This is a genomic window from Pseudoalteromonas porphyrae (genome assembly GCF_001298125.1).
Taxonomy (GTDB): domain Bacteria; phylum Pseudomonadota; class Gammaproteobacteria; order Enterobacterales; family Alteromonadaceae; genus Pseudoalteromonas; species Pseudoalteromonas neustonica.
On sequence record NZ_LHPH01000012.1, the window covers coordinates 57,672 to 115,342 of the forward strand.

Annotated in this window: 49 protein-coding genes (2 of these 49 cut by a window edge); 22 read left to right on the top strand and 27 right to left on the bottom strand. The window is 40.2% G+C overall.

The features are described from left to right. A protein-coding gene (locus ADS77_RS11650; protein WP_235575770.1) for a transporter substrate-binding domain-containing protein crosses the window boundary here: on the top strand, positions 1–76 show its 3' portion. Its footprint begins 542 nt before the window's first position; only the last 76 of its 618 coding nucleotides appear in the window; the start codon falls outside the window, past its left edge; its stop codon occupies positions 74–76. Here the strand turns inward: ADS77_RS11650 and ADS77_RS11655 are convergent. From ADS77_RS11655 to zntR, 4 genes are all read right to left on the bottom strand, one after another. Next, complete coding sequence (locus tag ADS77_RS11655; protein ID WP_054454553.1) at positions 73–318, bottom strand: DUF1289 domain-containing protein; 246 nt, start codon at positions 316–318, stop codon at positions 73–75. The genes ADS77_RS11650 and ADS77_RS11655 overlap by 4 nt on opposite strands. Before the next feature lie 114 nt (positions 319–432). Then, entirely contained in the window at positions 433–1,566 is a 1,134-nt protein-coding gene (locus tag ADS77_RS11660) for a 1-acyl-sn-glycerol-3-phosphate acyltransferase (protein WP_054454555.1), read from the bottom strand. Between the two features lie 158 nt (positions 1,567–1,724). After that, a complete protein-coding gene (locus ADS77_RS11665; RefSeq protein WP_054454556.1) occupies positions 1,725–2,918 on the bottom strand; it encodes an SO_0444 family Cu/Zn efflux transporter in 1,194 nt (397 codons plus the stop codon). Further along, positions 2,902–3,315 carry a Zn(2+)-responsive transcriptional regulator gene (gene zntR, locus ADS77_RS11670; RefSeq protein ID WP_082355674.1) on the bottom strand — a complete coding sequence of 138 codons (414 nt, stop codon included), beginning with the start codon at positions 3,313–3,315 and terminating at the stop codon, positions 2,902–2,904. The genes ADS77_RS11665 and zntR overlap by 17 nt, the downstream gene beginning before the upstream one ends. 99 nt (positions 3,316–3,414) lie before the next feature. On the opposite strand from zntR, the gene ADS77_RS11675 reads away from it, so the two are divergent. Continuing rightward, on the top strand, positions 3,415–4,359 hold the full coding sequence (locus tag ADS77_RS11675) for a D-2-hydroxyacid dehydrogenase (RefSeq protein WP_054454559.1): 945 nt from the start codon (positions 3,415–3,417) through the stop codon (positions 4,357–4,359). Positions 4,360–4,520: 161 nt separating this feature from the next. Continuing rightward, the gene (locus tag ADS77_RS11680; RefSeq protein WP_054203118.1) at positions 4,521–4,898 is read left to right on the top strand and encodes a DUF3192 domain-containing protein; all 378 of its coding nucleotides are present in this window, start codon (positions 4,521–4,523) and stop codon (positions 4,896–4,898) included. Positions 4,899–5,627: 729 nt separating this feature from the next. On the opposite strand, the gene ADS77_RS11685 is transcribed toward ADS77_RS11680, so the two are convergent. The 3 genes from ADS77_RS11685 to ADS77_RS11695 form a co-directional block, all read right to left on the bottom strand. Continuing rightward, complete coding sequence (locus ADS77_RS11685; protein ID WP_054454561.1) at positions 5,628–6,542, bottom strand: diguanylate cyclase; 915 nt, start codon at positions 6,540–6,542, stop codon at positions 5,628–5,630. Continuing rightward, a complete protein-coding gene (locus ADS77_RS11690; RefSeq protein ID WP_054454563.1) occupies positions 6,526–10,296 on the bottom strand; it encodes a PAS domain-containing hybrid sensor histidine kinase/response regulator in 3,771 nt (1,256 codons plus the stop codon). Before ADS77_RS11690 ends, ADS77_RS11685 begins: the two co-directional genes overlap by 17 nt. 66 nt (positions 10,297–10,362) lie before the next feature. After that, positions 10,363–11,760, bottom strand: coding sequence for a PhoH family protein (locus ADS77_RS11695; protein ID WP_054203115.1), 1,398 nt, complete (start codon positions 11,758–11,760; stop codon positions 10,363–10,365). Positions 11,761–12,055: 295 nt separating this feature from the next. On the opposite strand from ADS77_RS11695, the gene rapA reads away from it, so the two are divergent. From rapA to ADS77_RS11710, 3 genes are all read left to right on the top strand, one after another. After that, positions 12,056–14,950, top strand: coding sequence for an RNA polymerase-associated protein RapA (rapA, locus tag ADS77_RS11700; RefSeq protein WP_054203114.1), 2,895 nt, complete (start codon positions 12,056–12,058; stop codon positions 14,948–14,950). 224 nt (positions 14,951–15,174) lie between these two features. Beyond that, a complete protein-coding gene (gene rluA, locus ADS77_RS11705; RefSeq protein WP_054203113.1) occupies positions 15,175–15,828 on the top strand; it encodes a bifunctional tRNA pseudouridine(32) synthase/23S rRNA pseudouridine(746) synthase RluA in 654 nt (217 codons plus the stop codon). 86 nt (positions 15,829–15,914) lie between these two features. After that, positions 15,915–16,895 carry a DUF3530 family protein gene (locus ADS77_RS11710; protein ID WP_054454565.1) on the top strand — a complete coding sequence of 327 codons (981 nt, stop codon included), beginning with the start codon at positions 15,915–15,917 and terminating at the stop codon, positions 16,893–16,895. Here the strand turns inward: ADS77_RS11710 and djlA are convergent. From djlA to ADS77_RS11725, 3 genes are read right to left on the bottom strand one after another with little or no spacing between them, the layout of a single operon-like run. Continuing rightward, on the bottom strand, positions 16,878–17,750 hold the full coding sequence (djlA, locus tag ADS77_RS11715; RefSeq protein WP_054203111.1) for a co-chaperone DjlA: 873 nt from the start codon (positions 17,748–17,750) through the stop codon (positions 16,878–16,880). The genes ADS77_RS11710 and djlA overlap by 18 nt on opposite strands. Continuing rightward, a complete protein-coding gene (gene murU / locus ADS77_RS11720; RefSeq protein WP_054203110.1) occupies positions 17,740–18,411 on the bottom strand; it encodes an N-acetylmuramate alpha-1-phosphate uridylyltransferase MurU in 672 nt (223 codons plus the stop codon). Before murU ends, djlA begins: the two co-directional genes overlap by 11 nt. Positions 18,412–18,414: 3 nt before the next feature. Further along, positions 18,415–19,422, bottom strand: coding sequence for an aminoglycoside phosphotransferase family protein (locus ADS77_RS11725; protein WP_054454567.1), 1,008 nt, complete (start codon positions 19,420–19,422; stop codon positions 18,415–18,417). Between the two features lie 103 nt (positions 19,423–19,525). Between ADS77_RS11725 and lptD the strand changes: the two genes are divergently transcribed. From lptD to ADS77_RS11760, 7 genes are all read left to right on the top strand, one after another. Further along, positions 19,526–21,772, top strand: a complete 2,247-nt coding sequence (gene lptD / locus ADS77_RS11730; RefSeq protein ID WP_054454569.1) for an LPS assembly protein LptD — start codon at positions 19,526–19,528, stop codon at positions 21,770–21,772. A 25-nt stretch (positions 21,773–21,797) separates the two neighbouring features. Next, positions 21,798–23,093 (top strand): peptidylprolyl isomerase SurA, encoded by a 1,296-nt coding sequence (surA, locus tag ADS77_RS11735; RefSeq protein ID WP_054203107.1) that lies wholly within the window; start codon positions 21,798–21,800, stop codon positions 23,091–23,093. Next, positions 23,094–24,086: a 4-hydroxythreonine-4-phosphate dehydrogenase PdxA gene (gene pdxA, locus ADS77_RS11740; protein WP_054454571.1), complete on the top strand. Its 993-nt coding sequence runs from the start codon at positions 23,094–23,096 to the stop codon at positions 24,084–24,086. Then, on the top strand, positions 24,083–24,889 hold the full coding sequence (rsmA, locus tag ADS77_RS11745) for a 16S rRNA (adenine(1518)-N(6)/adenine(1519)-N(6))-dimethyltransferase RsmA (protein WP_054203105.1): 807 nt from the start codon (positions 24,083–24,085) through the stop codon (positions 24,887–24,889). The genes pdxA and rsmA overlap by 4 nt, the downstream gene beginning before the upstream one ends. Next, on the top strand, positions 24,873–25,262 hold the full coding sequence (gene apaG / locus ADS77_RS11750; RefSeq protein ID WP_054203104.1) for a Co2+/Mg2+ efflux protein ApaG: 390 nt from the start codon (positions 24,873–24,875) through the stop codon (positions 25,260–25,262). Before rsmA ends, apaG begins: the two co-directional genes overlap by 17 nt. A gap of 5 nt (positions 25,263–25,267) precedes the next feature. Beyond that, positions 25,268–26,092 carry a symmetrical bis(5'-nucleosyl)-tetraphosphatase gene (locus ADS77_RS11755; RefSeq protein ID WP_054454572.1) on the top strand — a complete coding sequence of 275 codons (825 nt, stop codon included), beginning with the start codon at positions 25,268–25,270 and terminating at the stop codon, positions 26,090–26,092. Positions 26,093–26,214: 122 nt separating this feature from the next. Then, positions 26,215–28,230, top strand: coding sequence for a methyl-accepting chemotaxis protein (locus ADS77_RS11760; RefSeq protein WP_054203102.1), 2,016 nt, complete (start codon positions 26,215–26,217; stop codon positions 28,228–28,230). Between the two features lie 623 nt (positions 28,231–28,853). Here ADS77_RS11760 and ADS77_RS11765 read toward each other — a convergent pair. From ADS77_RS11765 to rplU, 5 genes are all read right to left on the bottom strand, one after another. Next, positions 28,854–29,231, bottom strand: a complete 378-nt coding sequence (locus ADS77_RS11765; protein ID WP_054203101.1) for a DUF3718 domain-containing protein — start codon at positions 29,229–29,231, stop codon at positions 28,854–28,856. Positions 29,232–29,310: 79 nt separating this feature from the next. Next, positions 29,311–29,802, bottom strand: a complete 492-nt coding sequence (folA, locus tag ADS77_RS11770; RefSeq protein WP_054454612.1) for a type 3 dihydrofolate reductase — start codon at positions 29,800–29,802, stop codon at positions 29,311–29,313. Positions 29,803–29,874: 72 nt separating this feature from the next. Continuing rightward, positions 29,875–31,035, bottom strand: coding sequence for an Obg family GTPase CgtA (cgtA, locus tag ADS77_RS11775; protein WP_054203100.1), 1,161 nt, complete (start codon positions 31,033–31,035; stop codon positions 29,875–29,877). 154 nt (positions 31,036–31,189) lie between these two features. After that, positions 31,190–31,447, bottom strand: coding sequence for a 50S ribosomal protein L27 (gene rpmA / locus ADS77_RS11780; RefSeq protein ID WP_054203099.1), 258 nt, complete (start codon positions 31,445–31,447; stop codon positions 31,190–31,192). A 16-nt stretch (positions 31,448–31,463) separates the two neighbouring features. After that, entirely contained in the window at positions 31,464–31,775 is a 312-nt protein-coding gene (rplU, locus tag ADS77_RS11785; protein WP_004587921.1) for a 50S ribosomal protein L21, read from the bottom strand. A 421-nt stretch (positions 31,776–32,196) separates the two neighbouring features. Here rplU and ispB point away from each other — a divergent pair, with 421 nt between their 5' ends. After that, positions 32,197–33,168, top strand: coding sequence for an octaprenyl diphosphate synthase (gene ispB, locus ADS77_RS11790; protein WP_054203098.1), 972 nt, complete (start codon positions 32,197–32,199; stop codon positions 33,166–33,168). 84 nt (positions 33,169–33,252) lie between these two features. On the opposite strand, the gene mdh is transcribed toward ispB, so the two are convergent. Next, entirely contained in the window at positions 33,253–34,188 is a 936-nt protein-coding gene (mdh, locus tag ADS77_RS11795; RefSeq protein WP_054203097.1) for a malate dehydrogenase, read from the bottom strand. 217 nt (positions 34,189–34,405) lie between these two features. Here mdh and argR point away from each other — a divergent pair, with 217 nt between their 5' ends. Then, on the top strand, positions 34,406–34,873 hold the full coding sequence (gene argR, locus ADS77_RS11800; protein WP_054454574.1) for a transcriptional regulator ArgR: 468 nt from the start codon (positions 34,406–34,408) through the stop codon (positions 34,871–34,873). Here argR and ADS77_RS11805 read toward each other — a convergent pair. The 5 genes from ADS77_RS11805 to ADS77_RS11825 all read right to left on the bottom strand — a co-directional run bounded on the left by ADS77_RS11805 (position 34,870) and on the right by ADS77_RS11825 (position 41,549). Further along, complete coding sequence (locus ADS77_RS11805; RefSeq protein ID WP_054454575.1) at positions 34,870–35,769, bottom strand: Dyp-type peroxidase; 900 nt, start codon at positions 35,767–35,769, stop codon at positions 34,870–34,872. The genes argR and ADS77_RS11805 overlap by 4 nt on opposite strands. A 63-nt stretch (positions 35,770–35,832) precedes the next feature. Beyond that, positions 35,833–36,882 carry an ABC transporter ATP-binding protein gene (locus ADS77_RS11810; RefSeq protein WP_054454577.1) on the bottom strand — a complete coding sequence of 350 codons (1,050 nt, stop codon included), beginning with the start codon at positions 36,880–36,882 and terminating at the stop codon, positions 35,833–35,835. Continuing rightward, on the bottom strand, positions 36,883–38,514 hold the full coding sequence (locus ADS77_RS11815) for an ABC transporter permease (protein WP_054203093.1): 1,632 nt from the start codon (positions 38,512–38,514) through the stop codon (positions 36,883–36,885). Continuing rightward, positions 38,514–39,518, bottom strand: a complete 1,005-nt coding sequence (locus tag ADS77_RS11820; RefSeq protein ID WP_054203092.1) for a Fe(3+) ABC transporter substrate-binding protein — start codon at positions 39,516–39,518, stop codon at positions 38,514–38,516. Before ADS77_RS11820 ends, ADS77_RS11815 begins: the two co-directional genes overlap by 1 nt. 1,341 nt (positions 39,519–40,859) lie before the next feature. Continuing rightward, a complete protein-coding gene (locus ADS77_RS11825; protein ID WP_054203091.1) occupies positions 40,860–41,549 on the bottom strand; it encodes a tRNA-uridine aminocarboxypropyltransferase in 690 nt (229 codons plus the stop codon). A 47-nt stretch (positions 41,550–41,596) separates the two neighbouring features. On the opposite strand from ADS77_RS11825, the gene ADS77_RS11830 reads away from it, so the two are divergent. Continuing rightward, positions 41,597–41,830, top strand: a complete 234-nt coding sequence (locus ADS77_RS11830; protein ID WP_161803883.1) for a hypothetical protein — start codon at positions 41,597–41,599, stop codon at positions 41,828–41,830. 79 nt (positions 41,831–41,909) lie between these two features. Here the strand turns inward: ADS77_RS11830 and lpdA are convergent, their stop codons facing one another. The 6 genes from lpdA to ampD all read right to left on the bottom strand — a co-directional run bounded on the left by lpdA (position 41,910) and on the right by ampD (position 50,813). Next, positions 41,910–43,337: a dihydrolipoyl dehydrogenase gene (gene lpdA, locus ADS77_RS11835; RefSeq protein WP_054203090.1), complete on the bottom strand. Its 1,428-nt coding sequence runs from the start codon at positions 43,335–43,337 to the stop codon at positions 41,910–41,912. A 181-nt stretch (positions 43,338–43,518) separates the two neighbouring features. Then, positions 43,519–45,408 (bottom strand): pyruvate dehydrogenase complex dihydrolipoyllysine-residue acetyltransferase, encoded by a 1,890-nt coding sequence (gene aceF, locus ADS77_RS11840; protein ID WP_054454579.1) that lies wholly within the window; start codon positions 45,406–45,408, stop codon positions 43,519–43,521. 10 nt (positions 45,409–45,418) lie between these two features. Further along, entirely contained in the window at positions 45,419–48,085 is a 2,667-nt protein-coding gene (gene aceE / locus ADS77_RS11845; protein ID WP_054454581.1) for a pyruvate dehydrogenase (acetyl-transferring), homodimeric type, read from the bottom strand. A 104-nt stretch (positions 48,086–48,189) separates the two neighbouring features. Continuing rightward, positions 48,190–48,939, bottom strand: a complete 750-nt coding sequence (gene pdhR, locus ADS77_RS11850; protein WP_054203087.1) for a pyruvate dehydrogenase complex transcriptional repressor PdhR — start codon at positions 48,937–48,939, stop codon at positions 48,190–48,192. 452 nt (positions 48,940–49,391) lie between these two features. After that, entirely contained in the window at positions 49,392–50,243 is an 852-nt protein-coding gene (gene ampE / locus ADS77_RS11855; RefSeq protein ID WP_054203086.1) for a beta-lactamase regulator AmpE, read from the bottom strand. Between the two features lie 24 nt (positions 50,244–50,267). Then, positions 50,268–50,813 (bottom strand): 1,6-anhydro-N-acetylmuramyl-L-alanine amidase AmpD, encoded by a 546-nt coding sequence (gene ampD / locus ADS77_RS11860; RefSeq protein WP_054203190.1) that lies wholly within the window; start codon positions 50,811–50,813, stop codon positions 50,268–50,270. A gap of 1,192 nt (positions 50,814–52,005) precedes the next feature. On the opposite strand from ampD, the gene nadC reads away from it, so the two are divergent. The 6 genes from nadC to pilB all read left to right on the top strand — a co-directional run. Further along, positions 52,006–52,851, top strand: a complete 846-nt coding sequence (gene nadC, locus ADS77_RS11865; RefSeq protein ID WP_054454583.1) for a carboxylating nicotinate-nucleotide diphosphorylase — start codon at positions 52,006–52,008, stop codon at positions 52,849–52,851. Positions 52,852–53,336: 485 nt separating this feature from the next. Further along, positions 53,337–53,780 (top strand): pilin, encoded by a 444-nt coding sequence (locus tag ADS77_RS11870; protein WP_082355675.1) that lies wholly within the window; start codon positions 53,337–53,339, stop codon positions 53,778–53,780. 93 nt (positions 53,781–53,873) lie between these two features. Beyond that, on the top strand, positions 53,874–55,097 hold the full coding sequence (locus ADS77_RS11875) for a type II secretion system F family protein (RefSeq protein ID WP_054454585.1): 1,224 nt from the start codon (positions 53,874–53,876) through the stop codon (positions 55,095–55,097). Between the two features lie 604 nt (positions 55,098–55,701). Beyond that, positions 55,702–56,613 (top strand): prepilin peptidase, encoded by a 912-nt coding sequence (locus tag ADS77_RS11880; protein ID WP_054454587.1) that lies wholly within the window; start codon positions 55,702–55,704, stop codon positions 56,611–56,613. 2 nt (positions 56,614–56,615) lie between these two features. Then, entirely contained in the window at positions 56,616–57,239 is a 624-nt protein-coding gene (coaE, locus tag ADS77_RS11885) for a dephospho-CoA kinase (RefSeq protein ID WP_054454588.1), read from the top strand. A gap of 297 nt (positions 57,240–57,536) precedes the next feature. After that, positions 57,537–57,671, top strand: partial view of a type IV-A pilus assembly ATPase PilB gene (gene pilB / locus ADS77_RS11890; RefSeq protein ID WP_054203079.1) — the start only. The gene runs 1,545 nt beyond the window's last position; the window shows 135 of its 1,680 coding nt (coding positions 1–135); the start codon lies at positions 57,537–57,539; its stop codon lies off the right edge, out of view.

The following is a 57,671-nucleotide window of genomic DNA, read 5'->3' on the forward strand; positions in this document are numbered from 1 at the left end:
ATTAGAAACCCAATTAAATAAACTAAATAAAAATGGCACAGTGCACTTGCTAAAAAATAAGTACAACCTTAATTAAAAATCAAAATCAGTTTGCTGATTAGGTATTATCGAATCATTCGTCATTGGCACTTTTTGCTGATAACGTTTATATCGCTGCTGGCAGAGGCTTATCACTTTTCTCTTCTGCGCATTCGTGAATGTATTCCATGTAAACCGTTCATCCCGGCTACGATAACACCCTTTGCAATAGCCTCGGTTATTCACCTCGCATATACCTTTACAAGGACTTGGAATATCAAATATTTCAATTTGTTGCATGGTTAACAGTTAATAAAAAACACTAAATTAAGTATAGCCCGTTTTTTAAACGAAAAAAAAGCCGTCTACTAAAAACGGCTTTAATCTATCTAAACGACTTGATAGAGACTTAATTTATTTATAACTTTCGCTACTGTTTAACTCAGCTTTACGTTCAAAAGGCTTTGCGTACATTGCCAACACTAATGACTTTAATTCTTCAGGAACTAACGCCATACGCTGCTCAAACTCTGCGGCATCTTTTTTATCTATAACGGCTTGTTTACACCCACCAGCAATATAATTTCCTGGGTGTAAAAAGAATGAATCAATGATTTGCTCATCGATTGTCTTTGCTAGCTGCTCAGGTGAGTCGCAACCATCTTCAACCGGCTGTCCAAATGCTAGATGCACATGCCCTTTGGCCGCACTAAACCCTTCAACGATACTCGCTATGTCTTCACCTGCTGATTTGGTGTATTTACCATGATGTAGCTTATGATAGAGCTCTTTAGCCTTGGCTATTGCGCACGGCTCATATTGGTAAGAGATAGACACAGGTACAATTTTTAATTCGCGAATATATTCAGAGAATTCTTTTTTCTGCTTCCGCCCCTGTAATTGCAACATTTTCAGCAATGCAGGGTCTGTTTGATCAAATCCATCTTTTGCACGCCCTTCTTTTTGTGCAATCCAAATTGAATTACCACCGATTAATGAATCATAAATATAAGCAGAAAGGTGTGACAAAGCACGAAACATCTCTTTTGGGGCTTTAATAGAACGCTTTACAATAAAACTCTTATTTAAGCGCATTAGCTCTGTAATATAAGGGATTTGCAGTAGGTTATCGCCAATAGCAATACGCACTGTTTTCATCTTATAGCTAAATAACCCCCAATTAACTAACGCTGGGTCCAATACAATATCGCGATGATTTGAAATAAATAAATAAGCTTGTTTTGGATCTAGTTTATCAAGTCCAGAAAATGTTACCTCTGACGTTGTCCGCTTAACTAACATTGCTAAATATCTAGATACTTCTTGTTGAACTTCCTCAACAGTGGATATAGCGCCCCATTTTTTACGTAATTGACGCCTAACAAGCGCACGAGAAACAATCGAGAATGTAGATAAAAATCGCGGCAGATTATATTTAGCTAACACATCAACAAACGCATTATCATCAATTAAGCGTGCCACTGATGCGGCCACTTCATCATCATTGTAGGGTCTTATATCGGCGTACTTATCCACGAGCTCACTCATTTGTGCATCTTTAAAGTTAAAAAAACGGCACGCAATCGCGTACCGTTTATATTCTGTTGACGATTATAACTCAGGCAATTGAAAATGCGAACTAAGTCATTAACTTAGTCATCTATTGATGTTAAACAAAATCATCAAAACCCTTTAATAACAATTAGCTATGTAATGCTCTTACCAGTAGTTCCATATTTACCAATAGCAAATTTGACTACTAAACGTACCATTAATGTCAGTAAAATGACCCCACTGAGCAAAGTTAACCAATGCGGCAATACCTGGTGCTCCTCACCTAGCAATGGCGTAACTACAAAACCAAATTCAGCAACAAGGTAATCAGTTAAAAAGCCAAACAGTAATGCAACGCCTATTACCCCTGTTAAATAGGCTGCAACCGCTCGCCTACCAAGTTCGTTTGCTACAACGCCAAGAGTAGCTATGTTGGTTGCAGGGCCCGCCAACATAAAGACCAAAACTGCCCCTGGTGCAACACCACTTAATAATAATCCAGCCGCAATAGGGGTTGAGGCAGTGGCACAAATATACATTGGAATACTAATCAATATCACCACTAGCATTGCCAAAATACCACTCCCCCACTGAGTTAAAAATGACTCAGGTACGAAAGTTTGAACCAATGCCGCAAAAAATAAACCAATCATGAGCCATTTCATTGTATCTGATAGCAACTTATTACAACTAAAGCTTACTGCTTGTTTAAACTTCTCCCATTGCGTATCAGTCACCGTGTCTGTCGTATCACAACAACTTGGTTCATTAATTTGTTTGGCTGTCTCTGCGCTTGGTGCGCAACATGTCTCACTTTCTACCTTTATTGAACCTGTACTTGATGAACAACAGCTAGGTTTTACTGTCGGTTCAGGTTGTTTCTTTGAGCAGCAACTTGGTTTCCCCGCTAAGCCCTCATCACTTTTTAGATCAATTGGTTGCTCATCCTTTGTATCTCGCCCAACTAAAACACCTGCAACGATTGCGCTACAAATTGCTGCGATTGGACGAATAACGGCCATAAATGGGCCCAATAAAACGTATGATACAGATACCGAGTCAACCCCAGTTTCTGGCGTTGAGACTAAAAATGCAGTTGTTGCGCTTTTTGACGCGCCCGCACGTCTTAACCCTATGGCAGCAGGGATAACACCACATGAACATAAAGGCATTGGCGCACCAATCAGTGCGGCTTTAACCGTGGTCCAGAAACCTTCTTTCCCCAAATGCTTGTTAAGAAAGTTAACAGGTAAATAAACATTAAGCATGCCAGCGATCAGCAAACCAAGCATTAACCAAGGTGCAGATAATAAAAATAGCTGCCAAAAATTATTGAGTAAGTCCATCGATATCCTCCAAAGTAGTTAATATAGAGCAGTTATCTGCGGGCTCTTCACCGCCACAGCATTTGTCAGCTAAAACAGATAATGACTGATGAAAGCGCGTTAATTCAGCAATGCGCACTGCAACAAGATCTCGCTTTTGTAAGGTTAAATTTTTAACTTCGTGGCATGAATGCTGCTGTTTATGAAATTTAATTTGCAGTAACTCTTTAATTTCTGACAAACTAAAACCGACATTCTTTGCGCGTAAAATAAACTTCATTTGTTTTAAGTCTGACTGGCTATAATCACGATACCCAGATTGTGTCCGCGATGTAGCCGTTAACAAAGCATGCTTTTCGTAGTACCTTAATGTATCTGTTGAGACACCTAACTGGCTTGCAAATTCGCCTATTTTCATCATCGTCTCCAATGAATTTTTATCAACTTTTACTTACTATAAACCTTAGAGCACACACTAAGGTCAAGTATTTATAATTTTTATTTTAAAGGAAATAGTATGAATATCACTCTACTCGATAGCGATACTTTAGCAGGCACTTCACTTAAGCCTTTTCAAGAGCTTGGTAAGTTTAAAAGCTACCCTCTAACGAGCACTGAGCAAGTTATTACTCATAGCCTAGGTGCCGATGTGTTGATCACTAATAAAGTTGTACTTAATCGCGAGACGCTCGCACAACTCCCCGCAGTTAAACTTATTTGCGTTGCAGCAACTGGCACAAATAATGTCGACTTAATCGCAGCGAAAGAGCTTGGCATTGCAGTCGCCAATGTAGCTGGATATTCTACACCTAGCGTTGTTCAACACACTTTTGCATTAATTACTAACTTGCTCGGTAATACACATCGCTATATTAATGATTGCCAACAGGGGCAGTGGCAGCAAAGCCAAATGTTTTGCCGTCTTGATTATAGTTTTAACGAAATTGCGGGTAAAACATTAGCGATTATTGGTTATGGTTCATTAGGTAAAGCCGTTGCAACTGTAGCCAATGCATTTGGCGCACACGTCATTCTTGCTGAGCGTAAAAACCATCCCGTTAGGCAAGGCCGCACTGAATTTTATCAAGCAATAAAAAGCGCTGATATTATTAGCGTACATTGCCCTTTAACTGATGAAAGCCGAGATCTAATTAGCGCAGAAGAGCTAAGTATGATGAAGCCCTGTGCTATTTTAATTAATACAGCCAGAGGCGGTATTGTAAATGAAACTGACTTAGCCCATGCACTCGCTGAGAATCAAATTGCTGCAGCTGGGGTTGATGTGTTAACGAAGGAGCCTGCCACTGACACTAACCCGCTAGTAAGTTATCAAGGCCATAACTTAATTTTAACCCCTCATATTGCATGGGCCAGTGAAGAGTCAATCATTCGCCTAGTTAAACAGATAAGCTTGAATATCAGTGCATTTAGCCAAGGTGAGAGCCGAAATAGACTGGTCTAATAGACTAATTATTAGTTATAAATACCAAGCCATATGCTATTCACACATCGTATATGGTTTCAAAAAACCTAACACACTGATTTTAAACAAGCTAAAAACTTGGCCAGCTATTTGCTAAATATTCAATAATAAATACCGTACTTAGCATCAGGGCAAATATAATGAAAAAAACACTTTTAATCGCAGCACTTACAATACCATTTTTAACTGGATGCGTTATTGCAGTATCAGATGGTGAAGCAGAAACACATTGGGCAGGCAGTGATACATCTAGCTGGGAAAAGCACCACAAATATAATCGAGAGGCTATTGCAAATATTGATTTAGATAGCAGTTATCAATCTGTTTTAAGTAAACTTAAAACGCCTAACTTCTCTGAGCTGTTAAAAAAGAATGATGATGTGTATCAGGTGTTATTTTACGCCACTCACAGCATTCACTCTGACGGTAAAATGACCAAAGATGAGTGCACTGCGCTTGTATTTAAAAATGAGAAACTCATTGGGGTGGGCGATACCATCTATAAATCACTTAACTAACATTTATACCAATCTGCGTAGATATGGGGTCTATTTAACGACAAGAAAATTGCGCTATACCTAGGCAGAAATTTTTATATCTAGGGCGTGTTGACCTTTCGTGATTAATTTTGCAGCAGTATGTTTGGTATTTAGGCAAGACAGCGCCTATGCAGTGTGGTTGTTCCCCATAAATAGGCGATAACGCAGTATAAATGCCAAACATGCGCTGCCCAAAGGGTTCTTCCTAGGGGCGATTGACTCTTTGTTGCTCGGTTTTGACTTAGCCCGCTAGGTTACAAACCTCGCGCCGCGATTAAATCGCCCCTAGATTGAACAAATTTCAATCCACAAAGGTCAACACGCCCTAGTTGTTCTAAATAAAAAATTTTTAACGACGTTATAGCGTGATTTAATTCGTTAAATTGTTCAAATATTTATGCAGATTGGTATTATCTGCCTAAACCACCTCAAGATGCGAGGGTCGTTGGAATTAAAAGCGATTTAGACAAGACATTAGTTGCAAGTAATAGTGGTTCTATTTTTAAAATCAACCCCTTATAAAAGTAACGCAGTATAAATCGCTTTTAAACTAACCCATTGGGCGGTTCACAGGCACCTGTGAAACGCTGAATTCTGCATCTTGAGGTGCCTTGGGTATATTGCGCTGGGTAGATAACAATCTACCCATGATTTTATTTTAACTAACTACAACATTGAAAGCTTTTAAAAACCTAACTCGCTCTTTTATTATTGCGTTCGAATGACACGCGCAACAATGATATCTCGACCAGCATCTTTCGCTTGATATAACCCTAAATCAGCCTCTTCTAACAGTGTATGTTCGCCATATACTTGGCCGCACTCTGTTGTCGCAACACCAATACTTATTGTTATATGATCAGCATTTAATGATGCCTTATGCGGAATATTCAATCCGTTGACTGCATCTCTTAACTTATTTGCAAACTGCAACGCTTCATTTTTTCCCATATCGGGTAAAACTGCAGCAAACTCTTCTCCCCCATAACGCGCAACAAAATCACTTGCACGCTCACATTCGCCCACTAATGCATGCGCAATACGTTTCAAGCAGTCATCTCCAGCACGGTGGCCATAACAATCGTTGTAACGTTTAAAGTGATCTATATCCATAAGTAAAACTGATAATGGGGTTCCAGCTCGGCGGCTTCGTCGCCACTCCCGAGATAAGTTTTCATCCAAATAACGCCTATTTGGGATTTCCGTCAAACCATCAATGGATGCTAGCATTTCAAGTAAGTCATTTTTCTGTTTTATAAGTAATTGATTTCTGACACGAGCTTTTACAATTGTAGGGCTAAAAGGTTTTGCAATATAATCCATAGCACCTAGTTCAAACCCTTTAGCTTCATCATCATGACTTGTATTGGCCGAAATAAAAATAACGGGGAGAGCTTGAGTTGATGGATTTTCTTTTAACTGAATTAATACCTCATAGCCACTAATACCAGGCATCACTATATCAAGTATAATTAAATCAACCGCTGTCGATTTTAAAAAAGTGAGTGCTTTTTCACCATTTTCAACCAAGAAAGTATCATGCTCACTTGCAAGTGTTTTCTCCAATACCAATCGATTTAGAGGATCATCATCAACAATAAGTATTTTAGCTCTTTTTAACATCTGCTAGTCCTTGTATCTGGATATAAGCCATGGCTTGTTTTAACTCCTGTATAAGTTGATCCTGTAATAATGGATCGGCTTCTTTCAAGGCGCGTAACTTATACTCTAGTTGCTTAGCCAACTCTGAGAGCCTGCAAAATCCTAGGTTTCCTGATACGCCTTTAATGCTATGCACTAACCGTTCCAGTTCTCTTGGTTGATTATATGTTATTAATTTATTTAGGTGGTCATTACATAATTTAGCAAACTTCCCCAGCATAACCAGTAATAAATCACTATCACCGGAGAATTGTTCCAATGCAAAAGGTTCATCATAAAAATTGGGAATTTCAATTTCAAGATCATTAATTGCTTGCAATAAAGTAGGGGCTATAACGGGCTTTGTTAGGTGTTTGTTCATTCCTGCAGCTAATGAACGATCCTCGTCTGCTTGTTCACAATGCGCCGTTAGCGCAAAAATCGGCAGCTGCTGTTGATCATATTGCTTACGCAGCAATTGCGCTGCCTGTAAGCCATCCATTTCTGGCATTTGTATATCCATTAGAATGAGATCTGGCATTATTTTCTTGACTAACTCCAAGCCTAACAAAGCACTTGTCGCCGTAAGTACATTAATATTAGCTTGAGTTAAAACATTACTAATAATATCGATATTAAGCTGATTATCATCAATCACAAGCACTAACATCCCTTTAATGTTTAGGGGTATCGGCGCTTTTACTTCGGCATTACTAAATAATGCCACAGGTTGCATAAGACGCTGTACTAATGCACTGCTTTTAATAATGTAAATAGGAATATTAGCAATAGAGGGCAGCGTTATCGTTTGACTAGTTTGAATAACGTAAAGGGATATATTATGTGTGATTATTGCAGCTTTTTGGTATTCGCAGCTCAGTAACGTTGATACGTCAACATCGCTGATTATAACTTTCTGGTAATCAGTGAGCATTACATTTTTACCTACGTCCGCGATACGGCTAAAATGTAAGTCTGTCATTGGTGCAAGCGCATTCGATAAATTCGTTTCAGCCTGATCGTAAACAACTAAGGTGTTACGCCACAGAATTGGCACCTCTGCATCAGGAGCATTGAATGCAATGCTGAAATAAAACTCGCTCCCCACTCCTTTTGCACTTTTTAGCGCAATTTCAGAACCCATTAATGCAATTTCGTGCTTTACGATGGCTAACCCTAAGCCTACACCTTGGTGGGTACGTGTCAGTGATTCATCACCTTGGGTAAATGCGTCAAATAACCGACTTTGGTCAGCTTTACCAATACCTATTCCGGTGTCAATCACCCTAAAGCAAACATGCTGTAGTGCAGAGCCAGTCTCTCTACTTTGCAACTTGAGAGTGACGCATCCTCGCTCTGTAAATTTAACTGCATTTGTCAGCAGATTACCCAGAACTTGCTCTAAACGAATATAATCACCAATCAATTGCGCTGATATATCAGGGTCAACTTCGATCTTAAATGTCAATCCTTTTTGCTGGCATAGCCCGGTCAATAAGCTTTCGCAGCTATCAATTAATGTTACGAGATCAAACGTGACCATTTCTAGGCGGACTGAGCTATTTTCTACACGAGCAAAATCGAGCATTCGATTTAACATCGTTAATAAGCTTTGTGCTGAATTCTTTGCTTGCACTGCATATTGCTGTTGTTGGTTTGTGATCCCCTGCTGAGTGATCATGTCAATCAACCCAGTAACTGCGTTTAGAGGCGTACGTATTTCATGGCTCAAATTAGCGATAAAGCGACTTTTAGCTTCGGTTGCCCGCTCAGCATCCTGTTTAGCTTGTGTCAAAGCGCTAATATCTTGAATATGAATAACATAATAATAAGGAGCTTGCTGAGCATCCCACACTAACGACACACTGAGTTGCCACCAGCTTTGCAGCTCTTGTTGCGCAAGAGTAAGATGGTAAACCTTCTTTTTTTCACTCAATAATAATGCAAGCAGTGACTCAATTTCCTGCCATTGGCCTGCCCCAAATAAATCAGCTAAAGGCATTGCCTCCTCAGCTTGCTCAATCTTAAAAAGCTTACGGGCAGTTTTATTCAATTGTAATACGGTATGCTCAAGTGACAGCAAAATAACACCGTTTGCAGCATATTCAATAGCGCTTCTAAACTTTGATTCAGAAGCCCTTAATGCTAATAAAGCCTGTTGCTGCGCTGTAATATCACGGCCAATTCCCATGGTCCCCAATAAATGGTTTTGATCATTATAAAAAGGCGCGATTGTTAATTGAAACGTTTGCTGCGGTGTTTCTATTCGTTGTTCTGCTTTACTTCTCGTTTTTAAAACATGCTGCTCTAACTCATTAATATGATGGCTATCATCGCTGATATCACAAAGCTGCTGGCCCACCAGCTGACCTTGCTCAATGCCTATGTATTTTTCATATGCACGATTACACCCTAAAAATGAACCGTCGATATTTTTAAAGTAAATTAAGTCAGGTACGCTATTTAGCATAGTATTAAGTAATGCTAAATGGCGTTCTTTTGCTTCATAACTACGTGCCAACTCTCTCGTTTTTATTTTTACTTGAGCATCTAGTTCAGTATTTGCTAGCTGTAAGGATTCTACTAATTGCTGATTTTCATTAAGCACTCGTTTTATTCTGCTAAACCAAGGCTGCCAATTTATGGGTATACGATAATCTAAATTGTCACTATAGCGCTCATCATTTTGCTCAAGGAAAGCCATTAAATACGTCATTGGCTTAACAAAAATACGACGACTTAGCCAAAACACCACACTGAACATCATCACTAAAAAAACACTTAAAAAAACAAACTCTATAATGACCTCATAGCGAATAGGCGGCACCAACTGGTAATGAGATTCAAAATATGCGGCATAAACGGGTTGCCGTTTTTTATCTTGAAAAACAACTAAATTATCACGACTGTCCCACTCTCCTTGCATTGGTTTTACCGGTCTTGAAGATGACCAATACTGATCAAGCTCAGAGACATTTCCAATCTCATTCACAGAGCTGGCAATAACCGTATTCGTCTCAGTTAAAAATATATACTCACCGTTTTTTGATGATATTTTTCTTAACCAATCAGAAACAGCCCCCAGATCATAGATTAAAATTATATAGTCTTGACTACCTTGCTCTCGCTGCTTACCTATCGCAAAATACTTTTTATCATCAAGCTTAATAATGCGGCTTGAGGAAAGCATGTTTTCTCTAAAATCAGGACGCAAACCACCATCAAGTATCTGTGTTAATAAGATACTGCTATCGTCATCCCGACGCTTAACATACGCAAAACCTTGCTCATTTACATAAGCAACAGCCGCCAATGACTGAATTAATGACAGCGCTGTATTAAAAGCAGGCCCTAGCGCAATTACATGCTGCCATTTTGCGAGCGCATTAGGTGTTGAGGAAAATTGTTCTTGGCCTACAATCTCCCCTCCACCAGAGGGAATTTTGCGATAATAATAGTTTTCTAATTGATTAACATCTTCTAACCACTGGCCGTCAAATTGATAAGATAAGGGTTGTTCATATTGTAAAAATAAAGTGCTGACTAAGTCTTCCGCAGCTTCCATACGATATTCAAGTTGTGCTGCCAGTGTAATAAAGTCTGCTTCACGTTTAGCAACCGTTCGATCTAATTTAATAGAATATAAATGTAAGCAGAGTAAAAAAGCCACTAGCAGTGGCACTATAAGCGCAACGGCTAATGAGCGGTAATAGTGTTTTAATGGTAAAAAGTCCAACAGACTGCCTATTTCTTGACCCAATAATCAGAGTTTAGATTATCGAGCCAAGTACATTCACGCAAGTTATAAATTTTCTTCCGCAAATGAAGCTAAGCGACTACGAACAACACCATTGAGGTTCACGGTAGCACTGCCCTCAAAGTCCTTAAAGCGCTCGACAATATAGGTTAAGCCCGATGTCACTGGGGTTAAGTAGTTACTATCTATTTGTGCCAGATTACCTGAACAAATTAACTTTGTCCCTTCACCACAACGGGTGATAATCGTCTTTAGCTGTGACGCAGTCAGGTTTTGACTTTCATCTAAAATAACCACTGCATTTTGAATGCTACGACCACGCATAAAGTTAACTGATTTAAACTGTACATTCGCTTTTTCCATAATGTAATTACGACTTGATATTGGGTTTTCATCCCCTTTATGGAGCACTTCTAACGTATCTGTAATTGCAGCTAACCATGGCGCCATTTTCTCCTCTTCTGTACCTGGTAAAAAGCCAATTGATTCTGCGATTTCAGGGGTGTTGCGAGTAACGATTACTTTATCGTAAATACCTTTTTCAATAATCATTTCAAGAGCGCTGGCCAGTGCTAATAAGGTTTTACCGCATCCTGCTGGGCCAGTTAAAATGACTAACTCAATATTAGGGTCTAGCAACGCATCAAGGGCCATACCTTGGTAAATGTTTTTTGGTTTAACACCCCACGCAGATTGATGCATCAAACGTTCAACACCAATATCTTTGAGCATTATGTGTTGATCATCATACGATTTAACTCGCGCTGCAAAATGGCCGTTGTCATCAAATAAATACTCATTACAAAACACACCTGGAATGAGGCTTTTTGCTACTTTATGAAAAGTATCTCTACCATGTTGCTGCGTTTCACACTCGCCAACATGTTGCCAAAAATCACCGGTGATTTTTTGATAGCCACTGCTTAAGAGTGCAATATCATCAATGAGTTGGTCGGTGCGGTAATCTTCAACGTATTTAAGCCCTGCCCCCTTGGCTTTCAAGCGCATATTGATATCTTTAGTGACCAATACAACTTTGACATGTGCGTGCTGCTTTTGTAAATGCACGGCACAATTAATAATACGATGGTCATTTTCATTTCCCGGTAAACCAGAGATCGAATCTGCAAATAAATGGTCGTTAACAATGATTAGTGTGCCTGCAGATGACGCTTTAGCCTTTTTATTACTAGGTAACGCAACGCCTTTGAGCATTTGTTCTGGGGTTGCATCTTTGAGTACTTCATCTAAACCGCGAATGGCCACACGTGCATCGCGGCTAACATCATGCTTACGGTCTTTAATATGATCCAGTTCTTCTAGAACGGTCATTGGAATAACGACGTCGTGTTCTTGGAATGATAAATACGCGAGGGGTTCGTGAAGCAATACATTGGTATCTAGCACATACATTTTACTATCAAGGTTCGAAGCTTTTTCCATAGCACTTTCCTTACGTTTTATGATTTTTATGCTATACCCAACTAACTAAGTAAAACGAGTTAACGCTAAGCTCATAACACTTAATTGCTAAGGTATATTGTAAGTTTAGCTTAGTTGTCATAAAAGACCCTTTTATGACAAAGCTTTTTTAGTTTGAAATTAGTCAATTAAACATGTGCGTTAATAGGAATAATGCGCAGTTACTAAATTAATTAAAAGTGAGCTAGTTAGCGCCTTGCAGTGGTGTTAGGTTACAGGTAACATAGCCGCCTTTTTCTTCATAGACGAGACATACATGAATTTTTCCTTAGGTCAGCGTTGGATCAGTGATACAGAGTCAGATTTAGGATTAGGCACAGTCGTTGCCCTTGAAGGCCGACAGGTCAGCATTTTATTCCCAGCCAGTGGCGAAAACCGTGTTTATTCAATGCAAGAAGCACCGGTTACTCGCGTGGCATTTAATCCTGGTGATGTGATCAAAAGCGTTGAAGAATGGGAACTTGAAGTCGAGTCAATTGAACCTATCGGTGATCTACTTTGTTATCATGGCACTCGTGTCGATAACGGTGAAAAAGCACAATTAAAAGAAACTTTTTTAGATCACTTTATAAAATTTAATAAACCACAAGACCGCCTATTTGCCGGCCAAGTTGACCGTTTTGATCGTTACACATTGCGCTACCAAACCTGGCAACATCAATTTGAACGCCAACAATCCCCCATTAAAGGACTGATTGGCCAAAGAGCAAGCTTAATACCGCATCAGCTTTACATTGCTCAAGAAGTAGGCAAACGATTTGCACCACGCGTATTATTGTCTGACGAAGTGGGCCTTGGTAAAACTATTGAAGCAGGTATGATTTTACATCAACAAATCATCAGTGGCCGTGCCAGCCGTGTATTAATCATAGTACCTGAAAATTTACAGCATCAATGGTTAGTCGAAATGTTGCGCCGCTTTAACTTACACTTCTCTATTTTTGATGAAGAACGTTGCGACGAAGCATTTGCTGATTCACCCAATGTATTTGATACCGAACAATTAGTGCTTACCAGCCTTGAATTTATAACCAAGAAAAAACGCTGGTTTGAACAAGCAACCATGGCAGATTGGGATTTACTTATTGTTGATGAAGCGCATCATTTAAGTATTGCCAATGGCAAGCAAAGTACTGAATATCAACGTATCGCTGAATTAAGCCAAGACATTCCTGGGTTAATATTATTAACCGCAACTCCTGATCAATTAGGTCACCGTAGCCATTTTGCGCGTTTACAGTTACTCGACCCTGATCGTTTTTATGATTACGATGCCTTTGTAGAAGAAGAAAGTAATTACAAGCACATTGCAGAGGCAGCCAATCAATTACTTCAAGACAAAGCGCTTGATGATAGCGCCAAAGCCACATTAATTGAGCTGTTAAAAGAAACCGATATCACAGGTATCCTTGAACAAGCACAAAGTGGTGATGAAGCGGCTCGTAAAGAAATTTTAGCCATGCTATTAGATCGCCACGGCACAGGCCGTATCTTATTTAGAAATAGTCGCAGTGGCATTGATGGTTACCCTAGTCGTAAGCTCCATGCTTACCCTATGGAAATACCAAAACAATATAAAACAGCAATGTCCGTACTTGGCAATATGAGCGGCATTCAAAATGCTCAGTTAAGTGCACAACGCGCACTCTTTCCTGAAAAAATATTTCAAGAGTTTGAAGGCGAAAGCGCAAGCTGGGGGATGTTTGATCCTCGCGTAGATTGGCTGATCAACACCCTTAAAACTCTCAAACACGAAAAAGTATTACTGATTTGTGCTAAAGCAGAAACGGCGATTAGCTTAGAGCAAATATTGCGTGAACGTGAAGCGATTAAAGCCTCAGTATTCCATGAAGGTATGTCGATTATTGAACGCGACCGCGCTGCTGCATTTTTTGCTGACGAGTACGACAACGCACAAATATTGTTATGCTCTGAAATTGGCTCTGAAGGTCGTAACTTCCAATTTTCACATCATTTAGTCTTATTTGATTTACCGCTAAACCCTGATTTATTAGAACAACGCATTGGCCGTTTAGACCGTATTGGTCAAACGCAAGACGTCAATATCCATGTGCCGTATTTTGAAAACACTGCACAAGAAGTGCTACTGCGCTGGTATAACGAAGGCCTAGATGCCTTTGAGACCACGTCAACCACAGGCCAAATGCTCTATAAAGAATTTAGTGAAGATCTGCTTGAATTTATTTCAGCGCACAACTGCGATGAAGATGAACTTGATCCATTACTTGAGCAAGTTGCCAACCAAAATGCTAAATTGCGTAAGCAAATGGAAAGCGGCCGTGACCGTTTACTTGAGCTACATTCATCAGGTCAAGGTGCCGCTGATTCATTAGTAGCTGATATTGAAAAGCTTGATAACCAGTTTGAATTGCCAAGTTATATGATCAATGTATTTGATACCTTTGGCGTCAGCCAAGAAGATAAAGGTGAAAATACCATAATCCTAAAGCCAACAGAACACATGCTAAACCCATCGTTCCCAAGCTTAAAAGATGACGGTATAACCGTAACATTCGACCGTGATACCGCGTTATCACAAGAAGATGTTCACTTTATCAGTTGGGATCACCCTATGGTGCAAGGCACCTTAGACATGATTTGTGATGATGACTTTGGTACCGCCTCTGTTGCGCTTCTTAAAAACAAAAAGTTACCACCGGGAACTTTCTTTGTTGAGCTAATTTTCTTAGGCGAAGCGATGGCACCAAAAGCTCTACAAGTAGGTCGTTTTTTACCACCAACACCGATTCGTATTTTGCTTGATAAAGCGAGTAATAATTTAGGTGAAAATGTTGGGTTTGATGGATTTAATCAGCAGCTCTCTGCTGTTGGCCGTCAAACAGCAAGTAAATTAGCCGGAGCATTACAAAGCGCAATTCATCCAATGATCAAAACCGCGCAAGCAATGGCGCAAACAAAACTTGAAGTGATCCGTGCCGCTGCCCTTGAGAAAATGCAACATTCACTCGCTGAAGAGCAAGCTCGCTTAGCGGCGCTGAAACAAATTAACCCAAACATTCGTGAAGAAGAGCTGACTTTTTACGACAAGCAACGCACTGAGCTAACCACGCATATTGAAAAAGCGCAGTTAAAACTTGATGCTATTCGCTTAATCGTGGTTTCTCACTGATCATAGCTTTAGCTCGAAGTTATAAGTTATAAGCTATAAGCTATAAGCTATAAGCTATAAGCTTTAGAAAAGCGCGGTGTATTAATTTATACCACGCTTTTTTAACCTTCAAACAAATATTGTAGCCAACATAAACGCTTACTTGAAAAGGAATCAAGCCTAGTGATTGTGAAATAAGGATGACTACACTAAAATGCAACGCTTGTGAATCGCTGAGGTCTATCGTGTTACTTAATTACAACCCCCCGCTCGATCCGTATTTAACCATTGTTTATCAGGATGATGATTTACTGATTGTAAATAAGCCCAGTGAGCTATTAACAGTACCCGGCAAAGATCCTAAACACGCAGACTGTTTAATTGCCCGTGTTAATCGTGTATTCCCCACCGCTAAAATTGTTCATCGTTTGGATATGGCAACCTCTGGGATTATTTGTTTAGCGATGAATAAAGCCGCTCATCGCCATGTAAGTATGCAATTTCAAGAACGTCAAACAGCTAAGCGCTATATTGCTCGTGTGTACGGCAAGCTTAAACCTGAAACTGGATCTGTAGATTTACCCCTTATTTGTGACTGGCCTAACCGCCCAAAACAAATGGTTGATCATGATAATGGTAAGCCTTCCTTGACGCATTACAACGTACTGGAATATGAAGCACACGCAACGCGCGTAGAGTTAACGCCAATTACAGGTCGCTCTCATCAATTACGCGTCCATATGCTATCGTTGGGTCACCCTATTTTAGGTGATAGGTTGTACGCTCACCCTGATGCGTTAAGTGCAGCACCACGCTTGCAGTTACATGCGCAAATGTTGCAACTCACCCACCCTATCACTGAACAAACTATGATCTTTGAAGCTGAACCTGATTTTTAATTGCATCGTTTGATTGATAGAAATTACGCTAAACTTTTTACAATTAAAGCCGATAACCATATATTGATTCATTGCACGTGGTTACTATGATTATTGGCAAAAAATTAAAAAACCATCAATTAATCAGCTTTGTCGGCTGTTTAATGTTGGCAGCGCCCCTCCTTGCGGCTGATTTCATTGCGCCAACACCATGGTCAACTATTGCTAGCAGTGATTTAGCACGCTTAATGCCTGATGATGAAGTAAAACCCCTACTCGCTGGCGAAACAGAGTTTACAACGTTATACCGTCAACATATGAGTGCTCAACAACGTGGTGTGGTTTTAATTATTCCTGATTGGCAGCATTTACCAACGAATAATGACGGTGTTAATTTTTTGCGTACTGAGCTAAATGATTTAGGCTACGCAACTATTGCAATGACAGTCCCTGATATAGATTGGTACGCCAACGATAGCACCGTCAACGATAGCACCGTCAACGATAGCGCCATCAACGAAACAGAAACCACAACACCCGATCCCCAAGAAAATACCGAAGCACCAACTAATACTCCTACAAATGATGCGCTAGAACAAGCCTCTGCACCAATGGCTTCACCCAAGCATGTAGATGCAATTCCTATGATCAGCAACGCGATTATTGATAACTATAAGCTTAACCTTATTTCGCGATTTAACGCCTTGTATGAAAGTGCTTTAAATGAAGATGGGAAAATAGTCGTAGTGGCTCAAGGTGCCAGTGCTGGGGTTTTATTAGAGCATTATGCAAGCTTTCCAAGCACAAATATTGATGCATTTATTAGCCTTAGTAGCTATTTACCAAACACGGAGCGAAATAAAAAGCTCAATGCAACAATATCAACGATTAGCCCACCACTGTTGGATGTTTATTACAGCGTTGATAATTCCAACTTGTTGTTAAGCATTGCCCAAAGAAAGCGTTGGGTAAAACGTCATAGTAAATATGATTACCGCCAACGTGAGTTATTTGGTTTACGCTCAGCGCCGGAGCAACATGAGCGATTAACCAAAGAGGTGGACGGTTTTTTACGCCGCCTTTTTTAAGTACTCATAAGCCGATTGAATATCTTGGCTTTTTTTCACAGCCAGTTCCATCATATGCTTAGGTAAGCCTTGAGATACTAATTTATCAGGGTGATGTTGCGCCATTAATTTACGATACGCTACTTTTACATCACGCTCACTCGCTTCATTATTTAAACCCAACAACGCCAAGGCTTGAGTGCGGCTCATGCCATTATTGGGTGGAACATGATGACCTGAGCCTTCTCGATAGCTACTGCTTTGACCTTGCTGACGATTTTGCTGTTGTTGATAGCGCTGTTGCTGCTGGCGGAATGAAAACTCAGCCTGATACCGCTTAAGTACAAACGCAAAATGTGTTTTTGAAATACCCAAATGCTTGCTGACTTCTTGTAACAGCTCTTTTTCTTGAGCGGCAAGCACACCGTCAGAAAATGCCATTTGGATTTGAATTTCTAAAAAAAGCTGCAGTAAATCATGACGACGAGCAAAGCGCTCTTTAAAATCATAAACCGTTTCTTTTAATGAAAAGTCAGCTTCTTTACCTGCTTTAAATGCACCTTGTGCTTCTTTACGGTCATCGCCCTTTAAACCCATCTCATCCATAAATAGACTGGCAGCACGAATATGAGTTTCACTGACTCGTCCATTTGATTTCGCTATATGCCCCATAACAGCAAAACAGCTTGAAAAGAACAATGCTTGGCGTTGATTTATATCATCATCACCTTTAAATAAGTTTGAAAAGCCACCCGCTTTATCAAAATTTTTCTTGAGGCTTTTATCAAACATATGCCCTAAATATAGGCCTATAAACAATCCAACAATACGCCCAAACATAAAACCAAAACAGGCACCTAAAATTTTACCCCACATGAGGTGCTCCTCTTACATGTTCATTTAATTGCGCTAACCGTTGCGGGGTACCGACATCATTCCACATACCAATGTACAACTGTGTCGATACATCACATTCGTTCAAACGCATGCGTAACAATGGCCCTAAAGGCAATACGCCGCCTTGTAAACCATCAAAAAAATGACGCTGAAACCGACTAATACCCGAAAAAGTATACTTTTGACTTTCAGGGCCCAAGTGACGCAAAGTAAAATCCCCATCAGGGTTATGCGCAGGGTTTTCAACAAGTACGATATGCCCTTCACCAATATCTAAATGTAATTGCGCTAATGAGCTTATATCGTAATCGGTAAATATATCCCCGTTAATAACGATAAAGTCATCACCAAGTAAAGGTAATGCATGGATGATCCCGCCGGCAGTTTCAAGCCCCCCTTCAGGCTCGTGGCTGTAAATAATTTTTACATCAAATGCGCTACCGTCACCAAAGTAATCACTAATTTTATCACCTTGCCATGCAAGATTAATTACAATTTCTGTAATTCCCGCGCTTTTCAGACGCTCGATATGGTGTTCTATAAGCGGCATACCTGCGACCTGTAACATCGGCTTGGGCAATTTCGCTGTCAGTGGCATCATTCTTTGACCACGCCCCGCGGCTAAAATCATCGCTTTCATTTATTAATTACCTAATTTTTCTTTTATCGCGACACGCGTAGCAGGAATGATGGTATTGGCAATCCATAACCCTAATGGTTGCAGCGCTTTATGTTCTTGTGCCACATCCGCAATATAGCGTAATGTCGGTAGTACATTTTCCATATAGCCCAGCTTGCCATCACGTAAATTTAAACGACAAAAGATACCTGCGGCTTTTAAATGCCGTTGAATACCGGTCAAATCAAACCACTGCTTAAATTGTGCAAAACTTACGTTAGCACTGATCAGACCTTGCTCCTTAAACTCTTTATAGGCGTGCTCAAGTAAATATTCGAGCTCATCATGGGGCAGTTTAAAATAGCAATCGCGCAATAATGAAACAAGGTCATAACACACAGGGCCTTGAACCGCGTCTTGGTAATCAATAATCGCCCATTGCTGGTTACTCCGCATAATGTTACGACTATGAAAATCTCGATGTACTGTAACACTTGGCTGGGCAAGTACATTTTCAATAAGCAATTCCGCGCTGCGTTTCCACAGGGCATCAATTGCGGGTGTCACTGTCAGCCCTAAAAATCCTTCCACTAGCCACTGTAAGAAAATACCGAGTTCAAGCTCTAAAAATTCACGGTCAAAATCTTTCATGTATGCTACAGGCGGCATTTTAGCCCATTGTGCACTGAGTTTTATGAGGTGCTTATAGTGGCTGGTCCGTTCTTTGTCCTCTAGCATATCAGCGAGGTGTATATTGCCTAGATCACTTAATAAGAAGAATCCTTGTTTTTCATCGGCATGTAATATTTTTGGTAGTTTGAAGCCATGCTCGGAAAAAACTTTATTAAGTTCAATATAGGGGGTGTTATCGAGTTTAGTTGGATCAGAGTCCATAACAATGTAACTATCTTGACCGCGATTTAAACGGAAATAACGGCGAAAACTCGCATCCCCCGTGATCGCAGCTAACTGGTATTCTTCATCACTAAAGTGGGGATTTAAAAACTGCTGTAAACTTTTATAACGGTTCATTTTACAAGATATCTATTTTTCACTAAGTCAATTACTGTATTTGCCATTGTTTTCCTTTATTATGTGAGGTCTATATTCAACGACACCATATTAAGGTTAATAAATGAGCAAAACCTGGGGCATAATGATGCTAAGTGTGATCAGCGCACCATCGCTTGCCGAAACTGAACTGGCACACAATCTTTGTGGCAATTCAATGCAAACCAGAGCTTGGCAACCGCTTGCTGGCCTTGACTTTGGCATGGTCGATATCAAATCAGATGATATTGAATTGCTTGGTACTCAAAGCGCAGAATTTACCGGTAACGTTGATATTAACACCCTTACTATGAGTTTGTCCGCACAAAGTGCACTTATTGATAAACAGCGCGGGCTCCTTAATGCTACAGGCCCAATTACTTATCGCGATCCAATTAGTGAAGTAAAAAGCTCAGGTTTAAATGCTGATTTAAATAACTCTCAAATTAGTTTATTGGGTGCTGATTACAAGCTTACTGACCAACAAGGCCATGGCGGTGCTGAAAAACTCACTGTTAACAAGTCTGGCTTAAACCTGCTGAACGCAAGCTTTACTACCTGCCCAGGCGAAACGCCATTGTGGGCAATTCAAGCTGAGGAAATTGCTCTTTCTCGTGAAGAAGGCTGGGGAGAAACACATGACATGGTATTGCGTATTATGGATACCCCTGTGTTGTACTTGCCCTATTTTACCTTCCCTATTGATGAGCGCAGAAAGTCAGGGTTATTAACACCAAACATTTCGAGTTCTGATCGTTATGGTGTTGAAACAGTCACGCCATACTACTGGAATATTGCCCCAAACTACGATGCCACCATCACACCTCGCTATATGTCTAATAAAGGCTTACAACTGCAGGCTGAATTTAGATATTTAAGCGAAACAAGCCAAGGATTACTTGGTCTAGAGTATTTAAATAAAGATGAATCTGAACCTGAACTAAACGATCGCTTCCTATTTCACTGGCAACAACAAAGCTATTTCGGTGAAAATTGGCGCGCAAATATCGACATTACAAATGTCAGCGATGATAACTACTTAACTGATTTAAATTCAGGCTATGCTGCAAGTACCGACACACAACTATATCGCACCGGTTCTTTATCTTATTTAGGAGAACTGTGGCGAACAGATATTCAAGTACAAAACTTTGAAGTGCTTGGTGATCACGTAGAATCTTACGCAGCACTGCCGCAAATTACGTTTACACAAACAACACCATTTCAATTTAAAGCCGTTGATTTAACCTTAAATGGTGAATTAAGCCACTTTACTAACGACACTGAGGTAATTGAAAAGGCTACTCGCTTACACATTGAACCTAAAGCCAGCTTTGGTTACCAAGAACATGCATGGTCATTTTTGTCTGAACTTAGCCTTCTACATACTAACTATAGGCAAGAAGGTGACTTAAACGGTACTGACTACGCTAAGTCAGTCTCTCGTACGCTTCCTAAAGTTCGTTTACACAGCCAATTAAATTTTGAACGTGACACAACAACGTTTACTGATAACGGCATTCAAACCTTAGAACCACAAATACAATATTTATACACACCAAATAAAGATCAATCAGATATTGGCTTATACGATACAACTAAGCTACAAGATGACTTTTTTGGTCTGTTTCGCGATAGCCGCTTTTCAAGCGTTGACCGTATTGCTGCAGCGAACCAATTTACACTCGGTGCAACAACCCGGTTATTTAATAATAAAAGCGAGGAATTGTTTAATTTCAGTGCAGGACAAATCTTCTACCTGAGCGATTCAGCTAAGCCAACATCGCAAGGGTTAAACTCCGATACAAACTATAATGCCTTGTTTGCCGCGCAAACCATGTTACATTGGCACCGTCGTTGGTATTTATCCGGTGGCATACAATATGACACTGATGGCAAGCAGATTATCCAATCAAATGTTACTTTAGACTATAAAGGTGACGATAATCAGCTGATACAATTGAACCATCGCTATGCAAACGATGTCTCAGGCAATACAATCGAGCAAGTTGGCTTGTTTACTAGCATACCGCTAAGTGATCAATGGCAGTTTGTAAGTAGCTACCACCGTGATTTAGAAAGCGGTCGTAGTATTGAGGCATTCAGTGGATTGCAGTATGAATCCTGCTGTTGGGCCTTTCAAATTACCGGTCGTCGTCAAATCGAAACTGATTTAAATCAGGCGATAGGCCTAGAACAAGCCACCTTTGACTCAAGCATTGGTTTTAACATTGTCTTGAAAGGATTAGGTAGTAAAAGCCGTTATGATGCACAAAAATTATTACAACAAGGTATTTTTGGCTATCGTAGACCGTATTTTCTTAATAACTAGTATTAGCAAGAGTATTAGAAAAAGTATGAATTTAAATAAATTATTAGCATCAGCATTATTAGGCTTAAGCCTATCTCACAGCGTTTTCGCAGCCCCTGTTGAAATCGATAAAGTTGTCGGTATTGTCAATCAAGGCGTTATTTTAAAAAGCGAAGTTGACACCATCGTTAACCGCGTAAAACTGCAAGCAAAAGAACAAAAACAAGAGCTTCCTTCTGACGAAACTTTACGTATCCAAGCGATGGAGCGTTTAGTTAACCAAGCACTTATGATGCAGCTTGCTGGGCGTATGGGTTTAGAGATTTCAGATAGTCAACTTGATCAAACATTGGTTGGTATGGCAAAAGAGCAAGGCGGGTCGATTGCAGATTTACGCCGAACTATCGAGGCATCAGGTGAAAGCTTTCAAGTGTATCGTGAAGAAATTCGTAAAGAAATCACAACGCAACAAGTTATGCGCGCCAATGTTGATCGCCGTATTTATATAAGCCCACAGGAAGTGGACAACTTATTAAAAATAATGGAAAGCCAAGGTCAAAATACTGAAGAGTATGATATTGGTCATATTCTTGTTGATATTCCAAACAACGCTACAGCAGATGAAATAGCCAGTGCAAAAACTCGTGCAGATAAAGTCATTGAGTTTTTACAAGAGGGTAAAGAATTTAAGCGTATTGCTATTTCATCTTCAAGCGGCTCTAAAGCACTTGAAGGTGGCCAGCTTGGATGGATGAGCATCAATGAAATGCCATCGCTATTTGCTGAAGCAGTTAAAGGCGCGAAGAAAGAAGCCATTGTTGGCCCACTTCGCTCAGGCGCAGGTTTCCATATTATTAAAGTTCAAGATATTCGTGGTCGTCAAGTAGTGGAAACCACCGAAGTACGCTCTCGCCATATTTTGATCAACCCATCTATAATTTTAAGTGAAGAAAAAGCCCGTAACATGCTTAATGGTTTTGCCAAAGACTTACGTGCTGGTAAAGCAGACTTTGGCGAACTTGCGAAAGAATATTCAGAAGATCCAGGCTCTGCGCTAAAAGGCGGCGAGTATGATTGGACAGATCCAACAACGTATGTACCTGCATTTAGAGATACACTTTTATCATTGGATAAAAATGAAATTAGTGACCCTTTTAGAACAAAATTTGGTTGGCACATTATACAGTTGCTAGATACGCGAGTGGCTGATAAAACTGAGCTAGCTAAACGTAATCGTGCTCATGGCATGCTGTTTAATCGTAAATTTAAAGAAGAAAGTTTTAACTGGCAGCAAGAAATGCGTGAACAAGCCCATGTTGAAATCTTTCCATTGGATCAGTAAATGACCCTACGTATAGCAATAACTCCCGGTGAACCTGCCGGGATTGGCCCTGATTTACTTTTAAAGCTAATCCAGCATGACTGGCCGGCTCAATTAATCGCAATTGCTGACGCTAAATTATTACAGCAGCGTGCAGAACAGTTAGGTTTAAATATCAACTTAATTCCATTTGATGAATCAGCAGCGCCTGCGATTGCACCTGCTGGCAGTATTTATATTCATCAAGTCGATTTAGGGGCTGATGTTGAGCTTGGTGTTTTAAATGATGCAAATGGCCAATATGTGTTAGATACCCTGCGTATTGCTTCTGAAAAAAATATGGATGGTACATTTGATGCTGTCGTTACAGGTCCTGTTCATAAAGGGATCATTAACCAAGCAGGTATTTCATTCAGTGGTCACACAGAGTATTTCGCTCAACAATCAAATACTGCCGATGTAGTCATGATGCTTGCAACCGAGGGACTACGTGTTGCGCTGGTAACCACACATATTCCGCTTGCTTATGTATCACGCGCAATTACTGCCGAGCGTTTGACAAAAGTTGCGGGGATACTAAACCATGACTTACAAACTAAGTTTGGTATTGAAAAACCACGAATTTTAGTGTGTGGGCTCAACCCGCATGCAGGTGAAGATGGCCATTTAGGCCGTGAAGAAATCGACACGATAACCCCAACAATTGAACAGTTAAATACCGATGGTATGAACCTAATTGGCCCATTACCTGCTGATACATTATTTCAGGATAAATACCTATCACAAGCGGATGCGGTACTGGCAATGTATCACGATCAAGGCTTACCTGTGCTAAAATACAAAGGGTTTGGCAAATCAGTGAATATAACTCTTGGTTTGCCGTTTATACGCACTTCAGTAGATCACGGTACGGCACTCGATTTAGCCGGTACAGGTGATGCTGAGGTTGGCAGTTTTGAATTAGCGATCCGCGAAGCAATTAAGCTCGCCCATGAAAAAGCACAAAATCAATGACAGATAAAGTACATTTAGGACACCGCGCCCGTAAACGTTTTGGGCAAAACTTTTTATTTGATGAAATGATCATCGATAAAATCGTCACCGCGATTGATCCTAAACCTGAAGATAATTTAGTTGAAATCGGTCCTGGTCTTGGTGCAATCACTGAGCCTGTAAGCGAGTTAAGTGGTCACTTAACCGTTGTTGAGCTAGATAAAGACTTGGCTTTACGCCTAACCGAACATCCATTTTTAGGTCCAAAGCTCACCGTACACCAAGGTGATGCGATGAAGTTTGATTTTTCTACTCTCATTAATGATGAGCGAAAATTAAAAGTTTTTGGTAATTTGCCATACAACATTTCAACACCTTTATTGTTTCACTTATTTGAATTTGCTGACAACATTGAGCACATGCACTTCATGCTTCAAAAAGAAGTTGTAAAGCGTATGGTTGCAGGTCCAGGTAGTAAAACATTTGGCCGTTTAAGTGTCATGACGCAATATTATTGCCACGCAATGCCAGTGGTAGAAGTACCACCTGAGTGCTTTAAACCTGCACCAAAAGTAGATTCTGCGGTTATTCGGTTAATTCCAAAAAAACCAGAACAACGTACAGCTAAAAGTACTAAAATTCTTAACACAGTGTGTTTAGAAGCTTTTAATCAACGCCGTAAAACGCTGCGTAATAGCCTAGCTAATTTACTCACGGCTGATGAATTAACAAGTATTGGTATTGATATTAAGCTGCGTGCAGAATGTCTTTCGTTACAACAATTTATTGATATAGCTAATTGGATTTATGACAACAAGCAGTAATTTGGGCTCACCCATCAAGGTTTCAGTAGAGACATTTTATGTTGAAGGGCAATCACAGCCAGAACAAGATAAATATGTATTCGCGTACTCTGTAACAATTAAAAACCATAGTTTATGCAGTGCTAAATTGGTAAGTCGATATTGGTTAATTACCGATGCCAATGGCAAAGAAATCGAAGTGCAAGGAGAAGGTGTCGTTGGTGAAAAGCCAACAATTGGTCCTGGTGAAAGCTATAAGTACACAAGCGGCGCAGTACTAGACACCCCTGTTGGCACCATGCAAGGATACTATACCTTGAAGAATGAATTTGGCACTGAATTTGACGCGCCAATTAATGTTTTTCGTTTAGCACAGCCAAATATTTTACATTAACAACTATGGCTAACTATGCAATTGGTGATCTACAAGGCTGCTTTAATGAATTTCACGCCTTACTGCAACAGGTTGACTTTAACCCTAGCAAAGATCACCTTTACTTAGTTGGCGATATTGTTGCTCGTGGACCTGACTCACTCGCTTGTTTAGATTATCTATATACATACCAAGATAGTATTACCGTTACGTTAGGTAATCACGATCTACACCTCATTGCTAACTACTTTTTAAATAAAGCGGCCAACCCTAAAGATAAGTTAGGCCCCTTACTGCGCAGTGAAAAATTCCCAGCTTACATAAAGATGTTACAACAGCAACCCCTTGCATTATGGCTTGAAGAACAGCAAGTATTTATAAGCCATGCTGGTCTTAACCCCGCATGGACGATTAAAGAAGCTCTCAAACATGCCCAATTTGCCACAGACTGCTATCAAAGTACTCACGCTCATGATTTCTTCAATCATATGTACTTGGCTCACCCTAGTACCTGGAGCAAACAACTTACTAAATTTGAAAAATTTCGCTATATCGTTAATTACTTTACTCGAATGCGCTTTCTAACCCCCGATGAACAACTAGATCTTAGTTATAAAGGTGCTATTACTGACTCTAATGCAATGATCCCTTGGTTCAATCACCCTCGATTTAAAACATTGAAAAAAGATATTGTCTTTGGGCATTGGGCTGCACTTGAAGGGAAAACATCGCACTCACATATACATGCTTTAGACACTGGCTGTGTTTGGGGAGGAAAAATGACCCTCTTAGAGCTAAGTAATAAGCAACGCTTTAGTGTTAATTCTACTAATTTTGTCTCATTTAACTGAAAAATTATTCATCTTCTGTTAAATTTATAGTAATCAATGTTAAAAGTAATTAGATTTAATTACTTAACTTATTTGCAATAAAGCCGATAAGCAATTGTCGCTACTCTTTTATGGAAATTCATATGAACTTAACTGTTAGTCAACGTATATGGGGTGGATTTATTTGTATCACCTTATTGCTTCTATTAATTGGGGTGAATTCACTGCTAAGAATAGCCAATATCAATAATTCAGCACAGCAAGTAAATCAACTATCGCTTCCAGCATTACAAAAAAGCTCTGATTTACAAGTTGAATTTATATTAATGAGCAAAGCAGCTCAAGGTAGTTTTTATACATCATCTGCTGCAGAGTTAGCTCCAATTAAAAAAGCAGTTTTTGCTCAAAAACAACGCTTTGATAAATATTATTTACAATTACAAGATGTTGTAAGAAACAACCCAGAGCTGAATCAAAGTAGCCTCGATGTAGAACAAACATACAAGGGGTTTATCAAATCGGTTGAAGATTTGTTAAAAGACAAAAGCAGCCAACTAGAATTAAACAAAAAACTTCACGCTCAATTAGAAAATATTGAACTGGCAGCAGAAGATGCTAACTCTGTGGTATTAGATATTATTGACATAGATGGGTTAGAAGAAAAAGATGCTCGTGCTTTTCAAGCCGCAAATATGTTAGAAAATAATTTCTTGTCATTAGTTACTACAAGTACGGATATGCTAACAGTAAAAACACAAAATACGTTAGATATCGTCAAAAACGAACAAGTCTATTATTTAGAAGAAATTGAACGCAGCTTAAAACTTTTAAAACCTGCGGTAGAAGCAGATAACCCTGATTTATTTAACGATCTAAATACCTATTTTGTTTCGTTGAATGACAACGTTATGGGCAGAAATAGCATTTCAATTAACAAGAAAAAGCTAATTGATGTGATCGCAATGACCCAAGCTGAGCTTGCACAAGCTGAGGTTGCCACTTCCACAGCATTAAAGCAGCTTAACAAATTGGTTAATCAAGCAAGTAATCTCGCTTTTGAGTTGCAAAAAGATGTAAGCACCGACGTTAAATCTGCTAACCTTTGGACTTGGATTGGTATGATCAGTGCAACACTGATAGCAATTATAGTTGCCTACATTACCGTTAGCCGCATTACTAAACCTTTAGCTGAAGTAAACCGCATCCTTGACATTGTTGCCAGTGGCGATATGACACAACGCTTAGATGATACTGCCAAAGATGAATTTGGCGAGTTATCTCGTAGCTGTAATACATTAATTGAAAGCTTAAGAAACTTGATCCAAGGTATTATTTCTCGTTCGACACAGCTTGCTGCTGCATCTGAAGAAACATCGGCGATTACAGGTGAATCTAGTCAAGCTATTCGTAACCAACAAGCACAAGTTGAACAAGCTGCTACTGCGACTACCGAAATGAGCAGCACCTCGCAAACCGTTAGCAACAGTGCACAACAAGCATTAAAAGAAATTAAAAATGCAGACAAAGAAGCTGACCGTGTTAAGGGTATTTCAAGCCATAATAAAGCGACCATTGAGCAACTAGCGCGTGAAGTTGACGCTGCTTCACAAGTGATCAATAAGCTTCACCAAGATAGTGCTTCTATTGGCAGTATCCTTGATGTTATCCGTGGTATTGCTGACCAAACAAACTTACTCGCGCTTAATGCCGCAATTGAAGCAGCTCGCGCTGGAGAACAAGGCCGAGGCTTTGCTGTTGTTGCTGATGAAGTTCGCTCGCTCGCAAGTAAGACACAAGAGTCAACGCAAGAGATTCAAGCAATGATCGAATCACTACAAAGCGGTGCTGAAGCTGCGGTTGCTGCCATGTCAAAAGGCAAACAGCAAGCTGAATCATGCGTTGAGCAATCTGACTTAGCAAACACAGCCTTAGATTCAATCACAGCAGCCGTAGCACAAGCACACGATGTAAGTGAAGAGATTTCAACCGCAGCACAAGAGCAGCAACAAGTATCTCAAGAGATCAGCGAACGCCTAGAGTCAATAGTCGCAATCGCTGAACAAACTGCTGAGGGAGCTAACCAGACCAATATATCAAGCTCGGAAGTAGCTAAACTTGCCGAAGAATTACGCTTATCGGTAGATGCATTTAAAGTATAATATAAAGAGTAAAAAAGATAAAAAGCCGCGCTTGAAATCACAAGCGCGGCTTTTTTAATCTAAGTTCAAGAGTAAAGTTATTCGATTAAGAATCACACCAACCACATTAGATTTTCACCTAAATTTGGTATGAATGAAGCTCAACCCAATCCTAAATATCTTTTTACTTAACGCTAGGGCGTGTTGACCTTTCGTGATTGATTTTACAGCAGTATGTTTGGTATTTAGGCAAGGCAGCACCTATGGTGTGTGGTTGTTCCCCATAAATAGGCGATAACGCAGCATCAATGTCAAACAGGCGTTGCCCTTTGGGTTCTGCCTCGGGGTGATTTACTCTTTGTTTGTTGCTTGGTTTTTACTCAGCCCACTCGATTCCAAACCTAGCGGAGAGATTAAACCTCCCCGCGTTTGAGCAAATTTCAATCCACAAAGGTCAACACGCCCTAGGCAAAAATTTTTATATCTAGTTGTTCTAAATGAAAATTTTTAACGACGTTATAGCGTGATTTAATTCGTTAAATTGTTCAAATATTTATGCAGATTGGTATAAGGTAACGCCATATTCGAATCGCCATAAAAAAACCGCGGCAGCCGCGGTTTTTTTTTAATAATTAAATCAGCGGTTATAAACCCGCACGATCTTTAATTACTGCAATTAGTGCAGAGCCGCCATGGCCGTTTGCCTCAGCCCATGCTATGTCTGCACCGTCTGATAATGAACTTTTAGATAGGTTTTTCACAACATACTCACCTGCATCTGCCGCATTGCTGGCAATCGCATGACGAAGAAGGTTATTACCATTACATTGTACAGCATCGTAAATATTACGAATCTTTACACGCGAGCTCTTAAGCTTACTACGCAAGCGGTTTTTATCATCCGCAGCAATGTATTCGCAGATTGAAACTGCTAATTGATCATCTGCTTTAGCTGGTGCACTGAAAACCATAGAACCAGAAACTACTGTTGCAGCAATAAGTAACGTCGATAATTTAATCATTTTGTACCCTTGTGTAATACTTTTAACCTACCCTAATTGTCTAATATTGTACCAACGTATAAGAATAAGCGCAATAATGTTACGTAATTTTATCTAATGTAACGAATTTATAGGCATGTAAATTCTTTTCATCAGCTTGGTTAAATTGTTCTTCAACAACGTGCCAATTAGCCATTTTTTCATAATCAGGAAATTGCGTATCCCCGTCAACATCAAGCTCAATAAAAGTAAGATAGAGTGAATCTGCGCGTTCTAAAAATTGCTGATAAATATTTCCACCACCAATAATCATCACTTCATCACTCTCATAAGCCAATGAAAGCGCGGCTTCTGGCGATGCTACAACCTCAATACCTGGTGCACTATATTCAGTGTTACGACTAATGATTATATTTTTTCGTCCAGGTAAAGGACGACCGATTGACTCAAATGTTTTACGTCCCATGATCACAGGTTTACTCATTGTTACCGCTTTAAAATGCTGTAAATCAGCAGGTAAATGCCATGGCATTTTATTATCTTGGCCTATAACTCGGTTGTTAGCCATCGCGGCAATCATTGAAATTTTCACATTAACATCCAATACTTTTTCATTAAACAAGAAAAAAGGAGCACAGGCTCCTTTTATATAATCTATCTCTGATTAACGTTCGTAGACAACTTCAACGTCATAATCATCGTCATCCCAGTTGTCCCAATCATCGTCGTCATCATTCTTCTTCTTAGTCGCATCTTTATGGTAAGTATCCCATTTAAACTCAACATCTTCATCTTCGATTGGCACAAACTTCTCTTTCGGCATACTATCAAGCAGTGTCATGATGTTATGAATAAGAGGCTGTGTATGTAATTTATTAATTGCTGAAATACTATAAATATTTTCAGTCTCGCCAAGCTCTTCAGCAATTTGCTCACACAACGCCTTAGCTTCATCCTCTGGCAATAAATCAATCTTATTGAACACTAACCAACGCGGTTTTTCAGCAAGCTTAGGGCTGTACTGATGTAGCTCATTAATAATCGCGAATGCATTATCAACTGGGTTTGAACCATCCACAGGCATTACATCAATAATATGCAGCAATACGCGGCAACGCTCAAGGTGCTTCAAAAAGCGAATACCAAGACCTGCACCATCAGATGCGCCTTCTATTAAGCCTGGGATATCGGCAATAACAAATGATTTATTTGCTTCTGGACGCACAACACCCAAATTAGGAACAAGCGTGGTGAACGGGTAGTCTGCCACTTTAGGTCTAGCTGCTGATACACTGCGTATGAAGGTAGATTTCCCTGCATTAGGTAAACCTAATAAACCTACATCAGCTAATAATAATAGCTCTAATTTAAGGTTACGAACTTCACCTGGTGTACCCAGTGTTTTTTGACGAGGCGCTCGGTTAGTACTTGATTTAAAACGCGCATTCCCCAAGCCGTGGAAACCGCCTTTTGCAACCAAAATTCTTTGACCATTTTGCGTTAAATCGCCAAGACCTTCTTGAGTATCAACATCCATTATACGAGTACCCACTGGCACCATCACATATAAGTCGTCAGCCTTTTTACCCGTACAGTTACGGCTGCGACCATTTGTACCACGCTCAGCTCGATGAAAACGCTCAAACTGATAATCGATCAGGGTATTTAAGTTTTCATCAGCTTGTAGATAAACACTACCACCATCTCCACCGTCACCGCCGTCTGGTCCACCATCTGGGACATATTTTTCACGACGGAAAGACACGATACCACTGCCACCGTCGCCAGCTTCTGCGCGAATTTCTACTTCATCTACAAACTTCATGATTACTCACTTTAGGATTGGCTTGTTAATAACTCTATTATATACCCAAGTGGCCTATAGAGCACACTATGTGATAAAAACACTTGGGGATATATTCTTAAGACTTAAAACAAAAAACCCCGCAAAGGCGGGGTTTTTTAAGAACCGATTCTGATTACTCAGATACGATGCTTATGTATTTACGGTTTAAAGGACCTTTTTGTTCAAACTGAACTTTACCATCTGCTTTTGCGAAGATAGTGTGGTCTTTACCGATACCTGCGTTTGTGCCAGCATGGAATTTAGTTCCACGTTGACGAACAATGATGCTACCCGCTAGAACTGATTCGCCACCAAAACGCTTAACGCCAAGGCGTTTGCTTTCTGAATCGCGACCGTTACGAGTACTACCAGCTGCTTTTTTATGTGCCATTTCTAAGTACCTCTAATTAAGCGCTAATGCCAGTGATTTTAACTTCTGTGAACCATTGACGATGGCCCATTTGCTTACGAGAATGCTTACGGCGTCTAAATTTAACAACCTTAATCTTCTCACCGCGACCATGTGAAACAACCTCAGCTGTTACTTTACCACCGTTTACGAACGGTACACCGATCTCGATTTTCTCACCATCAGCAACTAAAAGTACTGAATCAAATTCAACTGCTGCACCAGTCTCAACGTCTAATTTCTCAAGACGAATTGTTTGACCTTCAGTCACACGGTGCTGTTTACCACCACTTTGGAAAACCGCGTACATAATTAACTCCGTCTGTGCGCCCTCAAATCGACGCAACTAAAATATTCTTCAATAGGGCGCGAAGTTTACGCTAATGTGCAAAAACTAGCAAGCCCGTTTATTAATTAAATGAATAAAAAATAGCTGCATTGAGAGCAATTCAATATTTTCCCCTATTTTATATTAAATTGACGTTATGCCAAGCGCTTTTTAACACCGAATGACAAATAAGTTACAGAGTAGGCAAACAGACGTCATGAATAAAAAACATCCACGATGAATTAAGCCAACTTAAAAAAAATAAAAAGTTAAGTTGGCTAATTAAGGCTAAATTAAGCTGCTTAAACGTGTTTTTTCAGGGAATTGTCACAAAATATCGAGCAAGCGCGTTTTTTGTTGTACAATCGGCTGCGTATACCCATTAAATTTGGCTCGGAGATCAATGGATATAAAAGCTATCCAGGCGTTAATCGAAAACGATATGAATAACGTCAATCAACTTATATATGCGCAAATGCGCTCAGATGTGGCACTTGTCAATCAGCTTGGCTTATATATTGTTAACAGTGGCGGCAAACGCGTTCGTCCTATGTTAGCTATTTTAGCGGCCAAAGCACTTGGCTATGAAGGCAAAGACCATATCACCTTAGCAACCATTGTTGAATTTATTCACACTGCAACACTGCTTCATGACGATGTTGTTGATGAGTCAAACCTACGTCGCGGCACACCAACAGCAAATGCTGAATTTGGTAATGCTGCAAGCGTATTGGTCGGCGACTTTATCTACACTCGCTCATTTCAGCTTATGGTCGGGATTGGTAAAATGCAGGTAATGCAAATACTTGCCGATGCAACGAACGTGATTGCTGAAGGTGAAGTGCTGCAATTAATGAACTGCAATGACCCTGACACCACTGAAGACAGTTATATGCAGGTTATTTACTCTAAGACAGCTAAGTTATTCGAAGCTGCTACAGGGCTTGCTGCAGTCATTACTGAACAAAATGAAAAAACACTTAAAGCACTCAATTTATACGGGATGCATTTAGGTACTGCTTTTCAATTGGTTGATGATGTACTTGATTACAATGCAGATGCAGATCAGTTAGGTAAAAACATTGGTGATGATTTAGCTGAAGGTAAACCAACCCTGCCACTTATCTATGCTATGCAACAAGGTAATGCTGAACAGGTTCAGCTAATTCGTGATGCAATTGAGCACAGTAATGGTATGGAGCACTTAGACGCAATACTCAATACGCTAAATGAAACAAATGCACTCGAGTTCACCATGAATAAAGCAAACGAAGAAGCAGATAAAGCCATTGCTTGTTTATCCGTGTTAGCTGATTCGCCTTATAAAGAAGCCTTAGTTAGCCTAGCCCGTATTGCTGTTGATCGTAGTCACTAAAATTAACGATTTGATTTCGAGCACAAAAAAGCCTGCAATTGCAGGCTTTTTTATTACCGCCAATAGCTGGCGATATAAGCAAGGTTAAGCGTTGATGAAATCAACACCTTCTTGGATGTCTTTTTTCAGCGTATCAAGCATATCGTTTTTAGCTTGTAGCTCAAACGCGCTTAGTTCGCCGTAAGAAAGAATCTCTTCTACGCCATTTTTACCTAAACGTACTGGATGAGCGAAGTATTCTGCATCGCCATTTTCAACTGCAACGTATGCATAATCTACAACGTCTTCACCTTGTAGGCCTTTAACTAAAGACATACAAAAACGTGCTGCAGCAGCACCCATTGATAATGTAGCAGAACCACCGCCAGCTTTAGCATTTACTACTTCAGTACCTGCATTTTGGATACGTGGAGTAAGTGCTGCAACTTCTTCATCAGTAAAGCTAACACCTTCAACTTGAGATAAAAGAGGAAGAATAGTTGTGCCTGAGTGACCACCAATTACTGGTACTTTCACAGTTGCAACATCAACACCTTTAAGCTCAGCTACGAACGCTTCAGAACGGATCACATCTAAAGTAGTGATACCGAAAACACGCTTAGCATCGTAAGTACCTGCTTTTTTGAAAACTTCAGCAACAATTGGCACAGTGCCATTTACTGGGTTTGTAATAATACCCACAAGTGCGGTAGGACAATTAGCAACAATGCCTTCTGCTAATGTTTTGATGATACCCGCATTTACGTTGAATAAATCAGCACGGTCCATACCAGGCTTACGTGGCATACCCGCAGGGATAAGCACGATATCACAACCCGTTAACGCTTGGTCAAGTGCGTCAGCACCAAAACCAGCAACTTTAACATCTGTTGGGATGTGAGAAAGGTCAACAGCAACACCAGGAACAACTGGAGCAACATCATAAAGTGATAATTCAGAACCAGCTGGTAAACCTGTTTTTAATAATAAAGACAACGCTTGGCCGATACCGCCTGCAGCACCTAATACAGCAACTTTCATTGGAATTCTCCGTAATTTGAGATAGGGAAATATTTGTGGCTCTAAAGATAATGAAATTAATGCCTAAAGACAAATTTATCCTGCTTATTTTGCATATAATTTCGACCATAGTTGTAAACTTTCTTGTTTACAAAGCGCATACGACAAACAACTACTGCATAAATATTCATTTTTGTGTAGAATTTAGCTCATCAAATAACAAGAGCAGAACAGCAACATGCAACCACATGATAAACAAGAAGCACTGGTGAAAGCCTTTAAATCACTTTTAAAAGAAGAGAATTTTGGTTCTCAAGGCGAAATCGTAGACGCTCTAAAAGAGCAAGGTTTTGATAATATCAGCCAGAGTAAAGTATCGCGCATGTTGAGTAAATTTGGCGCCGTACGCACACGCAATGCAAAACAAGAGATGGTATATTGCCTACCCGCTGAAATGGGTGTACCTACAGCAAAAAGCCCATTGCGCCAATTAGTGATTGATATTATGCATAATGAGATGATGATCATTATTCGCACCAGCCCAGGTGCTGCACAATTAATTGCTCGCTTACTCGATTCATTAGGTAAAGCAGATGGTGTTTTGGGTACAATTGCCGGAGACGACACTATTTTTATTGCCCCAGCTAAAATTTCAGAAATTGATGTAACCCTTGAGCGTGTTCGTCTTTTATTTGATACGGTTTAAAGCTGCTTTAAAAAGTTAATTGACGGGGCAAAGAATGCCGACCCCATATCAGCTTGTGTAAAATCAAGCCAATGGTCATAGCATTCGCCCTGCCCTAAGCGGCTACGTAACACCTGCTCAAACACCGAGCCAAATGCGCCGCAGCTTATTGCTAATACACCTTGCTCATTTACATCACCGTAAGGCATGCTTTGATTGAGAAGCAACGCTTGGCCTTGCTCGTCTTTAAGTTCAGTTCGTACTGCATGACTGGTTTGTAACGGTGGTATGATCAGCGTGTTATCTAATCGCGTACGCCCCATTATTTGCTCTTGTTCATGTAATGATAGATGCTGCCATACACTCAAATCATGCTTATAACGCTGCACATGGATATAACTACCTTGATCTTCAAAGTGCCCCGGCCTGCTAACTAAAGCCGTGATTCGCTTTTGACGACCATGGGGGGTATCCCCCCCGAGTATAAAACCATTAAAGTCGCGCCCATCTAAAAAGCGAAAATTACGTACTTGCTCAACAAGCTCAACATCAGGGGCAAACAATTTAAGTATTTGTAATGCGAACAAATGGTTTACGTCTTCTCTATCTGAACGAATTTGTACAAATAAATCGAACGGCTGTGCCCCCATAACATGATCATTATGCGTAATATTAGGAAAGCTTTGTAGTTGGCTTGGAATGAACTCAGGTAAAACATGTGGCCAATACTGCGCGCCTACAGCCACAAGGCTTGAGAGCATAGATTCTGAAAATTGATCAGCGAACTCGTCTTGAATCACACTGACTCGCTTTAGTTTTTTACGCAATGACTCGTCATGACCATCAAATACATTAAAAAATAAATGCAAACCGTGTAGGTTTGCCTCAGCACAAATCCCCGATTGCGCTTGCGCCATGGTATTTCCTTAACTCAAAGTCTCATACACGGCGCTTTTGCTTTAAAATAAAAAGTCACTACTCTAACTAGCGAAAAAGTTTACCGTGTGCGGTTTTATTTTTATTGTAACCTGATCATTCTCTTTAAATGACTGGTCTAATTGAGCTGCAACTTCTATTTCTTGCTGTGCAATCATCACTTTATAAACATAATGGGAGCCAATAAAGCGACTATTGATAATAGTTACTGTATTAATACCCTCCTCACCTATTGAAACCGCGGTTAATAAAAGGTGATGTGGGCGAATATATATCTGACCTAGTTGAGCCTGAGAACCTCGTGCAGCAAATGATTCAACACGCCCGTATGCAGTATTATATTCAGTTGCCGTTAATGCTTCTGCGTCCAAGTATATGCCTTGACCTAGAAACTCTGCAACCACCTTTGAACTCGGAGAGCTAAAAAGTTGCTCAGCGGTGCCCTGTTGAGCAATTTTTCCGCGATGCATCACCGCCAAAGTGTCAGAGAATGCAAATGCTTCCTCTTTTGAGTGTGTAACAAATACTGCAGACACGCGCTGCGCTTTAATAATACGACGGATATCAGCAATTAATTCAAATCGTACTTGGGTATCAATATTTGAAAATGGTTCATCTAATAATAATAAACTAGGTTTATAAGCGAGTGCCCTCGCAATCGCGACTCGCTGCTGCTGGCCGCCAGACAATTGGTGTGGAAAACGTTTAGCACAACCAATTAAATGCACCAATTCAAGCATTTCATCAACACGTTGCTGCTTTTGTGCTTTTGGCATTTTAGCTAACCCAAATGCAATATTATCAGCCACTGTTAAATGTGGGAACAATGCATAATCTTGAAACATCATACCGATATTACGATACTCTGGCGCCAAAAATAACTGCTCATCACTTACCAACTTACCATCAATAAAGACTTTACCTTGCTTGGCTTCTATTAACCCTGCTATTGCTTTTAATGTCGTGGTCTTTCCACAACCACTTGCACCAAGCAAACAAACGATCTCATCTTTGGCGACAGTTAAATCTAGATTTTCAATCACTGCGGTGCCGTTATACTGATACGATAAATTATCTAAGACTAAACTGCTCATTTAACTACGTTGCTCCATTGAGCGATTAACAAAATACAAAGGAATTAACCCTACTACGACTATCGATAACGCTGAAATAGAGGCCAACTCTAATTGCTCATCACTAACGTATTGGAATACATGTGTTGCTAATGTTTCAAAATTAAAAGGCCTTAATAATAAAGCGGCTGGTAACTCTTTCATGCATTCAATAAATACTAGTAACCCTGCGGTTAAAATACCACGACGTAACAACGGTATATGTACCTTGCGCAAAGTTTTACCTTGGCTTTGCCCCATGGATTGACTCGCCATATCAAGCGATGGGCTAATGCGCATAAAACTGGATTCTATTGCACCATGGGCAATGGCATAAAAGCGTACAACGTATGCAAATATAATTGCAAACAAAGTGCCACTTAATAACAGTCCTGGCACAAATCCAAGCGGCTCTAACCACGCATTTAATTTATCATCTAATAAAGTTAGGGGTAATAGTACTGCAATTGCAAGTACGGTACCTGGTAAAGCATACCCGGTACTCGCTAAGCGCCCAGGTATTAACGGGTACTGTTGCTTCGCTATTCGCTGATAAAAAACCACTAACAAACTCAAGCCGATGGTAATGATGCTAACAATAGCTGCCACCTTAAAGCTCTGCCATGCATAAAGGAAAAACTGATCACTCCATGCTTGTTCAGCATACGAAATGGCATAACCTACCAACACTGCCACAGGCAGTAAAAACGCAAAAAACAACACTACACAACAAAATGTAGTCGCACACCAGGCATGCTTCCCTTTAAGGCTATATAGTGCATCACTATTAACCCCTGATTGGCGCTCAAATACGGCTTGATCACGACGGCTAAAGCGCTCCATCATCAGAGCAATAAATAAAATAAGCAGCATAATGCCTGAAATTTTTGCAGCCGCAGTTAGTGAGTAATACCCTAGCCATGTGTCATACACAGCCGTTGTTAAAGTGCTCACAGCAAAGTAGTTAACAGTAGCAAAATCAGCCATTGTCTCCATACTTATAAGTGCAAGAGCGGCGACAATAGCACCACGAGCAAGCGGCAAGCTCACTTTAAAAAAACTTTGCCTAGGTGATAGCCCCATCAATTGACTTGCTTGCACTAATTTAAATGACTGCTCACGCAACGCTGTTTTAAAAATCAAATAAAGGTAAGGATAAAGCACTAAAGCAATCATCATAATCGCGCCGGGTAAGGTACGAATATCAAAAAACCAGTAGTCGTCTGGGGACTGCCAATTAAACCAATCACGCAGCGCTATTTGCACAGGTCCGGCATAATCAAACAAATCAGTATATACATAAGCAATAATGTACGTTGGCATCGCAAGAGGGAGCATTAGTGCCCATTCAAACTGCTTTCGTCCGGGGAAATCACAATAAGCCGTTAACCAACCAAGCGGGAGTGCAATCGCACAGCTGACAACAGCCACTCCAAAAATAAGCACCAAAGTATTGCGGATGTAATCCCATAACACGGTTTCCCAGAGGTGACTAAACACCTCTGAATCCCCCTGTAGAGATTCAAAAAGAAGAAAACACAGCGGGGTTACTAGCACGGTGCCAATAACCCACGCGAAAGATTGCCATCGCGACAACGAAAATTTAAAACTCATTAAAGATCGAACTTCACCTCATCTATTAGCTTAAGCGCTAACGGACGATATTTGCTAATTTCATCAAGTGGCAAGCTATCTTCCTTAAAGCTTCCCCAAGACGCAACTAAACTTGATAATTCAACGCCAGGTTTAACCGGATATTCCATATTAACCGACGCATATGTATTCTGTGCCTTATTGTCGGTCATAAACTCTATAAGTTTCAAGGCATTTTCAGAGTTTTTAGCGTACTTAGTCATAACTACACCAGAAACATTGATATGTGAGCCTCTATTATCTTGATTTGGGAAGTTTATATGTACAGCATCTGCCCATGGTTTTTGTGCTGGGTCTTCAATCATCTTACCAAAGTAGTAACTGTTACCTAACGCGATATCACACAATCCCTCTTTAACGGCCTTAACTTGCCCGCGATCATTACCTTGTGGCTTACGCGCTAAGTTTGCTTTAACACCTTCAAGCCATGTTTTTGCTTGTGCTTCACCATGATGCGCAATCATTGATGCAACTAAACCTAGGTTATAAGGGTGTTTACCAGAGCGTGTGCATAACTTACCTTTGTATTTAGGTAAAGCCAACTCTTCGTAACTTAAATGCGGTAGTGCACCAACACGCTCTTTTGATGAATATACATTACGTACGCGTTTGGTTAATGCAATCCACTGGCCTTCAACATCACGAAATTTAGCAGGCACGTTGCGGTTGACTGTTTCGCTATTGATTGTTTGAGTTAAATTTAGCTCATCTAATTGTACTAAATCACTAAAATTAGAAGTTAGAACTAAATCAGCTTGGCTATGCTTCCCTTCGCGTTTAACACGTTCAATTAAGCCTTTTTTAGCAAATACCACATTGGTTTTAATACCGGTTTGCTTAGTAAAATCATCTAAGATTGGTTGAATTAAGAATGGTTGACGAAAAGAATAAATATTTACCGCATCATCTGCAAATGCAGGTGCTGCCACGGTTAACCCAACCAAAATTGCTAACGTCTTTTTCATATATCGCTTCCACTTAAATAATAACTATTATCATGAAATAATACCTTTTCTCCATTTAAAGTGCACTCATTAAATATGCCTGACAACCATAATGGAAATTGCGTGTGAGATATCTCTTACGATCGTGCCAGTCATTGAGTATAAAACCTCAGAAAAGCCATCAAAAAACAAACTAAAACATTGAAATTTAAGGGTTATATTTATTTGTTGTTTCAATAGCCATATTTTACATCCGATTTGACCACTATTTTGTTTGCTAAAAGGCTCTATACTTACTTCATCGGTTAAGCAGTTAGGCTTAAATGAGTAAACGGACAAGGAATGATTACTCATAAACCTCGGATTTTAGGTTACGTTAGGAAAAAATGGAATTATGGACAGGCTCAGGATGAGCAACACTATGGATAGTAAATATATGGACAGCATCAAGATGATGCGAAAAGGATTAACAACAGGGCTCGTAAGAGGGTTGTTATACAGGATGTTATAAAAGCGGACGAATGGACAGGCCTTAAGGGTAACGCAATGGAACTGTTAATAAATGGATAGCATCAGGATGATGTGTAATGGATTAACAACAGGGTTCGTAAGAAGGTTGTTTACAGGATGTTGTAAAAACGGATAGACGGACAGGCCTTAAAGGCAACGCAATGGAACTGTTTAATAAATGGATAGCATTAGGATTGATGCATAAAGGACGGGTAATAGATTTTACCGATATGGATGAATGGATACTACTTGGATATAGGCCCGGATAGCCTAAATCACGCAGAACGAATAAGTAACAGCGTGATCACATGGAATTGTAAAGTTTAGGAGTTGATTAAGTTCAATTGCAGGATGCAGAAAATTAGAAGATTCCGCAAGCGCGACTAGAGATAGTTCGCGCTTTTCTTTTGCCTGAATAAAGCTATCAGCTATCAGCTATCAGCTATCAGCTATCAGCTATCAGCTATCAGCTATCAGCTATCAGCTATCAGCTATCAAAAAATATTAAACTATTTTGCTATTGTTATGCATAGCATTTTAATACGGGTTTACTTCTTATTACCCAAGCCACCTCAAAATGCAGTTTCAGTTGGAATTAAAAGCGATTAAGGCAGGCATTGATTGCAAGTCATAATGGTTCTATTATTAAAATCAATCCCTTATAAAAGTAACGCAGTATAAATCGCATTTAAACCAACTCGTTGGGCATTTCACAGGCGCTTACTCTCATCGTTGTTACTTCTTAAAAAGGACTGCCATTGTTACAAAATAACGCCTTGATATTAAACACCTGTGAAACGCTGAAGTCTGCATCTCGAGGTGGTTTGGGTATACAGCGTTTAAATTTACTCGTTATTGTGGTCGGCCTTTGTTGCGCTTACCTAATAAGTACGCGTCGCGAAACTTCATAAAATGCTGCTCGAGTTTATTAGATGCATCTAATTCACCTGCCAATGCTAATACCATAATAGCCACTTCAGCGGTACCAAGTTGATGAGCGTGAGGGGCAACACGCAGGCGATAATCAGATAGCTTGTCAGCAGTGATCGACAGCACAGGTAAATTATCTAAGTAAGGGCTTTTACGAATCATTTTTTTTGCTTCGCGCCATGTGCCATCTAAAAAGATAAACAAAGGACGTTTATTTGGTTGATGCTCCACCTCGGTAACAACTCGTGCAGGGTTTTCAATATCTGAAGCTGGAAATATCACCATAGGTTGATATTGTGGATCATTTAACAGCGCTAAAAGTTTAAGATCGGGCTCGGTTCTATCCCAACGAAAAGCATAATTGTCAGGAACTATTTCAGCAATCAAACGACCGGTATTAGAAGGTTTAAAACTTTCATTGTGGTACATCAGCATACATACAGCGGCCTCACAGTTTGCCTGCTCTACACCGTCACAAATGCAATAATGCTTTGCAATTAAACATTGCTCACAGCGATCCATTTTGCCGCCACGGGCATTAAACTCCCGACGAGATTCACTAATTTGCTGGGCGCGCAAGGCAAGTACTGAATTAGAAGAGCGGTTAATCACAAGCTTTATACCTAAAAATTGATCGGCGCGTATTATAGCTAAAGTCAGTGGGAATTGATATCAGCTATCAGCTATCAGCTATCAGCTATCAGCTATCAGCTATCAGCTATCAGCTATCAGCTATCAGCTATCAGCTATCAGCTATCAGCTATCAGCTATCAGCTATCAGCTATCAGCTATCAGCTATCAGCTATCAGCTATCAGCTATCAGCTATCAGCTATCAAAGTTTTGCCCAGTTCAGCTTACGTGTCAAGAAGGCCTATCTTTAGCTGACGGCTGACGGCTGACGGCTGACGGGTATAATCAAAACAAAAAACCCAAGCCGAGGCTTGGGTTTTTAAACAATTAACTAAAAGAACTTACTTCTTCTTTTTAACTGCTTTTTTGTTTGGTAAATCAGTGATTGAACCTTCAAAAATCTCAGCTGCTAGGCCGATTGATTCGTTCAATGTTGGGTGAGCGTGAATAGTAAGCGCTAAGTCTTCGCCATCTGCGCCCATTTCAACTGCTAAGCCGATTTCGCCAAGCATTTCGCCTGCGTTAATACCAATCATAGCACCACCGATAACACGGCCACTTTCTTTATCAAAGATCAGCTTAGTTGAACCTTCAGTACGAGCAGATGCAATTGCACGACCTGATGCAGCCCACGGGAATACCGCAGTTTCAATGCTTAGGCCTTGCTCTTTTGCTTCTTTCTCAGTTACACCAACCCACGCGATTTCTGGATCAGTATAGGCAATTGAAGGTATGCATTTAGGATCAAAGAAGTGTTTTTGACCTGAGATAACTTCAGCAGCAACATGACCTTCATGAACCGCTTTATGTGCAAGCATTGGTTGACCAACAATGTCACCAATTGCAAATATGTTGCTAACGTTTGTTTTAAGCTGCTTATCAACATTAATAAAGCCACGCTCATCAACATTAACGCCCGCTTTGTCAGCATCAAGTAATTTACCGTTTGGTGTACGACCAACTGCTACAAGCACTTTGTCATAACGTACTGGCTCTGCTGGTGCATTTTTACCTTCAAACGTTACATAAAGACCATCGTCTTTCGCTTCAACGCCAACAACTTTAGTTGATAACATTACGTTGAACTTTTTGCTCACGTATTTTTGGTAAATCTTAATGATGTCTTTGTCGGCAGCAGGCACTAATTGATCAGCAAACTCTACAACATCGATTGCAGAACCTAATGCACGATACACAGTACCCATTTCAAGACCAATAATACCACCACCTAATACAAGTAGTTTCTCTGGTACATCTTTAAGTTCTAATGCGCCAGTTGAATCAATTACACGGTCATCTTGTGGAATGAAAGGCAAGTTAACAGGCTGAGAACCCGCTGCAATAATAGCATTATCGAACGTGATAGTTGTTGCGCCATCAGCGCCTTCAACAGCGATAGTGTTGCTACCAGTGAATTTACCGTAACCGTAAACCACTTTTACTTTACGCATTTTAGCCATGCCGTCTAGGCCACCAGTCAACTGACCGATTACAGAATCTTTCCAAGAACGTACTTGGTCTAAGTCAATTTTTGGTGCGCCAAAAGTAACACCATGAGATTCCATTGCTGCTGCATCATCAATTACTTTAGCTACGTGTAAAAGTGCTTTTGAAGGGATACAACCAACATTAAGACATACGCCGCCTAATGTATCGCGAGATTCTACTAATGTAACTTCTAAGCCCAAGTCAGCAGCACGGAAAGCTGCAGAGTAACCACCAGGACCACCGCCTAGTACAACAACTTGAGTTTTTAATTCGTTGCTCATGCTATTACCTTAATTGTTTGAACGGGACACTGCCCTAAAGTTTAACTGCCAAGTTTCTGCAAGGCAGAAAATCAGAGCAGATCTTTGTGCAAAGATTGTATCATTGCAAATGGTAAAAATCCCAGCAAAAAACAACTGGCTGGGATTTGATTCTATTTATTTAGCTACATGCACCAATTGCTTACATTACTAATTGGCGAATATCGCTCATGTAACTTGCAAGAGTGACAGTAAAGCGTGCAGCTAATGCTCCGTCAATCACCCTATGGTCGTATGACATTGAAAGTGGAACCATTAATTTTGGTTCAAACTCTTTGCCATTCCATTTCGGTTTCATTTCAGACTTAGATACACCTAAAATAGCAACTTCTGGCGCGTTTACGATTGGCGTAAAGGCTGTACCACCAATCCCGCCTAAGCTTGAAATTGTAAAACAACCACCTTGCATATCAGACGAAGTTAGTTTGCCGTCACGTGCTTTAACCGATACTTCCATCAGCTCACGCGATAATTCAATGATGCCTTTTTTATCAACATCTTTAAATACTGGCACAACTAAACCGTTAGGTGTATCAACCGCAACACCGATGTTGATGTACTTTTTAAGGATTAAGCTTTCGCCATCATTAGAAAGTGAAGAGTTAAATGTAGGGAACTCAGCAAGTGCTTTTGCTGCTGCTTTCATTACAAATACCAGCGGGGTGATTTTAACACCTAGCTTTTTCTTCTCTGCAAGCGCATTTTGTTCTTTACGGAAGACTTCAAGACTGGTGATATCAGCTTCATCAAACTGAGTAACATGAGGAATTTGCACCCAGTTACGGTGTAAGTTTTTACCCGATAGCTTTTGAATACGAGAAAGTTTCTTCTCTTCAATCTCACCAAATTTAGCAAAATCAACTTTTGGCCATGGAATTAAACCAAGCTCACCGCCGTCAGCATTACCTTTACTTGCAGATAATTGACCTGACTCAACTTGCTTAACTAGGTTTTTCACATAGTTTTGCACGTCTTCTTTAACAACACGACCTTTACGGCCAGAGCCTTTCACGTTTGCAAGGTTGATACCAAACTCACGCGCTAAACGACGTACAACTGGCGATGCATGCGCATACGCGCTGTTGTTTTCAAAGCTTTCATTGCTGGCTTTTGCCGGTGCTGCTTGTGGCGCGGGTGCTGACTCTGCTTTTGCAGGTGCTGGAGCGGTTTTTTCTACTGGTGCAGATGCAGCAGGTGCACTACCGGCAACTTCAAATACAAAGATAAGTGAACCGGTCGATACTTTATCGCCTGCGGCTACTTTGATCTCTTTAACAGTACCTGCAAACGGTGCTGGTACTTCCATTGCCGCTTTGTCGCCTTCAACGTTTAAGATTGATTGATCTTCAGTAACGCTGTCGCCAACAGCAACCAAAATTTCAGTTACTTCAACTTCATCACCACCAATATCAGGTACGTTTACTTCTTTGCTGCTTGGTGCTGAGCTTTGTACAGGCGCTGCTTTTTCTGCTTGCGTAGGTGCAGGTTCACTACCAGCTACTTCAAAAACAAACACAAGTGAACCTGTTTTTACTTTGTCGCCAGCTGCCACTTTAATTTCTTTAACTGTCCCAGCAAACGGCGCTGGAACTTCCATCGCTGCTTTGTCGCCTTCAACATTTAAGATTGATTGCTCTTCAGTAACAGTGTCACCAACGGCAACCAGAATCTCAGTCACTTCAACTTCATCATCGCCGATATCTGGTACGGTAACTTCTTTAGTCGTTGAGCCTGAAGATGCAGCAGGTGCTGCGTCTTCAGTTTTTGCTTGTTCAGCGGGAGCAGCACTTGATGCTTGCTCTTCGCCTTCAAACAAGAATACTAAAGTCCCCGTAGTGACCGTATCACCAACATTTACTTTAATTTCTTTTACAGTACCGGCTTGTGCAGCGGGTACTTCCATTGAGGCTTTATCACCCTCAACCGTTAGTAATGATTGGTCAACTTCAACTTTGTCACCAACGCTCACTAGAATTTCGGTTACTTCGACTTCATCGCCACCGATATCTGGTACATTAATTTCAATACTCATTGCAAACCTCTTATGCGTACAGTGGATTAAGTTTGTTAGTGTCGATGTTGAACTTTTTAAGCGCCTCAACAACAACTGACTTTTCAACTTCACCACGTTTAGCAAGTTCAGATAACGTAGCAACCACTACGTAGCTGGCGTTAACTTCAAAGTGACGGCGTAAATTCTCACGGCTATCAGAACGACCGTAACCATCCGTACCTAACACTTTATAGTTGTTGCTTGGAATAAACGAACGCGCTTGCTCTGCGTAGTTTTTCATGTAATCCGTTGCGGCAACAGTCACTGAATCATTTAAGACGCTCGTGATGTACGCAGTTTTTTGTTCGCCTTCAGGGTTAAGCATGTTGAAACGTTCAACATCTTGACCTTCGCGCGTTAATTCATTGAATGACGTTACAGAGAATACATCAGATGCAATACCGTAATCTTCACTTAAGATAGCTGCGGCTTTACGTACTTCGGTCATGATAGTACCTGAGCTTAATAACTGTACGTTGGCTTTTTTACCCGCGTAGCTTTCAAGCTTGTAGATACCTTTACGAATACCATCTTCAGCACCTTCTGGCATAGCAGGTTGTGCATAGTTTTCGTTCATTAGCGTTAAGTAGTAGTAAATATTTTCTTGATCTTCACCGTACATACGACGAATACCATCTTGGATGATAACCGCAACTTCATACGCATAGGTTGGATCGTAAGAGATACAGTTAGGCACAGTGTTAGCAAGAATATGGCTGTGACCATCTTCGTGCTGTAAACCTTCGCCATTTAGCGTTGTTCGACCGGCTGTAGCACCTAATAAGAAACCACGTGCTTGTTGGTCACCTGCCATCCATGCCATGTCGCCAACACGTTGGAAACCAAACATTGAATAGTAGATGTAGAATGGGATCATTGGTAAATCGTTAGTGCTGTATGATGTTGCAGCAGCAACCCATGACGACATTGCACCTAACTCATTGATACCTTCTTGCAGTACTTGACCTGATGTAGCTTCTTTATAGTAAGAAACGATATCACGATCTTGTGGTGTATAGTTTTGGCCATGCGGGTTATAAATACCGATTTGACGGAATAAACCTTCCATACCAAACGTACGCGCTTCGTCAGCAATAATTGGTACGATATTTTTACCAATGCCCTTATCTTTTAATAAGATATTAAGTGCACGCACAAAGCCCATCGTGGTAGAAATATCACGTTTTTGCTCATCAAGTAATGGCTTAAATGCTTCTACTTCTGGTAGCTGTAACTTTTCAGTAAAGTTAGGAATACGTTTTGGCGTGTAACCTTTCAATGCATCACGGCGAGCATGTAGGTATTTGTACTCTGGCGAACCTTCTTCAAGTTCTAAATAAGGTAGCTCTGCAAGTTGCTCTTCAGACACTAAATCATCTAAACCTAAGCGTGAACGTAAATGTGCCACATGTGACATGTCCATTTTTTTCACTTGGTGCGCAATATTCTTACCTTCAGCCGCTTCACCCATGCCGTAACCTTTTACAGTTTTAGCAAGGATAACCGTTGGACGATCATTTGTTTGCTCAGCTTTTTTAAATGCAGCGTATAATTTTGATGGTTCATGACCACCACGCTTAAGAGCAAAAATCTCGTCGTCTGTCATGTCAGCAACAAGTGCCGCTGTTTCAGGGTAACGACCAAAGAAATGTTCACGTACGTACGCGCCATTTTTAGCTTTGTATGTTTGATAATCACCATCGATGGTTTCGTTCATCAATTGTAGTAACTTACCGGTAGTATCTTTAGCAAGTAAGATATCCCAACCGCTGCCCCATACTACTTTAATAACGTTCCAGCCAGCGCCTTTAAATAAGCCTTCAAGCTCTTGGATGATTTTACCGTTACCCATTACTGGGCCATCTAAACGCTGTAAATTACAGTTAATTAGGTAACACAGATTATCTAGTTTTTCACGCGCAGCGAAAGAAATAGCACCACGTGATTCTGGCTCGTCCATTTCGCCATCACCTAAAAACGCATATACACGTTGATTTTTAGTGTCTTTTAAGCCACGGCCATCTAAGTACTTTAAGAATCGCGCTTGATAAATAGACGCGATTGGACCTAGGCCCATTGATACTGTAGGGAATTGCCAAAATTCAGGCATTAATTTAGGGTGTGGGTAAGACGGTATGCCTTCACCATCAACTTCTTGACGGAAGTTATCAAGCTGTGCAGCTGATAAACGCCCTTCAACAAATGCACGCGCATAAATACCTGGAGAAATGTGACCTTGGTAATAAACTAAGTCACCGCCATCAACATCATTAGGGGCTTTAAAGAAGTGGTTAAAACACACTTCATAAAACGCAGCCGATGACTGATAAGACGCCATATGGCCGCCTAAGTCGAGGTCTTTTTTCGAAGCACGCAATACAATCATGATTGCGTTCCAACGAATAATAGAACGAATACGGCGTTCAAGGTTTACATCCCCTGGGTAAGCAGGTTCTTGATCAACCGGGATCGTATTAACGTAGTTTGTGTTAATGCCTGTTGGCATATCAACACCGTCTAAACGGGCTTGCTCTAATACTTGCTCAAGTAAAAACTGAGCACGTTCAACACCTTCTTCGCGCACAACTGATTCAAGAGCTTGTAACCACTCTTGTGTTTCTAGCGCGTCTACGTCAATTTTATTGACTTCAGACATATGGAGGTTTCCTTATGTTTAAAATACGAATGTTCTTAATAAGCACTGTGGTATAAAGCGTTGCTATATTACAGTCAGTGCTTGCTTAAATTATTAATCTTTACTTAATTTTGTTTGGTGCGTCTTAAACTACGTTCAATCCGCGAATGCTCTTTGCCCGCTTCCAATAATGCTTCTTCAATGAAAGCTAAGTGAGCATTACTGGCAAGGCGTGCTTGCTCAGGATTCCCTTCAATCACTGCATCCATTAATAAACGACGATGCTGAGCCAACTGCTTACTAATATGCGGTTTTTCTAACAACACCGTTAAATTTTGTAATACATTTTGCTCTAATAGCGCTTGCATGCCACGTACTAAGTGCAATAGCACAACATTATGTGACGCTTCAGCAACACTAAAATGAAACGCATTAATTGCTTTGGCTTTTTGCTGTAAATCAACATCAGCTAAAGCGATATAATCAAAGCTTTGCTTCACTTTCTCAAAGTCGGTGCCAGTACCACGAAGTGCGGCATAATATGCGGCAATTCCTTCTAAGGCATGGCGAAACTCAAGTAAATCAAACTGCGATTCCGGGTGCTTGCTGATCAAATCAAATAATGGATCCGTCAACCCTTCTTCTAGCTGATTTTTTACAAACGTCCCGCCACCTTGGCGACGTGTTACTAAGCCTTTAGCCTCTAGCTTTTGAATTGCTTCACGTAATGAAGGTCGAGATACTTCAAATTGCTTTGCTAATTCACGCTCTGGCGGCAGTTTTTCACCTGGTGCTAATGAGCCCTCAAGAATCATGTTCTCAAGCTGCTCTAAAATAACATCCGATAGTTTTGCTGCTTTAATCTTTAAAGACATTAATGGACGTCCGTAATAGTGATAGGAATGACTTAAAAAATAGTTTTCTACCTGCAACTGGAGCAAAAGGTAAATTGGTCATACCAAATTTGTGCCATACGTTATCAAAAAGCGTGTTTGCTGTCAATTTCACTACGACAGAGCCCTGTAAAGCAGACTAACGCATTTAGCATAAAGATTAAACAGTATGAGGTAAAGCGAGTGTTTGGAAAGGTTTTTTATATCAAATCGAAATGGTCTGACCAGATAATTAAACACTGAGAAGCCGATTATTTACTATCAATAAATACCCAAAAAACTTTTATACAAAGAGAATAAATGAGAAGAAGCTGCCAGCTATATACCATCGTAGGAGAGCGTTTTAGCGCCGATTGGCTTTAACACAAAATCTAGAACAATCACGGCTAAAGCCTGTTCCCACAAAACAAATACAACACCTAGCAGCTGTTTCTTTACGCTAAGCCACCAAACAAAGTAAGCAATGCAATTAGTACCAAATAAAACAATACATTTCGTTTTACTAATTTCACCATACACGTAGCTTCATAGGTACAACCAAAGTGCTGCTGCTCAATTTGCTCAGCCGCTAATGCCGTATTGGTTACAACTTTACGATTACTCACAGAAAAGTCGAGTACATAGCGTAACCAACAACTCGTTCCTTTATTGAAGTTACCTATTACTAAATAACCAAAGCTTGCAATTCTCGCAGGTAGCCAATCAAGCCAAAATAATAAAGTATGAATAAGCTTAAACCGTTTTGCATACGCCACGCTATGATCTTCGCGTACTATATCGCCGTAAGTACGCACTAATGCATAGAGTACTGCACCGGGGACACCTAACACTACAAACCAAAAAATCACAGCGCAATAGAAGCGAAAATTGATCCACGCAAGTGTTTGCCCAAAGCTCTCTCCCCCAACTTCATCTTCAGTGCGCTTTTGTCCCATTTGATACGCATACAAAGTAGCAGCCTCACTATCACCACGAGTAAGAGCATTCAAATAAGATTTATATAAAACTCGATGCTTAGCACAGCCAAAACACACAAGCAGTACCACAACATTAACGACTAACTGCCATAATACAAAATCAGAAAAGGTATACACCAACGCACTCGCAATAACTGGCAGTACAAGCCAAATTAAAAACCCATGAGCAGAATTAAACATTCCTTTATCACTGAGTTGCTTTTTAGAACGAGATAAATACCCCTGTGCATAATGACTAATTTGCCAATAATTTGATCGCGCACCAAGGCGCTCTAAAATTAATGCGATAATAATAGAAATTAAAATCATAACGGTCTCTTAGCTTGTCGCTTTTTAAAATAGTCCGGCAAAATAAAACTGCCAATCAAAACTCTCACCAGGATCACTTTTTCGTCCAGGCGCAATATCACAATGTCCAACAATTCGCTCCTGAGTAATCGCTGAATATTTATTAGTCAATGCGTTAGTTAAGGATTGTAATGCATTATATTGGTTTTGGGTATATGGCGTTGTATCAGTCCCTTCAAGCTCAATACCAATACTAAAATCATTACACTGGCTGCGCCCTAAAAATTCAGACCGCCCAGCGTGCCAAGCGCGCTTACTAAAAGGTACGTATTGTACTATCTCACCGCAGCGCTTAATAAAGCAATGTGCAGAGACTCTCAAACCTTGTAAATCACTAAAGCTAGGGTGAGCTTGATGATCAATACACCCCATAAATAAATCATCTACATATGGCGTAGCAAACTGCCCTGCCGGTAAAGAAATATTATGGATGACCAATAAAGAAATACCTTCATCATTCGGGCGCTCATCAAAATATGTGCATGGTCGCTGAATCGCCGTATCAACGACGCCAAAAGAGTTTATTTTCATAATGTATCTGTAAATAAGTACATAGCAAGATGCTAATAGATTTTTAAGCACAATGACAGCAAAGTAATAAAACGTAGCAGCAGGTTTATACCGCGACAGCCCTAACATTTAAGCAGAGTAAACCCACGCCTATATATTATATTGCTAGCACCGCGATCCTGTAGGTCGTCATTTATGGCGACAATGGCCATTTTTACTACTGAGAGCGCAAAAGCGCTGCGCGCTACACCGAGAAAACCCAAGTAAAACATCACTTATTTCTTCTCTGTGAACTCAGTGTCCTCTGTGGTGAATTAGTCACTTAAAGAACTTTAATTGCGCAAGATAAACCCACGCCTACGTATTACTAGAAAACGATCCTGTAGGTCGTCATTTATGGCGACAATGGCTATTTTACCACCGAGAAAACCCAAGTAAAACATCACTTATTTCTTCCCTGTGAACTCAGTGTCCTCTGTGGTGAATTAGTCACTTAAAGAACTTTAATTGCGCAAGATAAACCCACGCCTACGTATTACTAGAAAACGATCCTGTAGGTCGTCATTTATGGCGACAATGGCTACTTTACCACCGAGAAACCAAAGTAAAACATCACTTATTTCTTCTCTGTGAACTCAGTGTCCTCCGTGGTGAATTAGTCACTTAAAGAACTTTAATTGCGCAAGATAAACCCACGCCTACATATTACTAACGATCCTGTAGGTCGTCATTTATGGCGACAATGGCTACTTTACCACCGAGAAACCAAAGTAAAACATCACTTATTTCTTCTCTGTGAACTCAGTGTCCTCTGTGGTGAATTAGTCACTTAAAGAACTTTAATTGCGCAAGATAAACCCACGCCGACGTATTACTAGAAAACGATCCTGTAGGTCGTCATTTATGGCGACAATGGCTACTTTACCACCGAGAAACCAAAGTAAAACATCACTTATTTCTTCTCTGTGAACTCAGTGTCCTCTGTGGTGAATTAGTCACTTAAAGAACTTTAATTGCGCAAGATAAACCCACGCCTACGTATTACTAGAAAACGATCCTGTAGGTCGCGTTTTAGCGCGCCAACATTAAAATAACAAACACTGTCGCCATAAATGACGACCTACAATATATGCTGGGCGGCTGATAGCTCTTCTATTCACTCATCAAACCATGTAAAATTTGTGCAATTTCCTAATTATAATGAGCTTTTATAATGTCTATCCCACACAGCCTATTAAGCCAACTCGTTAAACTTGCCCTTGATGAAGATTTAAATTATCAAACTGCTGAGCAAGGCGATATCACTGCGCAATTAATTCCAGCATCACAACAAGCCAATGCAAAAGTGATCACCCGTGAAGACTGCGTTTTTTGTGGTAAAGACATTATTATAGAAGTATTCAGCCAAGTTGATCCAAGCGTCACAGTCAATGTACTGGTAAACGATGGTGATACGGTAAAAGCTAACGACACCCTATTTACAGCATCAGGTTCAGCACGCGCGATTTTAACCGCCGAGCGTACAGCACTTAATTTTGTGCAAACACTCTCAGGCACTGCTACAACAACCGCGCATTACGTAAAAGAGCTCTATGGCACCCACACCCAATTACTTGATACTCGTAAAACGATTCCAGGTATGCGTGCCCTACAAAAATACGCAGTTAAATGTGGTGGCGGGGAAAATCACCGTATAGGCTTATTTGATGCGTTTTTAATTAAAGAAAACCATATAGCCGCCTGTGGTGGTATTGATAAAGCCGTAGCTCAAGCAAAACTAAATCACCCAACTAAACCTGTAGAGGTAGAAGTTGAATCACTTCATGAGCTAGATCAAGCCATTAATGCCGGTGCTGATATTATAATGCTTGATAACTTTAGCGTTGAGCAGATTCAACAAGCGGTTGTACTTACCAATAAACGCGCCAAATTAGAAGTCTCTGGTAATATGACCTTAGAAACACTACGAACCTACTCACAAGCAGGGGTTGATTTTATCTCCAGTGGCGCACTTACAAAAAACTTACAATCTATCGACTTATCTATGCGTTTCGAGTAAAAATTCTACAAATAAATTATTTAATTTTTACCTAATCCGTTGACAAATTGACCAAAAAAGCATTAAATACGACGAAAGGATTATTTTGTAACAAACTGTTAATTTCAGTATCACTTTTACATTAAAATAGTGATAAAGTAAGCCGCAAGGATGAGCGAAACTCTCCCCAAGCAATACAAAAGCTTTATACGGATGTGTTTTTTATATTCAAAAATCATCTGATAAAAATAATCACTTGTTTTTTGAAATTAGTCTGCGCATAAAACTCTCAGAAAGTTCCTAAAATTCTATGAGTTCAGTGCAAAACAGCTTTCAAAAAGCTATTTTAGTGCTAAAGTAATTCTAAACGCCTATTTCCAATCAATTTTGGGTAGGTATAAGAATTAAAATAATTTTTTAAAAAACCGTAAGATAAACATGCTTTATTAGTTTACTCATAAAGCAACTTAGCTTACAAAAAAATCACTATCCTTTAGGAGAGGAACATGGAAAAAATGACACAACAGAAACAAAAGGGTTTTACCCTAATTGAATTAATGATTGTAGTAGCAATCATCGGTATTCTTGCTGCAGTAGCACTACCTGCATATCAGGATTATACTGTTAGAGCTAAAGTTACTGAAGGGCTTTCACTAGCATCAGGAGCTAAAACAACTGTTGCTGAAAATGCAAGCTCCGCAGCTGCTTTAGATTTAGGTTGGACCGCACCACCTGCAACAGATAACGTTACCAGTGTTGCTATTACAGGTGCTACAGGTGTAATAACAATTACTTACACGGCAGTTGCGGGCGGTGGCACCATAGAACTTGCACCACTTTCTGGTGGTGCTGCTTTGGCTAGCGGCACCCTCCCAACAGGCTCTATAACATGGACTTGTACTGGTGGTAGTTTAGATAATAAATACAGACCTTCGAACTGCAGATCATAATACCTCCATATAGCATATATTTACGCTTGTAAAAATTTAACTAAGGTAGCTATTTTAGCTACCTTTTTTATATAATGTAAAAAGAGTGTTTTCATGGCAAAAAAAGATGGTACAGGCCAAGATACTTTTCAGTGGATTGGTGTTAGCGCTCGGGGTAAGCGCCTTGAAGGTGAAATTACTGGCACTAGCATTGCCTTAGTTAAAGCCCAACTACGCAAACAAGGTATTACTCCTTCTAAAGTAAAGCGCAAGGCCAAACCTATGTTTGGTACGCGTATGCAAAAAATAACCCCCAAAGACATTGCCTTGGTAACACGGCAAATCGCTACCATGCTAATGGCGGGCGTGCCCCTCATTCAATCAATTGAAATGATAGGTTCCGGTTCTACCAATAAAAGTGTTTCTAAATTAATGGAGACCATTGGTGACGAAGTGAAATCTGGCGATCCGCTATCGCAAGCACTACGTAAACATCCGCGTTATTTTGATGATTTATACTGTGACTTAGTCGCCTCTGGCGAACAATCAGGTGCTCTTGATAAAATATTTGATCGTGTCGCTCTTTATAAAGAAAAGTCCGAAGCACTAAAATCAAAAATTAAAAAAGCCATGTTTTATCCTATTGCCGTACTCGTCGTAGCGCTTATTGTTACCTCTATCCTACTTATTTTTGTAGTTCCGCAATTTCAGGATATTTTTTCCGGCTTTGGCGCAGAGCTCCCAGCATTTACTTTATTTGTAATTGGTATATCGAACTTTATGCAAGAGTATTGGTGGGTCATTCTTATAATTATGGTGGTGGCTGGTTACGCTTACAAAGAAGCTTTATTAAAAAGTAAAAAACTGCGTGATGCCAACGACCGCTTAATATTAAAGCTCCCTGTAATTGGTATGATATTAAATAAAGCCGCCGTTGCCCGCTATGCGCGTACTCTTTCGACCACTTTTGCGGCGGGTGTACCACTTGTTGATGCGCTTGATTCTGCTGCAGGTGCTTCGGGTAATGCTGTTTACCGTTATGCTATTTTAGATATTAAGGCTGAGGTAAGCTCCGGTAATCAAATGAACTGGGCAATGCGCAACTCAAAAATATTCCCCGATATGGTTATTCAAATGGTCGCTATTGGTGAAGAATCTGGCTCTTTAGATGGCATGCTTGCAAAAGTTGCCACTATTTATGAGCAAGAAGTTGATGATGCAGTTGATGGCTTATCTAGCCTGCTAGAGCCACTCATTATGGCGGTGCTTGGTGTATTAGTCGGTGGTTTAATTATTGCGATGTACTTACCGATTTTCCAACTAGGTTCGGTTATATAAAAGCTGTAAGCTGTAAGCTGTAAGCTGTAAGCTGTAAGCTGTAAGCTGTAAGCTGTAAGCTGTAAGCTGTAAGCTGTAAGCTGTAAGCTGTAAGCTGTAAGCAAAAATATTCCGAATTTATATTCAGCAATGCAATCTCTTTTTATTTTTTGTAGGGGCATTGCTGTGAGTTTGGATAAAGCTATGCCTGTAGCCGTTTTCTATGGAAATACATTCACGTAGGAGCCAGCTTTAGCTGCGAATTATTTATATTTTGTTCACCCGGACTTTCTCGATGTAGCGCGCTGTGCTTCTGTGCACTCGGTGGTGAAATAATCATTGTCGCCATGAATGACGACCTACATGGGTTTTCTAGATGTAGCGCGCTGCGCTTATGTGCGCTCGGTGGTGAAAATAATCATTGTCGCCATGAATGACGACCTACATGGGTTTTCTAGATGTAGCGCGCTGCGCTTCTGTGCAATCGGTGGTAAAAATAGTCATTATCGTCATAAATGACGACCTACATTGGCGCGGTGTTTAAGTGTACGTAGACTTGGGGTTTTTCATTTAATTTTCAGAACTGTTTTAGGTTGATTTATTAAATCATTTTTTAGGTAATATAATGCAAAATTTTTTTCTCGATATAATTACAGTGATGCAAGACCAGCTGTGGTTTTATTTACTTACAGTAGGCCTTGTTAGCCTTTGTATTGGCAGTTTTTTAAACGTCGTTATTTATCGCTTACCCGTTATGATGCAACGAGAGTGGCAAACTGAGTGTCGCTTGCTGCTCGATGATGAACTCACTCACGCTAAAAACAAACGCACTGATGACGTAATTACTGAGCCTTTTAATTTAGTAAAACCAAACTCGACTTGTCCAAAATGTAAAACTGCAATTAAAGCATGGCAAAATATTCCTGTAATTAGCTGGCTATTTTTAAAAGGCCGTTGCGGTAGTTGCAGTAACCCTATTTCGATACGTTACCCTATCATTGAAATGCTCACAGCCGTGATGTGTTTAATCGTCGCTTACACCTTTGGTGTTACTGAACAAGCTGCGCTATATATTTTTATCACTTGGGTATTAGTGGCACTCACCTTTATTGATATTGATCATATGCTCCTGCCAGACCAACTAACCCTGCCTTTGGTGTGGTTGGCGCTTATTGCAGCTGTAATGGAAATTACTATTTCTCCTGCCGATGCGATTATCGGAGCGGCCTGTGGCTATTTAAGCTTATGGAGCGTTTTTTGGCTATTTAAGCTGATCACAGGTAAAGAAGGAATGGGTTATGGTGATTTTAAATTACTAGCCGTATTTGGCGCACTTTTGGGGTGGCAAGCACTGCTCACTATCATTTTGCTTTCAAGTGTTGTGGGGGCTGTGATTGGTATTACACTTTTAAGTATACAAGGTAAAGATAAAGCCACTCCTATTCCATTTGGACCCTATTTAGCCATTGCCGGCTGGGTTGCATTATTGTGGGGTACGCAAATTCAACAGATGTACTTTAACTGGCTTGGCTACTAGTTATGGCACGCTCTAAAAACAATTGGATTCTAGGTTTAACGGGAGGCATAGGCTGTGGAAAAAGTGCTGTCAGTGAGCTATTTGAACAGCATGGCATCACAGTAGTTGATGCTGATATCATTGCTCGTCAAGTAGTCGCCCTTGATAGCACTGGCTTACATGAAATAGGTAAGCATTTTGGCGCTGATATTCTCAATCATGATGGTACGTTAAACCGTACAAAGCTTAGAGAAATTATTTTCGCTGATAGTGAGCAAAAAAATTGGCTTAATGCCCTTTTACACCCGTTAATTCGTGAAAAAACCATCTCGGATCTAAATGCTGCATCTAGCCCTTATGTAATACTAACTGCGCCTTTATTATTTGAAAACCAGCTAGATAAATACTGTAATCGTACTTTGGTGATTGATGTGCCAATCGAAGTACAAGTTGCACGAACAATAGCAAGAGACAATATAAGCCTGGCACAAGCCAACAGTATAATTGCAGCGCAAATGAGCCGAGAAGATAAACAGGCTAAAGCAACTGACATCCTAGATAATAATCGCGCATTAAGCTTAGTAGCCCAAGACGTTACGCTATTACATCAACGTTACATGGCGTTGGCCAATGAATCTAAAATTTAAGCTACATATTCCTAATAAATTATAAATTTTTAATATTTTAGTTGGCAAATCATACTAAATTAGAAAGACTAATGTTATACCAATTGCATTAAATTAGTGATCTATTATTGCGACAAGAAAATGGCTCAATAACAAGGCAAAAATTATGATATATAGTTGTTCTATATAAGTAATTTTCAACGCAGTTAGTGAGTTATTTAATTCGCTAGAATGATCACGTTTTTAATAAAATTGGTATTATACCCTGCTCTTTTCTGATAAATTGCTGACTATGAGAGGTGTTTACAAAGGTGCGCAATGAATATTAACTCACCATTACTTAGAAAGTTTATCACGCTTGGCCGAATTGACGCCGAAACTGTTAAGTTAAAACAGCGTGAATTTAGCTCAACTGCAGAACTAATAGCGAAATGCGGTGGCATTGACGGCCAT

Excerpts from the sequence above, each read along its gene's own strand:
- ADS77_RS11655 (WP_054454553.1), bottom strand. The coding sequence starts at position 318 with ATGCAACAAATTGAAATATTTGATATTCCAAGTCCTTGTAAAGGTATA.
- ADS77_RS11660 (WP_054454555.1), bottom strand. The coding sequence starts at position 1,566 with ATGAGTGAGCTCGTGGATAAGTACGCCGATATAAGACCCTACAATGAT.
- ADS77_RS11665 (WP_054454556.1), bottom strand. The coding sequence starts at position 2,918 with ATGGACTTACTCAATAATTTTTGGCAGCTATTTTTATTATCTGCACCT.
- zntR (WP_082355674.1), bottom strand. The coding sequence starts at position 3,315 with ATGAAAATAGGCGAATTTGCAAGCCAGTTAGGTGTCTCAACAGATACA.
- ADS77_RS11675 (WP_054454559.1), top strand. The coding sequence starts at position 3,415 with ATGAATATCACTCTACTCGATAGCGATACTTTAGCAGGCACTTCACTT.
- ADS77_RS11680 (WP_054203118.1), top strand. The coding sequence starts at position 4,521 with ATGAAAAAAACACTTTTAATCGCAGCACTTACAATACCATTTTTAACT.
- ADS77_RS11685 (WP_054454561.1), bottom strand. The coding sequence starts at position 6,542 with ATGTTAAAAAGAGCTAAAATACTTATTGTTGATGATGATCCTCTAAAT.
- ADS77_RS11695 (WP_054203115.1), bottom strand. The coding sequence starts at position 11,760 with ATGGAAAAAGCTTCGAACCTTGATAGTAAAATGTATGTGCTAGATACC.
- rapA (WP_054203114.1), top strand. The coding sequence starts at position 12,056 with ATGAATTTTTCCTTAGGTCAGCGTTGGATCAGTGATACAGAGTCAGAT.
- ADS77_RS11710 (WP_054454565.1), top strand. The coding sequence starts at position 15,915 with ATGATTATTGGCAAAAAATTAAAAAACCATCAATTAATCAGCTTTGTC.
- djlA (WP_054203111.1), bottom strand. The coding sequence starts at position 17,750 with ATGTGGGGTAAAATTTTAGGTGCCTGTTTTGGTTTTATGTTTGGGCGT.
- murU (WP_054203110.1), bottom strand. The coding sequence starts at position 18,411 with ATGAAAGCGATGATTTTAGCCGCGGGGCGTGGTCAAAGAATGATGCCA.
- ADS77_RS11725 (WP_054454567.1), bottom strand. The coding sequence starts at position 19,422 with ATGAACCGTTATAAAAGTTTACAGCAGTTTTTAAATCCCCACTTTAGT.
- lptD (WP_054454569.1), top strand. The coding sequence starts at position 19,526 with ATGAGCAAAACCTGGGGCATAATGATGCTAAGTGTGATCAGCGCACCA.
- surA (WP_054203107.1), top strand. The coding sequence starts at position 21,798 with ATGAATTTAAATAAATTATTAGCATCAGCATTATTAGGCTTAAGCCTA.
- pdxA (WP_054454571.1), top strand. The coding sequence starts at position 23,094 with ATGACCCTACGTATAGCAATAACTCCCGGTGAACCTGCCGGGATTGGC.
- rsmA (WP_054203105.1), top strand. The coding sequence starts at position 24,083 with ATGACAGATAAAGTACATTTAGGACACCGCGCCCGTAAACGTTTTGGG.
- apaG (WP_054203104.1), top strand. The coding sequence starts at position 24,873 with ATGACAACAAGCAGTAATTTGGGCTCACCCATCAAGGTTTCAGTAGAG.
- ADS77_RS11755 (WP_054454572.1), top strand. The coding sequence starts at position 25,268 with ATGGCTAACTATGCAATTGGTGATCTACAAGGCTGCTTTAATGAATTT.
- ADS77_RS11760 (WP_054203102.1), top strand. The coding sequence starts at position 26,215 with ATGAACTTAACTGTTAGTCAACGTATATGGGGTGGATTTATTTGTATC.
- ADS77_RS11765 (WP_054203101.1), bottom strand. The coding sequence starts at position 29,231 with ATGATTAAATTATCGACGTTACTTATTGCTGCAACAGTAGTTTCTGGT.
- cgtA (WP_054203100.1), bottom strand. The coding sequence starts at position 31,035 with ATGAAGTTTGTAGATGAAGTAGAAATTCGCGCAGAAGCTGGCGACGGT.
- rpmA (WP_054203099.1), bottom strand. The coding sequence starts at position 31,447 with ATGGCACATAAAAAAGCAGCTGGTAGTACTCGTAACGGTCGCGATTCA.
- rplU (WP_004587921.1), bottom strand. The coding sequence starts at position 31,775 with ATGTACGCGGTTTTCCAAAGTGGTGGTAAACAGCACCGTGTGACTGAA.
- ispB (WP_054203098.1), top strand. The coding sequence starts at position 32,197 with ATGGATATAAAAGCTATCCAGGCGTTAATCGAAAACGATATGAATAAC.
- mdh (WP_054203097.1), bottom strand. The coding sequence starts at position 34,188 with ATGAAAGTTGCTGTATTAGGTGCTGCAGGCGGTATCGGCCAAGCGTTG.
- argR (WP_054454574.1), top strand. The coding sequence starts at position 34,406 with ATGCAACCACATGATAAACAAGAAGCACTGGTGAAAGCCTTTAAATCA.
- ADS77_RS11805 (WP_054454575.1), bottom strand. The coding sequence starts at position 35,769 with ATGGCGCAAGCGCAATCGGGGATTTGTGCTGAGGCAAACCTACACGGT.
- ADS77_RS11810 (WP_054454577.1), bottom strand. The coding sequence starts at position 36,882 with ATGAGCAGTTTAGTCTTAGATAATTTATCGTATCAGTATAACGGCACC.
- ADS77_RS11815 (WP_054203093.1), bottom strand. The coding sequence starts at position 38,514 with ATGAGTTTTAAATTTTCGTTGTCGCGATGGCAATCTTTCGCGTGGGTT.
- ADS77_RS11820 (WP_054203092.1), bottom strand. The coding sequence starts at position 39,518 with ATGAAAAAGACGTTAGCAATTTTGGTTGGGTTAACCGTGGCAGCACCT.
- lpdA (WP_054203090.1), bottom strand. The coding sequence starts at position 43,337 with ATGAGCAACGAATTAAAAACTCAAGTTGTTGTACTAGGCGGTGGTCCT.
- aceF (WP_054454579.1), bottom strand. The coding sequence starts at position 45,408 with ATGAGTATTGAAATTAATGTACCAGATATCGGTGGCGATGAAGTCGAA.
- aceE (WP_054454581.1), bottom strand. The coding sequence starts at position 48,085 with ATGTCTGAAGTCAATAAAATTGACGTAGACGCGCTAGAAACACAAGAG.
- pdhR (WP_054203087.1), bottom strand. The coding sequence starts at position 48,939 with ATGTCTTTAAAGATTAAAGCAGCAAAACTATCGGATGTTATTTTAGAG.
- ampE (WP_054203086.1), bottom strand. The coding sequence starts at position 50,243 with ATGATTTTAATTTCTATTATTATCGCATTAATTTTAGAGCGCCTTGGT.
- ampD (WP_054203190.1), bottom strand. The coding sequence starts at position 50,813 with ATGAAAATAAACTCTTTTGGCGTCGTTGATACGGCGATTCAGCGACCA.
- nadC (WP_054454583.1), top strand. The coding sequence starts at position 52,006 with ATGTCTATCCCACACAGCCTATTAAGCCAACTCGTTAAACTTGCCCTT.
- ADS77_RS11870 (WP_082355675.1), top strand. The coding sequence starts at position 53,337 with ATGGAAAAAATGACACAACAGAAACAAAAGGGTTTTACCCTAATTGAA.
- ADS77_RS11875 (WP_054454585.1), top strand. The coding sequence starts at position 53,874 with ATGGCAAAAAAAGATGGTACAGGCCAAGATACTTTTCAGTGGATTGGT.
- ADS77_RS11880 (WP_054454587.1), top strand. The coding sequence starts at position 55,702 with ATGCAAAATTTTTTTCTCGATATAATTACAGTGATGCAAGACCAGCTG.
- coaE (WP_054454588.1), top strand. The coding sequence starts at position 56,616 with ATGGCACGCTCTAAAAACAATTGGATTCTAGGTTTAACGGGAGGCATA.